Origin of the sequence: Phocaeicola paurosaccharolyticus JCM 15092 (genome assembly GCF_000613805.1) — a bacterium.
In the GTDB taxonomy this organism is placed as follows: domain Bacteria; phylum Bacteroidota; class Bacteroidia; order Bacteroidales; family Bacteroidaceae; genus Phocaeicola; species Phocaeicola paurosaccharolyticus.
In genome coordinates, this window is sequence record NZ_BAJR01000015.1 from 1 (window position 1) to 57,671 (window position 57,671).

Genomic DNA, 57,671 nt, shown 5'->3' on the forward strand with positions numbered 1-57,671 from the left:
CCTTTTTGAATTTATTTTCTCGATGGAATCAGCCTTTTCGAGCAACAGTAACGTTATAAGTGTATTGCTCAGCATGTTAGATGGGACAAAAAAAAATGCATTCCTGGATTTCTTTTATGGGGATTTTGCTGCAATAATATAAAGCAGCAGAACTTATGCTGAAATATAGTTCAGTATATTTCCCATAGTTTATCAGGAAATAATAAGATAAATCTATAGTAAGTTTATGTTTTAAATCTATATAAAAAGGAATGGCTATAAGTGATGGCTATAAAGGGAAGACAATAATAGTACTATATTTTAGTCTTTATAAAAAACATAGTACTATTATTCTTAATCATTCTACAAATATTATTTGCAGATAAATTTTCTATTCACATACTCATAGAATTTATCTTTATAATTATCGCCTATCGGAAGATAAGTATCCTTGTCCAATATAACTCTGAGCTTATTTATCTCTTTGATCCTATTTAAATTTACAATATACGATCTATGAATACGCATAAAAGTATCATCAGGAAGGTAACTCTCAATCTTTCGCATACTAAGGAGAGTAATTATAGGTTTCTTATCACCAGTGACAAAAATCTTCAGATATTCACTCATGCTCTCTATATATTCTATATCCATAATCTCAATTTTCAATATCTTATAATCCGATTTGACGAAAATTGAATCAGACGAAAGCTTTTCGGTCGTAGTTATATTTCTCATCTCTATCTGTTTCATCACCTTGCAGACAGCTCGGTTAAAATCCTCGAAACTGAAAGGTTTGAGAAGATAATCAACAGCATCTACCTTATATGCATCAACAGCATACTTAGAATAAGCTGTAGTAAAGACAACTAATGGAGCATCAATAAGGGAGCGAACAAAATCCATTCCACTTAAGTCGGGCATATTTATATCCACAAAAATCACATCAATTTTTTCATGGGCTATAATACTCATTGCCTCAAAAGCATCATTGCACGCTCCAGAAAGTTCGAGAAAAGGAACCATGGAAATATATTTCTTCAACTGTTCCAAAGCCAAAGGCTCATCATCTATTGCCAAACATCTAATCATATTGTTATAGGTATTACTAATAGCACTTTAAAAACATCATCTTTATCCTCTATATTTAGAAGGTAGTTACTTCCAAAGAGCAAATGCAAACGCTTCTTCACATTCTCAAGACCTATTCCACTGGTAGAGTCAGTATTTGTTGCATGTTTGCTATTTACACAGGAGAAAAACATCTCATTACCATCCAACTTAATTGATACTTTTATGAAAGAGTCATGTTGATAACTTATGCCATGTTTGAAGGCATTTTCTATAAAAGAGACCATCAAGAGAGGTGGAACAGAGATTTCTCCTACATTCTCAGGAAAATCAACCTCTATCTTAACCTTCTCATTATAGCGTAATCGCATAAGAGCAATATAATGTCTAAAGAAATCAATCTCTTTTTCAAGCAATATATTTCCATGAGAACTTTCATAAAGTACATATCTCATAAGTTTTGACAGTTCAATCACCGTCGATTTTGCCTTTTCTCCATCAATATCAATAAGAGCATGAATATTATTGAGAGTATTCATAAAGAAATGAGGATTTATCTGATACTTAAGATACTCAAGTTCCTGAACCAGGTTTTGTCGTTCCAAATCTTTCATCTTTTCTTCATCACGCATTGACTTAAAGAGAAATTTAATACCTAAGTTAAGCCCCAGCATAAGTATTGCTAGGATCATACTTAATAAATATGGTGGGAAAGGAAACGGTCTATCTTTGAACTCATGTTGCTTGTCTCCGAACTTCGGCCTCTTATTATAAGGCTTGTGCACCTTTTCAGAGTTCATATCCTTTACATCTGTATACTCTCCATCATTATAAGGTCCAAACATCTCATCCTCAGTAGGGATTCTATCATCAAACATATCATTCCTAGGATTAGGAGCAGGCATCATCCCATTTATTTTATCTATCTGAGGGAACTCTTTCAGGTAAGAAGTACGAATAAGTTGATTGGCCACAGAAAAGAATCCGAGGCATAATATTGTAAGTAGTATATAAATAATATATCTCTTTTTAACTAGGAATTGCGGAATAAGCAATAATTCATGGACTAGAAAAAGAATAAAAAATGGTAATATGCCAATCCATACCTTAAATATTCCACTCCATTGCCACTCAGTGAATTGTCCGCTCGATAATTTTGTGTAATAATCGAGAAGTGGGGCCAAAATAACTATAAGCCATAGGGCTGAATAGATAAGGACTTCATGTATCTTTAATCTTGAGAAATATCTCATAATAGTTCCTTTCATAATATGAACAAAAATAGATTTTCATGCCTTCATTTAAAAATAAAATCGACAGAAAACCTATTTTCACCTACTACATACGAATTTATCTACCCCAGCCTGGCATTCCTCCACCTCCCGGCATTCCTCCTCCTTGCTGGGTATTGCCTGCTGTTGTAACTATACTATTTAAAGAGATATTTACTAAAGAAGTTCCTCCAGAATATGTAGACCCAATATATAAGCCATGATATCCTGTTCCACCTGACAATGTACCCCCAGAAGAGAGCGTATAAGATGAGTTTTGCGAAAGTGAAGGAGATGAAATAAGTATTGTCATCTGACTATAATTTCTTGGGATCTTATAAGCAAGGACATTATTACCTTTAGAATCTGAAAGAGATAAATATGTACCCGAAGTACCAGTTCCACCATATATTATTACAGGTTGCTTACACTGACTTGATGTAGGAGTACTTGAAGCACCACCTACTCCAATTATTGTTCCACCAGTAATAGTAAATGCATTTTGGTCACAATCTATTCCTTCTTCCGGAGTAGCAGTACCAGATGATACAATTATACCACCACTAATATTAATTGTTCCGTTAGAATCAATCCCATCATTACCAGAACCGTAAGCGTAGACATTTCCTCCAGTAATCGTTATATTCTTTGAAGCATTAAAAGCATCGTCATATGCCGACACACCAATGGTGCCACCATTGATAGTCATTATATTCTTGCTCTCTATACCCTCACTACCTTCACCACCTGTTGTTTTTACAAATATATTACCACCATTAATAGTGATATTGCCATCACTCTTTATACCTTTTGCAGATGTATCATAATTACCATAGACATACTGTTTTCCTGTTGTTATTATTTCTATAGTTCCATTATTTACTGTTATATCCATGTCACTACTAATACCTTTTCCACCCGAACCGGTACTCTTTACACCAAGAGTTCCACCATTCATTACAAATATGCTATCACTCTTCACGCCGGCACATCCTGTTACATCATCATCCTCAAACTTAGTAGCCCCACTGGTCAGAATCATTGTACGTCCTCCATTTATCTGAACATATCCATCTGATGAAATACCTTTAGAAGTATCACCTTTGATATCTATATTTAATACGCCACCATCTATTGCCATATAGTCGTTGGCTTTGAAGCCATTGCCTAAATTGGAAGTGATATATATATTTGTTCCCTTTCTAACTCTTATATAGTCGTCACTGCAAATGCCATGTTTATAGTTTGCTGTGACATTAATTGATCCACTACCGGAGAAAATCATCTGTCCTTCTGCAAATATACATCCCTTCATATCCTCTCCATCAGTCGTAATATACGCTGTTCCATCAGTAAAGCTATTGGTTGTTCCAGTCTGACTGACCACAAATACTCTTTTCTTTGACTGAATGTTTATTGCTGCTCCTGTTGGATTAGTAAGGCTTATACCATCGAATAGTAGTTTGAACTTGTTATCACTATAAATTTTCAAAGAACCATCGGAAGAAGTTCCTTTAATCTGATACTCCATTTCTTTAGCAGTAGACTTCACAACTACATGTCCTCCACTCTTAGTAACAGTAACCAAACTTACATCACCACTTAACGTTGCATCGCCATCTGTATAAGTTATCATGATTTTGGATGTAAACGAAGAGTTCTCAACATAATCATCGTAAGTTTCAGCACTCTTATCAGTAGGAATAATATCTTGCCCTTCTTCCAAAGATGATTTATCAAGAATGACATCAAACGTTTCAAGGTTGTCCCCAGATGTGTCACTGGTAGCTTGCCCCCCGCCTTGAGTATTATCTGTCCCCCCATTTTGTATTTGGTCATCAATTTCTAGTTCATTTGTAGTGCAACACGAAATCAACATTGCAATAAAAAAGATATTGCAGAATTTAGTAATGTCTTTCATCTATTTTAGTATTAAAATTTATATTTATACCCAAGTCCCAGAACATGCCCACTAGCCTCATCATCAGCTGCCTTATCCTGATATCTGTAGAACAGATCGAATTCATTTCTCTTATCCGCCTTTATCGATGTTCCGATAGTATATCTTGTCTTCTCAAGTCCCTTTTTGTCGTGATACATCTCTATTGAAGCATAAGGATTTATAAGGTTTTTGAATACGTCATAATCCAATTGAATTCTTGAGCGAAACATATTCTCTCCCTTACCTTTTACCTATTCGTCACTTTTAGGCGTCTGTCCGTCATCATCAAATTTTGCTACAAACTTCTCAGGACGATAAGTATATTGCCACTTTTCACGGAGGGATATAGTCAACTTATCTATCTTATATTTACCTGTAGCATATAAGCTGAAACGATGGCGTGAATACCAATATTCTGGAATTATATTCCCCTTCGTCGTTAGCTCTTTCTCCTTTTGTGAATAGAGGTATGAATAACTTCCACCAACCTTTATGAATTTATACAGGTTATATGACATATCAACTGTTCCCGACCAACGGTCGACTGATTTGATATTATCTCTGGTACGCATCTCAAGATCAGCATCTAGAGATAGCTTCTTGTTTATTTTCTTTTCAGCTCCAATTGTTGTCCATACACCGAAATTGCTATTCTGGGAATACGAACAAACGGCAAGAGATAAATAGAAAAGCAAAAATATTTTTCTCATTCTTCCTTAGACATTTTATTGATTGAATCAACACTATTTATCTCTTCACATTTTGGCTCATAATAAGCCTTTATAACTGCTGTATCTCTTAGAAAATCTATACCTCCTACCTCAATTTTAATAATATCAAGCCCGGTCCTTCTGTGCAGGTCAGCTATCAAATCCTTTTCACATTCCGGCTTGATAAGTTCTATCTTGTCATATTGAATTAGTTTATAGGAGACATGAGTAAGCCATCTGTTGCTTTCGCAAACCCATATACTGACAATAAATAATAGATTGGTTGAAATAAGCTCAACATAACTTATTGTAACCGAGAGGGCATTAATAACAGAAACTGCTATGATTACAAAAAGGTAAGTCATTTCACGTACAGGCATTGACTCTGTCCTATATCTTATAATTCCGAATATAGCAAACAGACCTAAAGCAAATCCAATCTTGAGTTTTACGCTTCCCAAGAGGAATATCAGGAAAAAGATACTTATACTTATCAGGAAAAAGGTAAAATAGTAATCCCTGCGTTTGCTCTTCTTGTAATATAAAAAGTGAATAATAAACAAGACCATTACCAAATTGAAGAAGAAGCGTAGCATAAGCTGCATAAAATCTCCACCATTGTATATCTGTGTCTCCATCAGTTCCAGTTCTTCCATAGTCTTTGAAATATTAATTTGTCGTTATTTTTTCTATATAATGTTGTTTCATCTTGAATCTATTCTGCTTCAATAAAGGGTCAGTAAGTGAGGCACCTATACAATATTTGCTGAATCCAGAGGGATGCACCATTAATTCCTTAAGGATAGATTTTATTGGTGATTCGGTATTTCCGTTGCGTTTTAGTTCTATAACAACCAGATTTCCAGTGTCGAGCTTAGCCTGAGTAGATATATTATGAAAAGTTATAGATATATCAATAGTAAGTCTCTCGCTCTTATTCATATTCACCATTGTTATTCTTCTAAATCTATTCTCGAGACGAGGAATTAAAGAATAAGGATTATACGAAATGTTATCACTTAAAAAAGATATCTGTTCGCTATTCATTCTCAAAGGATCCGAAATCTGGATACGGCGTTTATCTGTCCTTCCTTTATTATTCCTCCTTTTTACTTCAAGAAACATGATATCAGAATCAATATATCTTCTTACCCTAACCTTAGTTCGATTATTCATACCTCGTTGATGTTGCAGATACATATCATAATCTTCCGTATCAAAATAACATGTTACATAGTCGGAAAGTATACATCCGTTGACCTCCTGCACCATATATTCTCCATATGAAGAAGATATTATACGCTTAAGAGTTTCAATATCAGTAAGGTATTTTGTGTCTATACGATTCATCAACCTTACCGAATTCATCTCCTTAAGAGAGATGGTTGGAAATTCTTCTAACAGTTTGACTAAATCTGTTTGCATAATATTGTCTCGTTTTTCTGAAGTAAAAGTATTTATTGCCATATTACAATTCAATTAAATTCAACCAACACCCTTTTTTATTATGCGAAACTTGAATTATTCATCATTTTAGATTTTTACTGTGCTTATTATAATCCTTTTATGAATAATAATAGGCATTATACAAAGACTGATGGGAACAAACTTTTTTATGAAAGATGTATAGCTTACAAGCTATATTCCATTTCAAAAAGATGAGATACTTTTCAGTCTATTGATATAGAATGAACAAAGTACCTGTTATGAACTTGGTAAGACGTAAAGAGAAAGATATGTACTGATTTGAGGAACAAAGAAGAGAATTTAGACTATTGTTGTTACCATAACAGACAACAAAATTAGATTATAGGCTATGTAAATGAACAGAAACTAAATATGCTTCTATGATTGTATGAAGAGCAAAGTTGTAAGGGATTAATATTGAAAGATTAAATATTGGATGCAAATATCAATTGCTGATACAGAGAAAGTATAATAAGAGTATAAAGAATAAAAGTATGAATCTAAAGAGTATGAAGAATATGAGGAAAAGAGGAATAATAATTTTGGGGATGATAAGTGATAAAAGTAATACCTGGAAGGAATTTCTTAGATAAAAAATCCGTTCCAGGTTATTATTTATGGCACTGTCCGTAATATTGTGTTTAAGCTATAAAACCTAATCCTATTACCTGTAAGTTTTAACGTTTACACAAAATATGGGATAGTCCCAATTTATAGGATTCTATTTAATAGTTACCATTGTAGCTCCATATCCATATTCACGGAATGAAGCATCCTGACTCTGGTAGTTCTTGTATTTATATTTCAACTCATTAAGCAAGGCTTTACGAAGTATACCATCACCTTTACCATGAATAAAGACTATCTTCTCTCCCTTCTTATTTTTATATTGCTCGAGTATTTTATGAAAATAGTCTATCTGATAGTCAAGAATATCTTTTGCCGACATTCCAGCTGTTGTCTCAAGAATTTCATCTGAATGTAGATCTATCTCCACAATATCCATTCTCTTTCTTGCAGGTTCTGTTCTAGGCTTTTCAATGTCCTCTTTCTTAATAATAATAGCCTCCTTTATTTCATCGGGTGATACATATACCTGTTTTAGAGGAATATCATTCTTTACAATATCATATATCAGTGATGGAGAATCAAAATATATAGAATCAGTAAATGAGTGAACCTTATAGAATTTCACAGTATCTATTCTATGAGTTACACTTACTGCAGGCTTCATAAGAAAAGTTTTATTATCCTTGAATGCTATGAGCTGTATTGAAAGCCTTTCCATATCGTTCAGATCACTATGATAGAACTCTTCGATATACTCTTTTGTATTAGGAGAAATGAGTCCGTGACTTCTCATCTTCTGACTATTTCCTTCAGCAGAAAGATATGTATAATATATTAAGTAGTTGCTATCATTGATAATATATGAATCAAAAGCAGTACTAGATATCATCTTTATATCTTGAGGCACAAAAGCCAGTTTTACATTTAATGAATCACCACCTTTCATCTCAGGTACACGATAAGTAACAGGCTTATCTATAGTGTCACTCTCTTTTTGCACACTCGGAGCTGGTGTAGACGAAGTTTTACGTTTAATATTATAGTCGTCTGCTTCAATAACTACACACTCACGTATGAGCACAGGGACTTCGAAGCCATCTTCATCCTCAACAAGCGCTGTGTTTTTATCTTTAAATCCGCTTACAACTCCTCCCCCCACTTCACTTAGGAAGCGAACTTTATCTCCTATTTTCATATTTTCTTTTTTTGGTATGACAAATATATCGTAATTTTGCAAGAATAACGAAAGAAATTGTGATGGAAGATACTAAACATATAAAAATAAGCGAATACGATTATCCACTCCCTGACGATAGAATTGCCAAGTTTCCACTTCAGATACGCGATCAATCAAAATTGCTTGTTTACAACAAGGGGAATATAAGTGATACTCATTTTACATCTCTCCCTGACTATCTTGAGAAAGGTGAACTTATGATTTTCAATAACACAAAAGTTATCCAAGCGCGCCTTCATTTTCATAAACAGACAGGTGCTCTCATTGAAATATTCTGCCTTGAGCCGGCTAGTCCTTCCGATTATGCTCTATCATTCCAACAGAGAGGAAAATGCTCATGGCTATGTATGATAGGTAACCTTAAGAAATGGAAAGATGGACAACTCACACGACAGGTTGATATTAGTGGTAAAAATATAGAGTTTACTGCTAAGAGAGGTGATATTCATGGTACAAGCCATTGGATTGACTTCGAATGGAATGATGATACAATAACATTTGCTGATGTCTTGGAAGCTGTAGGTGAACTTCCAATACCTCCATACCTCAACCGTGATACAGAAGAGAGTGATAAAGAGACATATCAAACTGTTTACTCAAAGATAAAAGGTTCTGTTGCAGCACCAACTGCAGGTCTACATTTTACAGAGCGTGTACTGAAAGCTATTGATGATAAAGGCGTTGACAGAGAAGAACTCACACTACATGTCGGAGCAGGCACATTCAAGCCTGTTAAGAGCGAAGAGATAAAGGGACACGAGATGCATACAGAATATATTTCAGTAAGTCGTCAAACAATAGATAAGCTCATAAAACATAATGCAAAGGCAGTTGCTGTTGGCACAACATCAGTAAGAACCCTTGAAAGCCTTTACTATATAGGTTTGATTATAGAAAAAAATCCTGAAGCAAATCAAGATGAACTTCATGTAAGTCAGTGGATACCATACGAGAAAGAGTATGATATCACACCTCTTCAGGCAATTCAAAACATAGCAGATTATATGGAGCGTAACAAGATGGAGGCTCTTCATACAAGTACACAGATTATAATAGCTCCTGGATATAGTTACAACATAGTGAAAAAGATAGTAACAAACTTCCATCAACCCAAAAGTACATTGCTCTTACTTGTATCTGCATTTCTAAAAGGTGATTGGAAACCTATTTATGAATATGCCCTGTCACATGACTTCCGCTTCTTAAGTTACGGTGACAGTTCAATACTTATTCCATAATAAAATCATGAACAAAGATAATAAAGATGAGATGCTCCCGCTCGTTGACGAAAATGGAGTAATAATAGGAGCTGCTACAAGAGGTGAATGTCATAACGGCAGCAAGATACTTCATCCAGTTGTTCACCTTCATGTATTCAACAGCAATGGAGAACTCTATCTTCAAAAGCGACCGGAATGGAAAGATATCCAACCGGGAAAGTGGGATACATCTGTCGGTGGTCATATCGATCTTGGAGAGAATGTAGAGATGGCTCTTAAAAGAGAAGTAAATGAGGAGTTGGGAATAACAGAGTTCACACCTCAGATTATTGAATCGTATGTCTTTGAATCAAAAGTTGAGAAAGAGTTGGTATATGTTCACAAAACCGTATATGATGGTGAAGTAAAACCAAGTGATGAACTTAATGGTGGAAAGTTTTGGACTCTCGATGAGATAAGAGAAAGTATTGGGAAAGATATTCTCACTCCTAACTTTGAACAAGAATTTATAAGACTAAAATTCTGATTCATAGTTTAGAATGCTAAATAAAATCTGTCGGATGAAAATCATCCGACAGATTTTATTTTATACCGGCTCTCTTACAAGAAGTCAGAGCACATATAAACCATACCAAGAATATTACAGAATAGATTGCATGACCATATGAAAAGACAAGAAATGTAAATGATATAACTGCATTTGTTATTCTAAAAGCATCTCCTCTGCTGATATTCTCTTCCATCATGAGAGATAGTAATCTTGCATAGTTATCACCAAGGTTTCTTACCTTCAAAATAAAAGTCTGTGACAACGATAATTTCATAATAAGTTCCTTTTTCATAATACTTTATCTTTTAATTATGATACAAAGAAACCTTCACAATTTGACAGGATACGTCAAATAATTATTTTTTTAGAAATATTTCTAACTTTTTTTCTGAAGAAACAGTTTAAACTCATCCGAACCTAATATTTCAATATCATCTAGCAGACCTATAACGAATCGGCCTACACCTTCAAACCTACAAACCTCAGTCTCTAAAATCCAATGATTATCATCAGACTGTGTTATATATTTTTCAGCAAGTGGAAACTCTTCAATAAGAAGATTAACAGAGTTGAGTCCCATTTTCAATTTAATAGGCAAGCGTTCATTACTACTTATATGAAAAATATCTGTATAACCCTCTTTATGTTCATGTTCAAACATCCAATCCACTTCAGTGAGCTCTACAGAAGATATTCTTGAGACCTTAAATATTTTATTCTTTCCAGATTTTGGTTCGAAGCACCACACCTCATTATTATTTGCAGTAAAAGCAAAAGGCTCCTCTATTCTATCATCGATAACATTACTATGAGATGACTTATATTTAATGAATTTTACCTGTCGTTTATTCTTTATAGCCTCATATATATTATGAACATTATCTGCTATACCATGGCGCACCACTATCTCCGAGAGAATATTATAGTCATAAACTTTATAAAGTTTTTCTTTCAGATTCTCTTTTAATGAAGATGTACCATCAATACTCTCGATAGCTCTTTTTAGAATATATGCCTCCTCTTCTGTGAAGTGTACCAGACTAGATATATCTTTGAAATAGGGAGATGATTTATCAAGGAAATAACATTTCCCCTCCTTTCTAACTATAAATCCAGCCATCTTGAAAGCCTCTATATATCTATAGACATTTCTGGAACTCATATCCAACCTTTCCGCTATTTCCTCTAATGTATATCGGCGATTCTGAGTAAGAAGCATCATAAGCCTCAACTGTCGTTCAAATTTATATAATTCCATAGAATATATTTTAACAGGATTAATGAGTACTCATTAATCCTGATTTAGTTTATGCACCATGTTTAAGAACTTCATTGCTTGAATCTGACTGCAGATTTTCTCCTATCATTTTATCGAATGCAATTTTAAATACAAAAGCATAATCGCATGGTTTCTCTTTCGGGAATGTAAGAACCAACCCCTCTTTACTCTGTTTCCAAATAATAGGTTAATTAGAGCCAAGCATGGTTACTGACTTGCAACTGAATTAATGTTATAGCTAATCTGTTTATTACTACAGGATACAAGCAAAAGCCCCATAAACAATAGTAGGACATACTTTTTTCGAATGGCATGTTTCATTTTAATAGATTTCAATGGTTATATATGCAAAGTTATCTTTTTTTTAAGCTTAACAAAATCTCATAACTATATATTCTATTCCCATTATTAATCTATAATAAAATGCTTATATAACAGCGAACATAAAAAAAGGAACCGACCTTATGGCCGGTTCCTTCAAAATATATTTCTTGTAAGAACTAACTAGCGACTTACATCATGCCACCCATGCCGCCCATTCCTGGAGCGCCCATAGGCATTTCTGGTTTATCTTCCTTCTTCTCAACGATTACACATTCAGTAGTAAGGAACATTCCAGCAATAGAAGCTGCATTTTCTAGAGCAACACGAGCAACCTTTGCAGGGTCAACTACACCTGCTGCATGAAGATTTTCATAAGAGTCTGTACGTGCATTGTATCCAAAGTCAGCTTTACCTTCGCGAACTTTCTGAACAACTACTGCTCCCTCTTTACCTGCATTTGCAACAATCTGGCGAAGAGGTTCTTCGATAGCACGTTTGATAATCTCAATACCAGTTGTCTCATCAGCGTTGTCACCCTTCATACCATCAAGTTCTTCACTAGCACGGATGTAAGCAACACCACCTCCAGGGATAATACCCTCTTCAATAGCTGCACGAGTAGCACAAAGTGCATCATCTACGCGGTCTTTCTTCTCTTTCATCTCAACTTCAGAAGCTGCACCTACATAAAGTACTGCTACACCACCTGAAAGTTTAGCAAGACGTTCCTGAAGTTTCTCTTTATCATAATCAGAAGTAGAGTTCTTTATCTCTGCTTTTATCTGGTTGATACGCTCTTTGATATTCTCTTTGTCACCAGCACCATTAACTATAGTTGTGTTATCTTTAGTGATAGTTGCTTTATCACAAGAACCAAGCATCTCTATTGTAGCCTGTTCAAGCTTAAGACCCTTCTCTTCGCTTATAACGATACCACCTGTAAGGATTGCTATATCTTCAAGCATAGCCTTTCTTCTGTCACCGAAACCTGGAGCTTTAACAGCACAGATCTTAAGTTGAGAACGTAGACGGTTTACTACCAAAGTAGTCAAAGCCTCGCTATCAACATCTTCAGCAATTACCAAAAGAGGACGACCTGTCTGAACAGCTGGTTCAAGGATAGGTAAGAAATCTTTCAAGTTAGATATTTTCTTGTCGTATACAAGAATATATGGATTCTCCATAACGCACTCCATCTTCTCTGTATCTGTAACAAAATAAGCAGAAAGATAACCACGGTCGAACTGCATACCTTCAACAACACCGATTGTAGTATCTGTACCCTTTGCCTCTTCAATAGTGATTACACCATCTTTAGAAACCTTACGCATTGCATCAGCAATAAGTTTACCAATTACAGGGTCATTATTTGCAGAAACTGTAGCAACTTGTTCAATCTTGTCATAGTTGTCACCAACCTTTTCAGACTGTTTCTTTATTGATTCAACAACTTTAGCAACAGCTTTGTCGATACCACGTTTCAAATCCATTGGATTTGCACCTGCAGTAACATTCTTTAATCCAACACCAACTATAGATTGTGCAAGAACTGTTGCTGTTGTTGTACCATCACCGGCATCATCACCGGTCTTTGATGCAACTGATTTAACAAGCTGTGCACCTGTATTCTGAAAAGGTTCAGAAAGTTCAATCTCTTTTGCAACTGTCACACCATCTTTAGTGATATGTGGAGCACCAAATTTCTTCTCAATAATTACGTTACGTCCTTTAGGACCAAGTGTTACTTTTACGGCATCAGCCAATTGGTCAACACCATTTTTTAACTGTTCGCGAGCTTCAATATTGAATTTTATATCTTTAGCCATAATATCTTTATTTTTAGTGTTTTATTATCTATTATCCCAATTTTGCAAGTACATCGCTTTGACGCATGATGAGGTATTTAACTCCATCAAATTCCAACTCAGTACCAGAGTATTTTCCATATAATACTGTATCACCTACTTTAAGTATCATATCTTCATCTTTAGTACCGTTGCCTACTGCTACAACTTCACCTTGTAATGGTTTTTCTTTTGCTGTATCAGGAATAATAATTCCACTAACTGTTTTCTCTTCTGCAGGAGCAGGGAGAATGAGCACTCTGTCTGCTAATGGTTTAATGTTCATAATAGTAATTTTTTATTTATATATTAACGTTTCTATTTATATAAGTCATATAAAATGACTTTCACTTATTTTATATGCCAAAACTGTGCCAAAAGAATTATATATATGCTATTATGACAAATTGGCACTTTTCTTTTTACCACTTAACAGTATAATACAAAAAAAAGACAATTATGTTTATAGGAAACATAATTGTCACTAAATATTATTATTCAAAAAAGCATATCTATTTAACAGCAGAATATAGCTCCTCAGCTGTCACCAAACTTTGCTCTCCTGTAATCATATTCTTAAGAGTAAACTTATTTTCATTCATCTCATTTTCACCAGCGAGAGCGACAAAAGGAATATGTTTGTCATTAGCATAGTTCATCTGTTTCTTCATCTTTGCTGAATCAGGATAAATCTCTGCATTAATACCTTTTGTACGAATATCAGCCAATACAGGTAGTACATATTCAGTCTCTCTATCTCCGAAGTTAACGAACATAACTTTTGTTGAATTTACAGCCTCTTTAGGGTATAGTTCCAACTGATTAAGAACATCGAAAATTCTGTCTGCGCCAAAAGATATACCTACACCAGATACTCCGTCCATGCCGAATACTCCTGTAAGATTGTCATAACGGCCACCTCCACTGATACTTCCAATCTGCACATCAAGAGCTTTAACCTCGAATATTGCACCTGTGTAATAGTTCAGTCCACGAGCAAGAGTAAGGTCAAGCTCAATTTCATTTTTAATACCAATTCTTGATACACTCTTCAAAATGAATTCGCACTCTTCAACGCCTTTAATTCCTATTTCACTCTCTGCAAGTACACTCTTTAGAGTAGTAAGTTTCTCCTCATTGCTTCCGCTTAGCATGATTATTGGCTGAAGTTTCTCTATAGCATCCTGAGGAATTCCTTTAGAGGCAAGTTCAGCATTAACATTGTCAAGACCTATCTTGTCAAGTTTATCTATTGCCACAGTTATATCTACTATCTTATCTGACTGACCTATGATTTCAGCAATTCCTGAAAGAATCTTACGGTTATTAATTTTTATAGATACTCTTACTCCAAATTTCAAGAATACATTATCGATCATCTGAACAAGTTCAACCTCATTCAATAGTGAGTTACTGCCAACAACGTCAGCGTCACATTGATAGAACTCACGGTAACGTCCTTTCTGAGGGCGGTCTGCACGCCATACTGGTTGTATCTGGTAACGTTTGAATGGGAAAGAAATCTCATCACGGTGCATAACAACAAATCTAGCAAAAGGGACAGTTAAGTCATATCTTAGTCCTTTCTCACAGAACTTTGATGCAAGTTTGGCTGCATTTCTCCCAAGTAACTCTTCATCAGTAATACCATTGAAATAGTCTCCTGAGTTCTGGATTTTGAAGAGTAGTTTATCTCCCTCATCACCATATTTACCCATGAGTGTAGAGAGATTCTCCATAGATGGGGTCTCAATCTGCTGGAAACCAAATAGATGGAATACATCACGAATTGTATTGAATATATAGTTACGTTTAGCCATCTCTACTGGCGAAAAGTCTCTAGTTCCTTTTGGTATTGTTGGTTTTGCTGCCATATCGTTATAAAATATTTATTCAGAGCTGCAAAATTACTATAATTCTTTTTAAAAACGAACGAAAAAAGATAATACTACAAAAAGAGAATCCCCATTACATATTCTGTAATAGGGATGCTCTTTTGTATTTTATAGTATAATCTTAATCTCGACGTCCTAAATAGATCATAATGTAATATATCAATGTTGCCAAAGAACCTAAAGCAGCAACTACATATGTATATGCAGCCGATTTCAAAGCATCTTGCGCAGCAGATTGATTATATGAGTTTGTAATACCTGCACTGCTCAACCATGCAAGTGCTCTCTGACTTGCATTGATCTCCACTGGTAATGTTATAAAGCTGAATAATGTTGTCACAGCAAAAAGACATATACCGAAAAGAAGTAACTGAGGAAAAGAATTAACCATAAGTATACCACCAAGAAGCACCCATGTCATGATACTTGAAGAGAACTGAACCACAGGAACAAGTGCAGAACGCATCTTAAGAGGAGCATAAGCACGTGCATGTTGTACAGCGTGACCACACTCATGAGCTGCTACAGCTGCGGCTGCCACACTATTGCTGCCATAAACGCCTTCACTTAAGTTTACAGTCTTATTTACCGGATTATAATGGTCTGTCAACATTCCAGGAGTACTTGTCACTGTTACATCATAGATGCCATTATCATTAAGCATCTTCATAGCAACATCTCTTCCGGTCATACCATTCGAGAGAGGTATCTTAGAATATTTTTCGAATTTGCTCTTTAAACTTGAACTAACTATATAACTTATTAAAGCTATGCCTATAAATAATATCCAATACATAATTTCTACAGATTTTATTTTGTTGTTAAATATACAAGATTTTATATACAAACAGCTTGCCAAACTTTTTGTTTTAAATAGAATTAAGAATTAATGCCACAAAAAAGGTTAGTATCCATTTAATTCATATTTTTGCACAAATAGAATTTGAGAAGTTTATAAAACAAATCTATGGAAAAAGAAATAGGGAATATATCTATATCAAGTATCAGAAAAAGGATACCTACACTTATTGGACTTGGTAATGATCTTATTATTGACAATTCGGAATACTACTCAAACAAGTATAACAGTTATATTATACAATTTCCGATAAGAGTTGACGGAATTATCATCTCACTACGCCTAATAGGAGACGCAAAAGTAGACATCAATCTGCGCAGTTATAATACGGGAAAGAACGACCTCTTAATATGTGTTCCTAATGATCTTTTTCAAGCCTCATTGCAGCCTGGCAACCATCAGTCGCTAACTTGCATCATTTCGTCTGATTTTATGAAGAGTCTTTTCATAAATATCAACACTCTAATGCCATTCTTCATATCTCTAAAGGACAATCCGGTATTCCATATTAATGATGAAGATACGTCTCAGCTAAGATCCCTATTTAATACAATAGAAAATGCCATTCTTTCTGAAGACTCATTTAAAGTAGACATAGTTCGTCATCTTCTTGGTGCTTATCTATATAAGTTAGGTTCAATACTTAACACAATGCAGCCAGATGCCTTCCTTGAGAAGAGGAAACCGGTCAAGAGAGAAGAAACACTTTTCAACCAATTCATAAGCTTGGTAACAGAGCACCACTGCAAAGAGAGACGAGTTGATTTCTATGCAGAACAGCTATTCTTAAGTCCAAAACATTTCTCTACTGTTGTAAAAAAAGTTAGTGGAAAGACTGCCGGTGAATGGATTGATGAATATGTGATACTTGAAGCAAAGGCTCTGCTAAAGTATTCAAGCATGACTATTCAGGAAGTAGCATACTACCTTAACTTCCCAAATCCATCATTCTTCGGTAAGTATTTCAAGCATCACACAGGAATGTCACCATCCGAATATAAAGTTAACTGATTTATCATCGTCTATATTCTGTCGGAGCCACTCCGAAATGTTTCTTGAAGCTCTTTGAAAAATGAGATAGAGTACTGAATCCTGTAATATCAGAAATCTCTGATATTGTATATTTACCCTCACTTATTAGCTCAGCAGCGCGGTTGAGTTTATATGTCTTGAAGAAAGAACTTGGGTTCTCTCCTACTAATCCTTTCACCTTATAGTAGAATTTCGTTCTTGATATTTTTAGTATCTCTGTCATACGAGAGACATCAAGATCAGTATTCGAAAGCTCATTCTCCATAAGCTGATAAAGTTCAGTCATAAATTCATTATCTTGTGGAGATAGTACATTCTCATCTATCTTATCTGTCTGTGTAGCTTTTGACAAAATATTACGTACATTTTCCCTGTTCTTCAGCTGAGAATGTATCAGTGCCAATAGATAATTTGGCTCAAAAGGTTTGGTAACATAAGCATCGGCGCCCGAATTAAGGCCTTCAACCTGATTCTCTACAGTTGACTTGGCTGTTATTAATATTACAGGAATATGGCAAAGAAGTGCACCCCAAAGTTTTTTGTCCAAACTTTGGGATGCACTTCAAATTTCCGGCCATCATTAAAGAAATAAAGATATGATTATTATTCCTGCTATTAGATAAAACATTGGTAAATAAATACATATAAAAGCAATGCTTATATTTGTATTAGAGTTATATACAAACAATAAAGATCACTATTCCTTAAGCTTTATTAAAATACAATTAAAGTGAACTAAGCATAGAAAGCATTAATCCCTATATTTATCGATAGCATCTTTATAAGTATTCTCGCTCATATCTTTAAACTGAGCTTTGTTTTGCTCCAGTTCTTTAAACTTACGATAAAGATTCGAATATATTATCTGATGAGCCTTATTCTGAATATTCTCTTCGAAATATTCATCCATCTCACATTCACTATTTACAAATACATCTATCATATTTAGTAAATCATCCTTATTTATGGTGTCAACTGAACTATAATTAATGCCGTCAAGCTAAATTCGCCTTTACTATTGCTAATTCTTAATATTTTCATAAGTTTTATTCCTTTCTATATATGCTGTTTGGCCAGCCTCTAAACTATCAAGCTGTATTGCATAATTTTTTACTTCCTCTCCAGTCTTTGACTTAAGCGTTTTGTCTGTAGGATAACCATAATAAATTCTGAACACTGGTTTCTTATCTACAATAGTCTTTTCAGTATATATGACATAATTTGGACGAATAGAACCACCAATTGTATTGTTGTGGGTTACAACTACCACAGGCATCTCTTCTGCTAAATCTTTTAAAAGAGTATTTACATCGTCTTTAAGGAAGATATTATCAAACGAGGACTCAGGCTCATCGATAAGTAGCATATCATAATTCCTTGCATCCTGAATAGAATTCAGCAAGTTATATTCAGACTGTTCTCCACCAGACACTTCCAACCCATATTCATTAAGTATCTTATAATCCACCGTTATGAAGAACTTATAGATTTCAGCATTGTTGATGCATTCTATCTCTTTTAATTCTTTGATAAAAGAAATAGGATTACTATATTGAGTATAAGCATCCACCAAACTTACCTTACGTCCCAAGACAGATTTCATATCAGTGGCATTCTCAAACTTCTCGTTTTAGCCTGAATTTTGAACTTTGCTACATCCCTCGAAGCAATCTCCCTTTCACGCATAATATAAGAGCAAAGCAACTTAAACTTTGTACGTTTATGTCTGTTAGTTGCAATTGTATAGAAACTTACGTCTGGTAAAGCCGGTGCAGATGAATGATATTGAAGACGTTTGTTAATTTCAGTCATCAAGGAGTTAGCCCACTTCTTCTTGTTATATTGCTCTAAGGCTTTTTCATATTGGCTTTCCAAGTCAAAAAGTAATGCTTTTAAAGCATTTATATCAATATATCGATTTATAGTTTCTCTATATTCTACATTACTCATAATTGCAAGTACATGACCAATTAATTGTTTAAGTGTGTCGGGTTCAGCAATATCAAACCTATAGTCGTTGAACAATGTACATTTAGAGAAAACATCCTTTAAACCTTCATCCTTAGCTATGTTTTTAAGAGTTTCTATATAGTCCTTTATAGCATTCTCGTCTATTTGCTCATCGTTGATACATACCGCATCATCCACCGCACTTCTAAACAAATCAAAATAATCCTCAAATAAGCTGTTTTTCTTTTCGGCAAGAAGATTATCATACATATTTTTGTCTTGGTTTTCACTGCCATTAACCAGTGAAAATTGCTTAATGTATTTAACATTTTTCTCGCCATACTTACTGTTAATTATACTGAGCGTATATGATTTTCCTGATGATCTACGACCAATAACTACGCTCAGTCCTGAAGAAATCTTTAATTCGCCAGTGTTGATGTCTATTAGGTTCTTATCCGAACCATCCAATGCGACTTTTTGTTTATCTTTCAATGCTTCTTTTAGTGCATGAATGGATAAGTCGCCGACCTCTATAAAGGTTTGTCTTGGCTGGAAATCATGTACTGCTGCCGTAAACCGACTATCACTAAAATACACTGGCACTAAACTATTCCTGTCCTTTCGACAATAGATGAACTTCTTAGGACTGTTAACCTCTCCAGCTGTGATATATTCTCTCAAATCTATAATAACAGCCTTTGGAATAAGAGGCTTTTTATCGTAGTGAGGTATTAATAAGTATTTTGAGAGGTCTGTAAATATAGACTTGAAGGCAGGCAAATCTAACGAATCTGTTGCCGTATGAATATTTGACGTTACCTGATTTGTTTTTTCATTAAAGTCATCTATGTCCAACTCATCAGTAATAACCAATATGTGTCCGTTACATAAGTCAACCTCGATACCTGGAAATACTGTTATATCTCCCAGCGTAGCTTTTATTGAAAGATATTGATTCTTATCAAATACATTATGGTTAGTAATAGCAATGCCGTCTATTCCCATAGTTGAAACGTACTCTTCTAACTTCGAAATGTCAAAATCAAAGTGGCTGTCGTTAAAAGGACTTGGAATTGTATGTATATGTAGATCTATTTTTCTCATATTTTAAAACTGTTATATCAGCTTAAGAATGATATCAAAACACCTGCAGCAACAGCAGAACCGATAACACCTGAAATATTACTTGCCATACAGTACTGGAGAACATGGTTCTTCTGGTCATACTTAAGAGCTATCTCATTTGCCACACGGCTGGCCATAGGCACGGCACTAAGTCCTGTTGCACCGATAAGTGGATTGATTTTCTTCTTTGAGAATAGGTTAACAACTTTCACAAAAAGAATACCACCTGATATAGAGAGTGCGAATGCAAGGAAACCACCTACAACAATACCTATTGTAGTCCAGTTAAGGAAAGCATCTGTAGTCATTGTTGCTCCCACAGATAGACCAAGGAATATTGTAGCAGTGTTCATTATTGAGTTAGATGCCGCATCAAACAGACGTGATGTATCACTACCAATCTCCTTGACAAGGTTACCGAACATAAGCATACCAATCAATGGAACTGCACTTGGTACAAATATTGCAACTACAGTAGTAACTACAATAGGGAACACAATCTTCAGAACACGGATATTCTTTATCTCAAGTTTAGAAGGGTAAAGTTTCTCCTGCTCCTTCATATTTATGCTCAACTCTTTCTTTGTACATAGTAGGTTTACAACAAGAGGGATGATAACAGGAACAAGAGCCATATAAGAATATGCAGCAATTGCTATCGGTCCTAAAAGATGTGGAGCAAGCTTGATTGTCGTAAAAATAGCTGTAGGTCCATCTGCACCGCCTATAATACTAAGTGATGCTGCTTCTTGAGGTGTGAATCCCATAAGAATAGCAACAATTAGCACAGTAAAAATACCTAGTTGTGCTGCTGCACCAAATATAGAGAGACGAAGGTTCCTAAGCATAGGACCAAAGTCTGTCAATGCACCTACACCCATGAAGATAATCGGAGGAAGGAATCCTGTCTTTATCAACAGGTAGTATAGAAAGTTCATAATCCCAAGTTGATGAGCAATCTCAGGCAATGACATATCCCATATATTCTGTAAAGTACCATTTATCATTATCATACCATTCTCATCAGCTTGAGTAACTCCCATTTCACCTCCTGGGAAGTTTGCAAGAAGTACACCAAAAGCAATAGGTACTAACAACAATGGTTCATAGCGTTTCTTAATACCTAGATAGAGAAGAATGAATGCAATGGCATACATTATTAGAAACTGCGGATCAGCAATAATATTACTGAATGCAGTCATTTCATATAGTTTACCGAATATATCTTCCATTATAATACCTTCATTAAAATGTCATCCTCAGAAACAGAGTCACCCTGATTGACACAAATTGCAGAAATAGTTCCTGTATAATCAGAACGGACAGCATTGTATGTCTTCATTGCTTCAATATAGCAAAGAATATCTCCCTTATTAACTTTGTCACCTACCTTCTTAGGAGTATCTTGGGCATTCTTTCCAAGAAAGAACTTACCCTCCAAAGGTGATAGTACATCTTTGCCCTCACCTACCAGTCCTCATCTTGAGAAGCTTCAGAAGGGCTGACATCATTAAGAGTAGCAGGATTTACATCACCAAAAGCTACAGTGACACGATATGGTTGTCCATTTACATCAACTGTAAGGATTCTAGTCTTATTATCTTCTGCTGGTGCATGAGCATTAGCCTTCTCTTCACGGCGTGTCTTGAGATCTTCCAAAAAGTCGTCTTTAGCCTTACCACTCTTGTATGCCTCATACTGAGCCGGGTGCATAGCATATTCAAACAACTCTTCATCATCATCACCAAGTTCCCACTTCTTTTCCCACATCATCTTCTGGTATTTCTCCAACTGATCAGGGTAATTATCTTGAGGGTTGCCTGTAAAGAACTGACGCCCTTCACGCTCTGCTTTCTCTTTAAGTTCTGGAGCAAGTTCACCTGGCAGTTTACCAGCCTTACCTAGAAGCATATCCCAGATATCATCTGCAATCATACCCCAGCGTTCCTTCCCCTTTTCAATTGCCATCACATTCATCATTGACAAGTTCTTTACATACTGACTGAATGGAGTTACCAAAGGAGGGTAACCTACACGAGGCCATACATAAGCTACTTCATTGAACAGCTTTATAAGCAGTTCATCCTGTGTCATAAATTGAAGGTTATGTTTTGCCTTATATTTATTGATTGAATCAAGATTATTTTCCAAGTCAGCCATAAGGCTACCCATCATTCCTCCAGGAAGTCCAGGTCCTATTAGAAGTGAACTCATAAGTCTGTTCTTAGGACTTATGTAGAGCCCGAGGAAGTCGTCCATGAATTCCTGAATCATTGAACGAACCTTCATGTATGCCTCCATATTTATTTCTGCAACCTTGAAGCCTGCATCTTTAAGCATAGCCTGAACACTTATAATATCAGCATGTCCTGTTCCCCAAGAAAGAGGTTCCATACCTACATCCACATAATCACAACCGGCTTTACATACCTCAAGAATAGAGGCCATATTGAAACCTGGTCCTGCATGAGAGTGGTATTGAACTGGTATGTTCTTTATCTTCTTGATACCCTCTACAACCTTGCCCAGGAACACTGGTCGCCCGATTCCTGCCATATCTTTTATACATATCTCATCAGCTCCAGCTTCAATAAGCTGTTTTGCCATATTTACATAGTACTCTACAGTGTGAACAGGAGAGAATGTGATACATAGTGAGCATTGAGAGATCATTCCCGCATCGTGTGCATAAGTGATAGAAGGAATGATATTTCGAACATCATTAAGTCCGCAGAATGTGCGGGTTATATCTGTACCTTGAGCCTTTTTTACTTTATAGAATAATTTACGTACATCTGCCGGTACAGGACTCATTCTTATTCCATTAAGTGCTCTGTCAAGCATATGAGTCTGAATTCCGGCATCATTAAATGGTTTTGTCCACTCTCTTACAGCCTTATTAGGATTTTCTCCAAATAGGAGGTTAACTTGTTCAAAGCCGCCACCATTTGTTTCAACTCTGTCAAAACAGCCCATTTCGATGATTACAGGTGCTACCTTAACCAATTGATCTACACGAGGGACATATTTTCCGGCACTTTGCCACATGTCACGGAAGACCAAACTAAATTTTACTTCTCTTTCCATTTTAATTACTCGTTTTCATTGGGTTATAACTTTTCTACCTTAATCACTTGGCCTTTACCGGCAGTCAAAATATCTACAGCTGATTTGATAGCATCAACAGCACCAGTATCCTTAGTAGGATTTACTGAAGGAACTTTTTGGACAAATTCCTCAGGCGCATACTTATTAACAAGGATTATCAAATATTTGCCAAGATAGATGACGATAAGAAGAATTAAAAATACAGTAGCCATACCGACTACCATAAGCAACAACCCCAATACTATGTTCTCCATTTTTATATATTTAATTAACTGTTATAGTTATAATTTTTTCAGCTAACAAACACCATATAAATCCAAATTTATAAAATTATGTTCTCTAATAATTATATTATCGTATAAATATATAAAAAAATAACATAAAACTATAGAGTAATCTCATCAATACTCTTCCTCTTCTTTTCTGAAGCTTCATCTTCAGCATAACCAATCGGAACAAGCACAACTGGTTCAACCTCTGAAGGAAGAGAAAGCACTTCACGACAAAGAGTTACATCAAAATTGCATACCCAACATGAAGCAAGCCCCTGCTCAGTAGCTGCTAGACAGAGATGCTCAACAGCAATAGCCACATCAATATCTGAATGGTCTTTGTCATCACTTTTTCTGTGCCATGACTCCTCATGGTTTGCACATGCCACAATTATACAAGGAGCACTCTTTATCCACTCTCTTTTATAGCAAGAATGAAGAGATTCAAGCTCTTTTTTATCCGTAATTATTTTAAAAAGCCATGGCTGAAAGTTGACAGCAGAAGGGGCGTATCTTACACACTCCATTATATAATGAAGCTTCTCCTTTTCAGGAATCTTATCTGAGTATTTGCGAGAGGAGTAGCGTGACTTAACTAATTCTAAAAAGTTCATATTCTTTTAAATTTGTTTGAGAACAAAAATAGTAACTTTGTGATGTAAATATATATTTGAATGAAGAAACTTGTAATATTCGACCTTGACGGAACACTACTAAATACAATAGGAGATTTAGCGCAATCAACTAACTATGCATTAAAACAGTGTGGTTTTCCTACTCATAATACAGATAGTTATAGAACTTTTGTAGGTAATGGTATCAACAAACTCTTTGAGAGAGCTTTACCTGAAGAGGAACGCAACGAAGAGAATATTATGAAGGTACGTTCTTTTTTCCTTCCATATTACAATCTTCACAAATCAGATCTCACCCAACCATACAAAGGTGTAACAGAATTATTGACTGCACTCCAAGAAAGAGGTTGTATGATAGCCGTTGCATCGAATAAATATCAAGCAGCTACAGAAAAGCTCGCAAGAAGCTATTTTCCAGGTATAAATTTCATAAAAGTACTAGGGCAAAGAGAAGGCATCCCAACAAAACCTGATCCACATATTATAAATGAAATTATTCAGGCAGCAGGTGTAAGCAAGGAGGAGACAATTTATGTTGGAGATTCGAATGTTGACATTATTACCGGCCACAATGCAGGAGTGGATGTTGTTGGTGTATCATGGGGATTCAGATCAAGAAGAGAACTTCAAGAGAATAACCCTCTTACTATAATAGAAGAAGCAGAAGAAATTCTCCTGCTTCTATAAATAATCTGTTCAAAAAATATCATTTAAATTGATAACTCATCGAGAACACGGATAAGATCCTTATCCATTGGCTTATCTTTTTTAATGGCATCTATGAATGGTACGTAAACCACTTCATCATTACGTATACCTACCATTACATTTCTCTGTCCCTCAAGGATAGCATCAATAGCTCCTACCCCAAGACGGCTTGCAAGAATTCTGTCTCCTGCACTCGGAGAGCCACCTCTCTGCAGATGTCCTAATATAGTAACTCTAACATCATACTCAGGATACTCTTTCTTTACTCGCTCTGCATAATACATCGCTCCTCCATTTTTAGGGCTCTCGGATACAATTACTATACTACTATTCTTAGATTTTCGGAATCCACGTCCTATAAATTGCTCAAGTTGGTCTACATCTGTTCTGTCCTCCGGAATAATCGCCGCCTCAGCACCCGATGCTACTGCACTGTTCTGAGCCAGGAAACCGGCATCACGTCCCATCACCTCAACAAAGAAAATCCTATCATGCGATGTTGCTGTATCACGTATCTTATCCACACACTCTACTATAGTATTTAGAGCTGTATTATATCCTATTGTGACATCAGTGCCATATAGATCATTATCTATAGTTCCAGGAAGTCCTATACAGGTGAAGTCGTACTCATCTGCAAGAGCCTTTGCTCCTGCCAACGAGCCATTGCCACCTATAACAATCAAAGCGTCAATGCCCTCTTTCTGAAGGTTATCATAAGCTTTCTTCCTTCCCTCTGGAGTCGTAAATTCTTCCGACCTAGCCGTTTTAAGTATAGTTCCACCTCTTTGGATTATACTACTCACATCTTGAGAAGTCAGCTCCTTTATCTCACCATTAATCAGCCCCTCATATCCACGGTATATACCTTTTACTTTAAATCCGTTGAATATAGCACTCCTAGTAACTGCTCGTATAGCAGCATTCATTCCCGAAGCATCGCCACCAGATGTCAAGAGGCCTATACACTCAATTTTCTTCATAGTTTAATATATTATGCAAGATATCATTGAAACATATTTATAACTTACTAAAGTTGTAAATAGTTCATTCATCTTACCAATTATCTGTTCTAAACGGTACAGTAGGCAACTGGTACAAGTTTGTAAGGTTGCCTATTTGGAAATTCTTGAAACAATAGCGTACAGCTACAGGTTCCTGAACCTCTTGTGCAGAAACTACAAGGTTTTTTCCATCATTAGAAGCCTGAGCCGGATAAAATTTCTTATCTGCTCCTGCAATCTCAAAACCCTCGAATCCGCTCCAACGGTTGAATCCATTTTCTGCATTATTAAAATAGATTATAGCCTTATTGCCCTTAATCTCCATACTTTTATATTCAGGACCTCTACAACCTATTTTTTTCAATCCATATGTTTCATTCAGCGCCATGAATGCCAAACGTTCTCCAACTTTCTGTTTCTCTTTTGGATGTATCTGATGAATTTCAAAAGGTTCGACAAGATCGTTTGTAGAAATCATACCACATTTATTAATAAGCGATTGAGCCTTAAATTGTTCTTCACGAAGTAATGCACCTACAATATTATTACCATAGTCAAAAGGAGCAATCTCAACTTGATAGAAAGGAAGATCTCCCTGTTTCCACATCTCTCTCCAAAGATTTACCATAGTTGAAAGACGTTTTGCATAATCCGGATGACCAACGTTAGACTCACCTTGATACCATAAAAAGCCTTTAATACTATACTTATATGAACCATTAAGCATACCATTGAACATGATCCAAGGTTTCATGTATTCAGGAGTCTTTTCATCATTTTTCACGTCCTTATATCCTGCAACAATCTCTTTTGGTAACCATCCCTCTACAGTAGAACCTCCCCAGCTACAGTTTATGATACCTACTGGCACATTCAGAGTCTGAGAAAGTAATGTTGCAAAATAGTATGCAGTAGCACCGAACTCAGGTGTATTTTCAGGATTGCTCTCTTTCCATCCATCACTGTTTGAATATTCTTGTGGAATTTCAGAGCCAATATTCTTTACAGTTGCATAGCGCACTAGTTTATTATTTCCTGATATAGCGATGTCTCTATTGGTACCCTCTAGAGGACAAAAATCAAAACCACGCATAGGCATCTGCATATTCGACTGGCCAGAACCAAACCATACTTCACCAATAAGTATGTTACTTAGCTTAATGCTCTTGCCATTACTCTTTATTGTAAGCACCTGAGGATTGGTTGTTGCAGCAGGAGTAGCAACTTTCATCTGCCATTTTCCATCAGTAGAACTCTTTGCTGTATATGTATTCTTGTTCCATGAAGTTGTCAAAGTTACATTTGCTCCAGGAGCAGCCTCACCCCAAATATTAACATCCGAAGATTGTTGTAACACCATATTGTCACTAAGTAATGATGGAACTTTCAGCTCCCCATTCACTTTTGAAAAGTGTTGTGCATTGATATTCATTGATAAGCACAACAGAAATAATAAAGTAAAAAAATGTGTTTTCATTATTCTATTTTTTTCGGTATATAAAAGTCAATTGAGATCTTTAAGGAAGTTCTCCACATCTCGCTCAATCCTCTTGTAAAGTTCACAGCTTTTGTATGTGGTATGTTTCTTAAGTATAATATCAACATCCGACTGACTGCGTTGATAACTTGTCAGTTCATTATTCATTTGCATCTGATGTTCAGCCAATCGCATAATCTCCTGCTCACGTTCATTCCTTAGAATGTTGCACACAGGCACAAGGAGTCTCATTATAACATTGTCCATTATATGATGCCCCTGAATGAATAGATAAGTATTCTCGGGATATACTCCAAGAGTTCTAAACTCCTTCTTCATATCATCAATCTCTTGCAATGCTTCCGGATGGTGATATTCCAACTCACGCAGCTTGTTAATAACTTTCTTGCTCATAACGTTTAATGCATGTTCAGGATGATGTATGCTTACAGTGTCAATCCGTACAAATGAGCAAAAGGTCATCATAGAAAACTCATTGAGAATATGATTTCTGTAAAACCATACCGACCAAATAAAGAGAGGATATGCAATCTTGGAATACTCTTCCATAAATGCAGAGAAATCTATTACATGTCTGTCATTGAGTGTAGCCATGACACATACCTCCTGAAGTCCTTCTGCATAGCACTGGTAGTTCTCTATGGCATAAACATAGGTGTGAAAGACATATCTGTTTTCGATTATATTCGTTGATGTCTGTGTAGCCCCTTGCAAAAGGTAATCGTAGTCGCTATCAACACAAGCAATCATATTCTCTCCTAACTTTGAGCCGAGGTCATTCATCAATACAGTCTTCTTCCCTTTTGCCAAAGTTGTTTGCGATGGCAGCATAACCTCAAAGTATCGTGTCTTATCTTCATATTTTGCGAAGAGTGTGCGCCAGAAGGATATATCATCATAGCTCTCTACGTAAGCAATAATTTTCTTGCGACTGTTTTTGGGCTTTAATGAGTTGGCAGCAGCAAAGTATAATGAAGATAGATTGTCGGATAATCTCTTCCCCATATCTATTTCTCTGTTATATCGCTGACTTCTGTTACTGCATCCATCCAGCCGTTCATAATGACAGCAGGTGAGTGTGTTGTAAGAATAATCTGGACATTAGGATTAAGTTCTCGTATCAATCTTATTAGTTTCTCCTGCCACTCCACATGAAGAGAAATCTCTGGTTCATCCATAAATAGCACTCCGGAATCATTGTCTTGTACAAGTACAGTAAGTAGAATTACGAGTATCTGTTTTTCACCAGATGATAGTTGATAAGGACAAAGCACATCGCCTTCTTGCTCAAACATAATCTCGTTTTTGCTACGTATTATCTTTTTGCATGTCTCCCCAAATAGTTCATCCATATGATCTTGAAATTTTATCTTAGGAGCCGACAGCTCTTTGGCTTTTATAGCATCTTCCGGATTTCCAGAAGTTAGACATTCAATTATACGATTACCTATGTTTACCTGATAATCAAGGTAACGACGTTGAAGCTGATATAGTTGCCAATCCAACTCAGTCTTGACATTCTTATCAGCCATCTTCTCCAAAAGATCAGAATGGAGAAGCGGTCTGTCAAAACTTCTTATTGCATCAAAATGTATATATGTAGCATCTTCTGGGTAGAAGGTGAACTTCACATTAGTCAACCCGTAATCATTCGACAGCGAACCTCCTTGAAGTACAGTCAGAGTGCTTACTGACTTATTGAGTATAGTACTCTTACCTATTCCATTTACTCCGCTGAGGATGTTTACATCCGGGCGCAAACTCCAAGATATATTTTTACGTCCCCAAAGACCCTCTATATCTATTTTTTTTATGTAACAAGCCTGTTTTTTCATATCACATAATATTTGCTTCATCACAAAGATATTAAATCCTAAAAGAAAGAAGTATCTTTGTTGAGTAAATTTATATGATATTTATGACATTCCAAAAATACAAGGCACATCTTGCTCTTTTTGGCGCAGCTGTTATGTGGGGCCTTATGTCTCCAATGGGGAAGACTGCACTAGAAAATGGGCTTGATGGTATATCTCTAGCCACATTCCGTATGACAGGAGGAGCTATATGCTTCTGGCTGGCATCTCTGTTTGCACCAAAAGAGGATGTTAAATCATCGGACATGCTACTTCTTTTCTTTGCAGCTCTTCTTGGTATTGTTATGAACCAAGGGTGTTTTACTTTAGGTTTGTCACTCACCTCTCCTATTGATGCAAGCATTGTTACAACAACAGCGCCTATAGCTACAATGGTGATAGCTGCCATTTTTATTAAAGAGCCGGTAACAAGTAAAAAAGTTTTTGGCGTTTTCCTTGGATCCATAGGAGCTCTTACACTGATAATGAGTCACAGCTCAACTTCAGCACAATCAGGAAGTATCATTGGAGATTTGCTTTGTCTGGCAGCGCAGATAAGTTACGCATTTTATCTTGTTCTATTTAAAGGCTTGATATCACGATACAACATATTTACTCTTATGAAATGGATGTTCACATATTCTGCAATGTGTTTCATCCCTTTATCATATAACTATGTATCAAAAATTGATTACGCTGCCATTTCATCTGTTACATGGTGGTGCACAGCATATGTTATTTTGTGTGGAACATTCCTTTCCAATATGCTTGTCATGGTAGGTCAAAAGAATCTTCGTCCTACAGTTATAAGTATGTATAACTATATACAGCCTATTGTGGGAACCACAGTATCAATAATTCTCGGCATGGGTACTTTCGGACCGGCAAAAGGAGTTGCAGTAACTTTGGTTTTCTTAGGAGTATATTTGGTAACGCAGAGTAAAAGCAGGGCTCAGATGCTTGCCGAAAAAGAGAATGAACTTCATAGTTAAGACTTTTGAATAGATATACAGTGAAAAATAATATATCAGATAATATATCACCTATCAGACACCTGCAAAAGCATGAGATTCTTCTTAGGATGGAGTATGAATACGAAAAAGAGAATTTTAAGCAACATACTCAGTCATGTGGAATTATTAGAAAAATAAATAATGGTATTTGTTGGTATCCTCTTTCGGTTGGAAAGAGCTATTACAACTCGCTCAATCAGTTTGTTATTGAGATAGAGAGAAAAGAAGATAGAGGATTGGAGCATCAATTTGAGTTTGGTAAACCTGTCTGCTTCTTCACTCAGTCGGCTGATGGAAAGATAAACTATTTTAAATTTACCGGAACAGTAAACTTCACTGACGAGGATATGATGGTGGTTATCATTCCTGATAATGATGCCGCAATTGCTCTACAGAATGCAAACAATCCTGGAGTACAGCTATACTTTGATGAGACAAGCTATAGACTGATGTTCGATGCATTAAGTTTAATGATTAATGCTAAAGAAGGACGCCTGGCACAGTTACGAGATATCTTTTACGGGAAAAACAAACTATCTGAGTTCACCTTCCAACCTGTAAGATTTCCATGGCTGAACAGTTCTCAAGAAGAGGCTGTCAACAAAGTTCTGCATGCTAAGGATGTTGCCATTGTTCATGGTCCTCCAGGAACTGGAAAGACTACAACTCTTGTGGAAGCGATATACGAGACACTTAATCGTGAAAATCAGGTGTTGGTATGTGCTCAGAGTAATATGGCTGTCGACTGGATAAGTGAGAAATTGGTTGACAGAGGAGTTCCGGTACTTAGAATAGGCAACCCATCAAGAGTAAACGATAAGATGCTCTCATTCACATATGAAAGACGTTTTGAAGCTCATACAGACTACCCTCAACTATGGGGAATTCGTAAAGCTATACGCGAGTTGTACGCTAAGATCAAACAACGTTCAAATGACAGAGAGAAGATAAGAGTTAAGATAAACTCACTTAAGGACAGAGCCGTTGAGCTTGAAATAAAGATAAACAATGATATCTTCTCACAAGCAAGGGTTATTGCCTCAACTCTTACAGGTAGTGCTAATAGAGTTCTGAGTGGTCAGAAGTTTGGTACACTCTTTATTGATGAAGCAGCACAATCATTAGAAGCTGCATGTTGGATAGCAATAGAGAAAGCCGACAGGGTAATATTGGCTGGTGACCATTGCCAGCTTCCACCTACCATTAAGTGCTATGAAGCAGCTAAGGAGGGACTCGATATTACCATGATGCAAAATATTGCGGCAAACAAACCTGAAGCTGTTTCTATTTTGAAGACACAATACAGAATGAATGAAGAGATTATGCACTTCTCTTCGCAATGGTTCTACAAAGGCATGTTACAGGCTGCTAAAGAAGTTAAATACAGAGGTATACTCGATTTTGACACTCCAATAGAGTGGATAGATACATCAGATGAGAACTATAAAGAGTCTATATCAGGAGAAAACAGCAAGATAAACAAGGAGGAGGCTGAATTTACAATTTCCAATTTGATAAACTATCTAGAGAAGATTGGCAAGGAAAGAATATTGGAAGAGAAAATAGATATAGGAGTAATTTCTCCATACAAGGCTCAAGTACATTATCTTAGACTTCTATTAATGAAGAACATTTTACTAAAGCCTTATAAGAAACTTATAACTATTAATACTGTAGATGGCTTTCAGGGACAAGAGAGAGATGTTATATTCATAAGCCTTGTACGATCAAATGAAGATGGTCAGATTGGTTTTCTAGGAGATCTGCGAAGGATGAATGTTGCAATGACAAGAGCAAGAATGAAACTCATAATACTCGGCAACAGAGAGACTATGTCACATCATACATTCTACAAAAAACTTATTGAATATATAGACTCTCTATCTGCATAGAGAGTCTTAAAAGTTATATTTTGGTGTTCATGAGAGTTATTAGAGCTTGCTCATGAATTTTTCTATATTGACAATATATCTTACGTGAGTGCACTCACCTATTATACCTTTGCTGTCACGTGCTACAATCTTGAAAGTAAGCTTTCTTCCTTCAACAGCCTCAAGAGTAGCTGTTGCCTTTACAATATCATCCAAAGGGGTTGGTCTCAGATGTGTAGCCTCAACACTCGCTCCTACAGTTGTTGATTCATCATCAAGTTCATCTATCACAGCATACATTGCAGCATTTTCCATCAACGCAATCATTATAGGTGTTGCCAATACCGGCAAATCTCCTGAACCTACATGCGCTGCAGTAAGTTCTTCTGTAACTTTTAGTTCATTGGTATAAGTAAGTCCTATCTCCATAATTATAATTTTAATTGCAAATATATTGAGTTAATTCAAACAAACGAAGAATCGGCATAACCGTTTTGCCTCTTGTCTGTGATTATTTTTATCTCAACAGCTGCAAACTTTTTCACTTCACAGCTGTAGATCTTTCACTTCACAATTGTGGAGTATATAGACTTCACTGATGTCTGAATACTCCACAGCTGTAAAAAAGAGAAGGACACGCTCATCACTGAGAATGTCCCCCAAAATAGATAATCTTTAAGAGAGAATTTATCTATGATTTATAATAAATTAAATTATTTTCCTTTATTAATCCATGTCTTATCAGTGTAGATATAAGTACCATCACCGTAAGCAACTTTGATTTCAGGATTTCCTAAAACACTACTATTACCATAAGGTAAGCGTTCAGGATAACGATTTATACCACTTTGAGTATTATTTGGATTTTTTAAAGCAACGTAGTTCTCACCCATAGCTTTCAAACGGCGAAGATCATTGTATGTCTCAACCTGCTCATCGTAAGATTGTGCTATATACTTCTGTTCAAACAATTTCTTTAGTGTAGGTGCACCTAAAGATGCAGCATAGGCAGCAGCATCAGTCTTATCACCAAACAGATCCATAATCTCACTTACAGATGATTCAACAGCAGTTTGAAAAGCAGCTGTAGCATCTTCGGAAGAGCGAAGTTGTGTTTCAGCAAGTATAAAATATAATTCAGCTTTGCTAAACAGATGCAATGGCTGGCTTCCTAGATCATACCAAGCTGGGAAAGCTAAAGAACCATCAGCAACCTGAGCAGTTGCAAGTACGCCTGGAGCATAAGCTTTATTTCCTTCACCAGCCTTAGGATTTCTGCCATCATATTTGTAATATGGAAGTCTTGGGTCACCATAAGCCTCCATTATGTCAGCAACTGTTGTAGACGAAGCAGTATAGCTACGACTCCAAATAAATGCACTCCAAGGATTATCACAGTTCACACCATTAAATTCAGTTATTGAAGCACCATCAAAGCCTAGTTCAACAGCCTTTAGTGCTGCTGCTTTAGCCTTACTCAATACACTTGAATCAACAGCTAGTTGATGCAACAGATAACGAGCCTTCAAAGCGTATGCCAATGACTTCCATTTTTTTGCATCACCACCATAAAGAATATCTTGTTTTGAAGCTGTTTTAAGAGCAACACCTTTATCCAAATTAGCAATAGCCTCATCAAGTGTTGTCAAGATACCAGTATATATATCTTTTTGAAGATCTAATTTTGGTTGTGGTATCTCCTGACCTTTTAAAGCCTCAGAATAAGGAATATCTCCATGTAAATCAGTAAGTACACCAAAGTTCAAAGCCTTAAGAACTTGTGCCATTCCTAGAATATCAAATTGTCCAACATTTCCTGGAACTTCAGTCTCCACTTTTCTAATCATTTCCTGAATATTAAGAAGATTAGAATATGTAGAATTCCAAGTGTTATTGAAAGTAGTTGAAGAAGCCAATTCACTAGCATTTCTCATTTCTGCTTTCATGAGCTGATTATTTCCAACGCCAATCTCTTGTTCATTCAAAGAGCCGAGATAGAAAGCATAGTCACCAGAAACAGTATTAAATCCGGTAGACATAACAGCATCAGTCAATTGCAATACGGCAGTAACCATATCTGGAGAAGGATGACGATTATCCTTGTTTATTTCGTCGAGTGTATCTTCGGAACAAGAAGTAAATCCCAAAACCACAGTCGACATAACCATTAATATATATTTTTTCATATTTGTATCTTTTTAATCTTATGAATTAGAATTTAATAGTAAGTCCACCACCAAAGCTAGAAGTATTAGGAACAGAGAAACGCTCGAAATAACCACTCATATTGTTATTACCCTGAGAAGATTCTGGATCGAAGTTAGGCAACTTAGACCAAACTAGTACATTACGAGCAAATCCATATAAATTGATATCAAATATTCCAATTTTTGGCAACTGATAGCTTAAAGTCAAATCACGTAACTTAATAAAGCTTGTATCGTAGATACCTGATTCTGTTACATCATAATAATACATGTAGTAGTCCTGCTTAGAAACTTCTACTGTATTTGCTAACCCTGTAGCTTCATCAATACCTTCAACAACCATATTACCTTCATGATATGGTAATGATTCTTTTGTTACTCCAAAGTAATTCATTGTCATATTTGTTCCATGATACATTTTGCCACCTTGTTGCCAGCTCCATGTAGTTGATAAAGATAAACGTTTGTAACGTCCACCGAAAGTGATACCAGTAGTGAAATCTGGAGAACAGCTACCTAAATCCTGGCTATCACCAGTTCCTTGAGGTAAACCTTCAAGAAGTAGTAAATTGCCTGCTTCATCACGTTTGAATGCTGTACCATAAATATTTGGATATGTACGTCCAGCCTGAGCACGAACCTGAGGTTCAACAAAACCACCTAACATAATTGATTCAACACCTGGTGCCAACTCTACAACCTTATTCTTAATCTTAGTGAAGTTTACTCCAAGATTTAAGTCTACATCTTTTGTACTTATTAAAGCAGCATTAATAGAGAACTCGTGAGAATCTGTACGCATTTTACCAGCATTAGTCAACACTTCCTGATAACCTGTAGTACCATCCATTGGCACTGAGAAAATCTGATCTTTAACATTCTGAAGAGAATAAGTATATTCAAATTTCAAACGGTTATTAAAGAAATATAAGTCAGTTCCAAACTCATAGTTTGTTGTATTCTGAGGCTTAAGACCCTCATCATATGTAACATAGTTAGGAATGAATGTTGAAACGCCACTAGGCAATGGATATGAGACAGGAGTATATGAATAGAATCCACTACCATAACTAGCACTAGCATAGTAATTATTATAATATACTCCAGCCTGTCCTACTTGAGCAAATGAAGCACGTAACTTACCATAAGTCAATATTTTATTTCCTTCAAGAGCATTTAGTTTTGTAAATTCCCATCCAAGAGATACTGATGGATAGAAGAAGCTACGGCTACCACGTGGCATTGTAGAAACATAGTCATTACGACCTGTTACAGTTAAGTATAGCTGATCTTTCCAAGAAAGAGAAGCACTACCAAAGAATCCCACAGTACGTTCTTTACGCTTATATTCACTTGAAGTATAAGTTGTTGCATTACCAATATTTATAAAACCTGGGAAGTTGAAATTTGATCCATAATAATCCCAAGAACGAACATTCTCGTCATTGAACTCATTACCTAAAACAACATTCAAACCATATTCCTGATCATTTCCAAATCTTCCATCGAAGTTTACAGTAAACAAGTTATTGAATACATTATGCTGTGAACCATAATTCTCAATATCACCATTCTTCAATGCAGTTGTAGTACCCATTTCTCTTGAGTCTGTATAATCAGAAGTCCAAACATCAAGACCAGCCTGCTCACGGAACTTCAAAGAGAAGTTTTCTCCCCAATTCAATTTTGGCTTAAATTCTAAATATGCATTTCCGAATGTACGGTTAGTATGCTGAAGATATTCATTATTTTCAGCCCACCAATAAGGGTTTACGAAACTCTTAGAACGGAACAGAACCTGTTTTGTTATATCACCAGGTACATGATTTGGAATACCCTTAAGGTCATACTCTGCAGGAGCTGAATATACAACATTCATTATACCATCATTTGCACCTGGAGCAGAAGTAATCTTACTAGAAGAATAGTTTACAGAAAAACCTGAATTCCATTGGTCATTAATCTTCCAGTCTACCAATCCTCTTGCACCCCATCTATCCATACCAGTTGAAGGTATGATACCTTTCTGATGAGAATTATTAACTCCGAAAGAGTAATTAAGGCCGTTTATGTTCTGAGAAATATTAACATTGGTATTTTCAGTAAAGCCAGTGCCAAAGAAATCAGAAACATTATCGTAAATCTGAGGTGTAGTCCATCCATCAAGTCCTGCTGAAACACGGTTTGGATTATAGTACTGACCTGGATGTGCTCCTGATGCAGTATATTTATTTGTTGTATCACCACCATATGCAGGGTCTTTTGAAAGATCAGTAATCTTTGGTCCCCATGACATTGATGAAGTAGGATTGTATGCAGAATAACCATTACCTTGAGCATAAACATTTTGGCGTTCAAATTTACGTGAAACTTGTTGTGCACTAATGTTTGAAGATATTGTAACAGAAGGTTTACTCATATTACCTGCAGAACCACGTTTTGTTGTGATTACGATTACACCATTAGATGCACGTATACCATAAAGTGCAGAAGCTGCCTGACCTTTTAATACATTTATAGATTCAATATCCTCAGGATTAATATCTATGCTACGGTCAGCATAATTTGCACCTGTGACTGAATTACCTGTAGAGAAATCGGCAGATGTATTGATAGGCATACCATCTATTACATATAATGGTTGGTTATTGCCATCAAATGAACGTGCACCACGTATAACAATCTGTGAAGATGCACCAGGGGCACCTGAAGACTGACGAATATCGACACCAGTAAGTTTACCCTGAATAGCACTAGCCAAAGAGGTAGTACCGCTTTTATTCAATTGATCCGATTTTAAATCTTGAGCAGCATAACCTAACGCTTTACGGTCACGCTTAATACCCATAGCTGTTACAACAACCTCATCTAAAGCCTTTGAATCAGACTTTAAGGCTACTTTCATAGTTCCAGGTTTAATATCAACCTCTTGAGATATCATTCCAACATAAGAAACGACCAAAGTCTTTGCAGACTCAGGAACATTTGGAATTACAAAATCTCCATCAATACCTGTAATTGCACCAATAGTTTGTCCTTTAACCAAGACTGAAGCACCGATTACAGGCTCACCATCTTCGGCAGAAGTTACTATACCAGTAACTCTCTTTGTTTGAGCTGTCATTATTCCAACACTCAAGACAAAGCACGCTAATAACGTAAACAATCTTTCTTTCATAAATCTCTCTTTTTAATTTAATTATTAGTAGGTCTAATTAAAATTTGCACAAATATACGAAATAACACTAAAACCCTGACAATTTGATGCGTTTTTTTTAATTTTATCTACTTTTTGTCAAACGCCTGTCAATAATAATTATCAATAAAGTTGTCATTTATTATCATTTTTTTCATAATAAATACTTATTATTGCATAAACAAGTACCGAATTAAAAAGATTGCTAATTTATTTTTTAAAATGTTGGGAATTAAGCTTTTGACATTTTGGTAACTATACCAAAACACATTTTTTAGTAAGTAATAATATATAACATGATATACTAAAAAATAAAAAAAGGTTGTAAAGCTATGCTCTACAACCTTTAATGTATAAAAAATATTAAAATTAATCTTCTTTATATCTTTCTATTGTCTGATCACGATCCGGACCTACAGAAATAATCTTAATTGGAGTTTCAAGTTGCTCCTCCAAGAAAGAGACATAAGCATTAAATTCCTCTGGAAATTCATCCTCACTTGTCATCTTTGTCATATCACAATTCCATCCAGGAAGTTCAGTATATATTGGTTCTACACCATCATTTATATCAAATGGGAAATAATCAATCTCTTCACCATCAACTTTATATGCTACACAAGCCTTTATTATAGGGAAAGTATCTAGAACGTCACTCTTCATCATAATGAGTTGAGTAACTCCATTAACCATGATTGAATATTTTAATGCTACAAGATCAATCCAGCCACAACGACGCTCACGACCAGTAACAGCTCCATATTCATGCCCTAAGTCACGCATCTTCTTTCCTGTTTCATCAAAAAGTTCTGTTGGGAAAGGACCACTTCCTACTCTTGTACAATATGCTTTCATTATACCATATACTTCACCAATTTTGTTTGGACCTATACCAAGTCCGGTACAAGCACCGGCACATACAGTATTTGAAGATGTTACGAAAGGATATGACCCGAAGTCTACGTCAAGCATTGTACCCTGAGCTCCTTCACATAACACACTCTTATTATCTCTGAGAAGATTGTTTATTTCATGCTCACTGTCAACAAGATTGAACTCCTTTAAATATTCAATAGCCTCCATCCACTGTCTTTCAAGTTCAGTGATATCATACTCAAAGTGCAAGTCCTTCAATGTTTTCTCATGACGGGCTTTTGCTGCTGCATACTTCTTATCGAAATTATGAAGAATATCTCCCACTCTAAGACCATTTCTACTAACCTTGTCAGTATAAGTAGGGCCTATACCTTTGCCGGTTGTTCCAACTTTAGCATCTCCCTTTGCAGCTTCATATGCTGCATCAAGTATACGATGAGTAGGCAAAATAAGATGAGCTTTCTTAGAAATGTGAAGTCTCTCTTTCAAAGGATGTCCACTTGCTTCCAAAGCCTCAGCCTCGGCTTTAAACAAAGAGGGATCTAGGACAACTCCGTTACCAATTATATTAACTTTATCACCTTGGAAAATGCCTGAAGGGATTGAGCGCAATACATATTTCTGGCCATCAAATTCAAGTGTATGTCCAGCATTCGGACCACCCTGAAATCTTGCTACAACATCATAACGTGGAGTGAGGACATCGACAACTTTTCCCTTGCCTTCATCGCCCCACTGCAAACCTAACAACACATCTACTTTCATTTTTCTCGATAATTTATTTGTTTGTTTTTTCTTCGTTTAGCCAAGCTACACTTATTACATATACCATATATATATAAGGAGTAGTGATATGGATGGAATTTATTGAGTTTGGAATCGTTTATAGCTTTTAGAAGTTCATCATTTTGAAGCTCAGTAACCTTTCCGCATTGCATGCAAATCATGTGATGATGGTTTTCATTGTTGTATGCTCTCTCAAACTGAGAAGAATTCCCAAACTGGTGCTTTATAACCAAATTCGCATCTATCAACAAGATAATAGTATTATAAAGGGTAGCACGGCTAACTCTGAACTGGCCTTTATCTTCCATGATGTGATATAGGGCTTCTATATCAAAATGACCATTAATAGAATAGATTGTATCGAGTATAGCATAGCGTTCAGGCGTCTTTCGATGCTTGTTAGCTTGCAGATAGTCTGTAAGAATCTGCTTTACTGTATCTTTCACATTCTCTTCCATTCCAGACTTGATTCCGTGTTCAAAGGTAAATCTTTTTATTATAAGTTAAAAGTATATGCTTAATATTCTACATCCATTTTTATATCAGATGCTAATAAAACAATTTCTTCCTTGGAAGATTTTAATAGTGGTGAAAGCAACTTTGACAATTTCTTTGCATTATCCTTATTCTGATGCCCATACTTTTTAAGTGCCGTAGCAGCGGCTTTGCAAATCAATACATGCTGATATTCCAATGCAGTAAAAGTCTGGTCCAAAAATTCAGCTTCAGCACGTTCATTTAATGTAGCTTTCTTCATAAATAGACGTGATAGTAACATGTAGCCACATAATTGATGATACTCCTCATCGGAAGCAATCCATTCAAATGCTTTCTCAGATGCATATGGAAGATGCTGAAAAAGATTCATACATGATATTTCTACAAGTTCCGGGTTTTTCATATCATCTACCCAAATGTCAGCTATTTCCGGAAGAAAGCTATCTAAAGGCTGCAGAAAAGTGGCAAGAATTTTACACTCACGTATATTCTCTTTCCAGAGTGCTTGAGCCAGTTGATGATCTTTCTCATATTTTTCTGCTATCTCCTTTAATCTAGGAAGTTCAATACCAAAATTAATCTTGTACACCAGACCTTTCTCACGCATACTTTGAGACACAACTCCGTTCATAAAGAGACGGAATTGTGCCTTGATATCTTTTACCTTTTCGTTTACATCCATATTTTACTCATTTATATAAGGAAGATTTGCGTGATCTTTACTATAACGTAACATCTGCTCACTATAACCTTCTGAATATGAAACTTTCACATCAGTTATCTTACCATCACTATCTTTCTCTAAAGTATATACTGGATTTACAAATCCTTTATATGGAGCAAGATGCAACTTCTCATATCTCTGAAGTATCTCTTTATGTAAAACAGGGTCAACTTTTACTGCATATGTCTCAACAATATTACGTGCTCCATTTAAATCGCCTTCGCTCTTTATTCTTTGTATTTCAGCTAGTAAATCACCAAATAGCACACGGAGTTTCTGATAATCATTAATCTTTACATAACTCTTGCCGTTTTTCTTGACAATCTCAACTACATTATCAGCTTTACCCTTCTCATAAACCCATTTTGCAATAAGCTGTCTGTTACGCATATGTGACTCTTCAACATTATTACCCAACTCTATACGAACAAGTTGAGTCATAAGTCCATTCATCATATATGAATAGTACTGAGCTTTGTAAGCTTCTTCATTTGGAGTAAGCTTAAGATCTACCAACTTCTTATCGGCAAGATAATATAGACCGAATAGGTCAGCTCTTGTCTCCTCTATTGTAGAACCATAAGCCTTAAGTGCATCAGGATCGACTCCTGGAAGCAATTGTCCAGATCCATGTCCTAGACATTCATGAAGGTCTGTATGAAGATCATCTGTTATATCAGAATAATTATTTATTAGATCCAGTTCTTCCTTGCCATATACAAACTCTTCTGCAAATCCATTTCCATGGGCAGCCTTATTGTAAGCATCAGTTATATTACCTATAGTAACTGACTTAGATCCATGTGAACTACGAATCCAGTTTGAATTTGGAAGGTTTATACCAATAGCTGTAGAAGGATAAAGATCACCTCCCAATATTGCGGCAGTAATCACCTTCGCTGTAACACCTTTTACAGTCTCCTTCTTGAATTTCTTATCAACAGGTGAATTATCCTCAAACCACTGAGCATTAGAACTGATTGTTTCAGTACGTTTAGTTGCTTCAATATCCTTGAAGTTTACTATTGATTCCCAGCTTGATTTAAGTCCTAGAGGATCTCCATAGCTCTCTGTAAATCCATTTACAAAATCTATTCTTGAATCTAGATCTTTAACCCACAAGATAGCATACTCATCGAATGTTTTCAAGTCTCCATCTCTATAGAATTGGATAAGCTTTTTAATCACATCTCTCTGTTTTGCGTTTTCAGCAACTTTTTCTGCTTTATCAAGCCAGAAAATAATTTTATCTATTGCTGCACCATATAGAGATCCTGATTTCCAGACTTTCTCATATATTTTGCCGTTCTCCTTAACTAAACGACTGTTCATACCGAACATAACAGGCATAGTATCATTTGGATTCTTCATAGCTCCATAGAAGTCTTCAGCCTCTTGCTGAGTTACTCCTTCATAGTAATTTGAAGCAGAAGTTTCAACAAGATCCTGACCATCAGCCTGATTTACTCTCTTTGGCATTATTCTCGGGTCGAACATGACAGGGAAAATCTCATTACATAATTGGTCAAGAGTCTCACCCTTTTTCAAAGGTAACTTAGCCGGATCAAGCTTTGCAAGTTTACTACGGAAAAATTCCTGAGAAAAAGCTGGCAAGAACTTATCTGAAGAGTAATGATGGTGAATACCATTTGAGAACCACACTCTCTTTAGATAAACTTCCATATTGATATAGTTGGTATCCTTCTTATCACCTTTATAATTGGTATATACCTCCTCAAGCATCTTACGGATAGTAAGATTATATTTTCCATTCTGATCAAAAAGTATATCTCTTCCCTCAAGAGCTGCTTGAGTTAAATAATATATTAGCTCCTTCTGTTTAAGGTTGAGTTCTTCGAACCCAGGAACCTTATAACGTAACACCTGAAGGTCAGCAAACTGTTCTACTGTATATTTGAAGTCTCCATCTCCTTCTGAAATTTTCTTTGCACTATTGCAACTCATTAGCATACTTCCTCCTATTAATGTAAGCAAAATCGTTTTTTTCATAATTATGCCTTGTTTGTATTTATTTGAATAAAAAAGGAAAACGTAAGTTTCCCTTTTTTATTTTAACTTATTAATAACTCTTATCGTTCGAAAAATTTCTTCCTGTAAGCATTTGGGGTTAATCCGATATTTTTGTAAAAAGCAGCATAGAAAGATTGACGGTTAGCGAAACCAACCATTGCGCTAATATCTTCTACATTTTTATCAAAGTATCGTCTGTCTACAAGAAGATGTAAAGCATCTTTTATACGATATTCATTCAATAAGCATGAATAATTCATGCCGAAACGTGAATTAACAACAGCAGAAAGATAGCGTGTATTAGTTTTCAACTCTTTAGCTAAATCTTTTGCTGAATAGTTAGGATCTCTGTACTTCTTCTGAACCACGACTATATTTAATATTTGGTCGTATAATTCATCAGCAAGTTCAGCTCTAATAAGAGATCTATAAGCTGCCTTTTTCTTTGTCTTCTCTCGAAGATTGTACGGCATCTTCTTCTCTTCTTGGTTTGTTTTTTGATTTTCAGCGTCGCTCATAAGTTCGTCAGTTTAGTTAAAATTCATATAGCAGTCAATGTCATATGCAAATATAAAATTCTTTTTCTTTAAAACAAACATTTCGACTTAAATTTTATCTTAAATTATCACAACAAATGGTGACAATAATAATCAATTATCTAACAAAAAGAGTCACTCAATAGTTTCTAAATCATCTGAAATCATAAAAAAAAAGAAAAAGAACTTTTTTTTAATTCATTACGATTAGTTACATAATTATACATTTATATTGATGAATAATTTATTATATTTGGTTGAAATTAAATATCGCCTCCATAAACGAATATGTTACAAAAATTAAAGAAATATTTCGGCTTCACAGAATTCAGGGAACAACAAAAAGAGATAATTGAAAAGATAATAGACAAAAAGGATACTCTGGTCTTGATGCCAACAGGTGGAGGTAAATCTTTATGCTATCAGCTCCCAGCAATTCTTATGGAAGGAACTACTATTGTAGTTTCACCGCTAATATCTCTTATGAAAGATCAAGTAGAAACATTGATCGAGAATGGTATTCCAGCAAGAGCGCTGAACAGTACCAACAGTGAAGAAGAGAATTATATACTTAAACGAGATTGCCTTCAAGGCAAGGTTAAACTTCTCTATATATCTCCGGAGAGATTATTACTTGAGATGAATTTTCTCCTAAAGGACATCAACATAGCTCTCTTCGCTATTGACGAAGCCCACTGTATATCGCAATGGGGACATGATTTCAGACCAGAATATACTCAACTGAAGTGCATACGTTCACAATTTCCAGAAATTCCTATCGTTGCATTAACTGCAACAGCAGACAAGATTACTAGAAGTGATATTATTGAACAGTTGGACATGAGGAATCCTGAAGTATTCATATCATCGTTCGACCGTCCCAACTTAAGTCTTGAGGTTAAAAGAGGATTTCAACAAAAAGAAAAAAACAAGTATATTATTGATTTTATTCGGAGGCATAAGAATGAGAGCGGAATAATATACTGCATGAGCAGGAACAAAACGGAATCAGTTGCCCAAATGCTTATGAAGAGTGGTATAAATGCAACAATTTACCACGCCGGACTTAGTGCCGCTAAGAGAGATGAAGCACAAGAAGATTTCATAAATGACAGGGCCCAAATAGTCTGTGCTACAGTAGCATTTGGTATGGGAATTGACAAATCTAACGTGCGATGGGTTATTCATTATAACATGCCAAAAAGTATAGAGAGTTTCTATCAGGAGATAGGGCGAGCCGGAAGAGATGGGCTTGCTAGCGAAACACTCCTATTCTACTCATTATCAGATATGATACTTATGAACAAATTTGCAGCAGAGAGTAAACAACAGGAAATTAATCTGGAGAAACTACACAGAATGCAGCAGTATGCAGATAGCAACATATGCAGAAGGAGAATCCTACTAAACTATTTCGGAGAGAGTATGGACCACGACTGCGGGCATTGTGATGTATGCAAAAATCCACCTCAGAGGTTCGATGGGACAATAACTGTGCAGAAGGCTCTCAGTGCTGTTGCTCGTGCCAATCAGAATATTTCTATTGGAGTTCTTATTGATATACTAAGAGGTAATTATTCTACAGAGGTAAAATCCAAAGAATACGATAGACTAAAGACATTCGGAGCAGGAAGAGATATATCTGCTAGAGACTGGCAAGACTATCTATTGCAGATGTTAAATCTAGGATATTTTGAAATTGCCTACAACGAGAACAATCACATTAAGATAACAGAAAGTGGGAAGAAAGTGTTATTCTCATCTGAAAAGGCAGAACTTGTTATAATCAACCGTGACGATACGAAAGTGAATATAAATAAAAAGAGCCCAACTAAAGAAAAGCAACTATTTATTTTTGCCGGAGAAGGAGGAATAGAAGAGAATAATCTTTTTGATGAGTTAAGAGCACTTAGAAGGAAATTAGCTGATCAACAGGCTATACCACCATATATCGTATTTTCAGACAAGGCACTTCATCTCATGGTCCATTATAAACCTATGACAATAGAAGAGTTAGGCAACATAAGTGGAATAAGTGAATATAAAAGAGATAAATACGGTAAAGAGTTTGTAACACTTATAAAAAGAGTCATAGGGAAATAACCCAGAAGAACAGATTCCTTAAATATTTTACTTTGAAGCCTTTAGTTTGTCACGAAGTTCTGATCGAGGAGTCCCAAGTGATACAGCTTTCTCATAAGCTACATAAGCCTCTCTGTTCTTCTTTTGCGCCATATATATGTCACCACAGGTAACATATATCTCAGGATCATTAGGAGAAAGTTTTGCAGCAGACTCCAGGTCAATTAGAGCTAGATCGAGAGTATTCATCTCTATCTCTATATTAGCCTTAATCTTAAGTAGTGAAACATCCTTAGGATTGTCAACTATCATCCTGTCAACTGATTCAATAGCTTCTCTATATTTTTGCTCCTTCTGATTCAATATAATAAGACCAATAAGTGCTGTTCTGTTCTTATTGTCCTCCGACAATAGAGCATTATAGTCTATTCTAGCCTCTTTATACTCTCTCCTGTTCATATTGATATAAGCCCTGAAGAGAAGAGCCTCTTTATTAAATCTATCTATATCAAGTACGTTACAATAATCAATATATGCTTTATCAAAATTATTTCTCTCCAGATATAAAGATGCTCTATTTAGAAGAGTAACAACAGAATATGGAGTAATATTCAGAGAAAGAGAATACGACTTAAGAGCTTCATCACTTTTACCCATTCTCCTCTGTACAGTACCAAGATTTGTAAAGAGCAAAGCATTTCGAATATTCGAAGGATCCGATTTAAGAGCTTGTTGGAAGAGTTTCTCAGCCTGCACAAGACTATCTTTCTTGGCTGAATTCAATGCCTTTTCTACTATATCACTATATTCCTGAGCATTAACACTCAGAGCTGCAAATAAAAAAAGTATGTATAGAAGAATACGTTTCATTTTAAATTTATATTGTTCAGTGCAAAAGTATTTGATTATTCACTCTATTCGACTACTATTTAACTAAAAAAACATAACAAAAGTATAATGTCAGCTATAATAAAAATGAATACACTCAATTTATGGCTATAAAAAAGAAGTGAACATGTAGATAATATAAATACCCCATGTTCACTACTATTTGTAATTTCTATAAGAACATTATATCACATATAGCGATATCATGTATCAATATTAAACTATTGTTTGTTTATATAGTCAGCAATCCATTCACCAACCTCTTTTGTTCCATATTTCTTTCCACCTTCAACCTGAATATCCGGAGTACGTACATTCTCATCAAGAGAGGCATTAACAGCTTTTCTAATAATAGTACCCTCTTCTTTTAAGTTGAAATATTCGAAAAGCATCGCAACAGATAATATCTGCGCTAAAGGATTAGCTATATTAAGCCCTTTTGCTTGTGGCCATGATCCATGAATAGGTTCAAAAACCGGAGTACCCTCACCTGTTGAAGCTGAAGGAAGCAATCCCATAGAACCACTTATTACCGAACCCTCATCAGTAAGTATATCACCAAAAGTATTCTCTGTAACCATAACATCAAAGAAAGCAGGTTCCTGAATCATTCGCATTGCAGCATTGTCAACATACATATAGTCAGTTGTCACTTCAGGATATGAAGGAGCCATCTCTTGAGCTATCTGTCTCCACAAACGTGATGAAGCCAAAACATTTGCTTTATCGACAACAGTAAGATGCTTACGACGTTTCATCGCATATTCGAACCCTACTTTAAGAATTCTTTCTATCTCAGGACGCGTGTACATATTTGTATCGTATGCCTTATCATTATCCTGATACTTTTCACCGAAATACATTCCACCAGTCAGCTCTCGTATACAGATAAAATCAGCATCTTTTACAATTTCCTCTTTTAATGGAGATTTATACAGTAGAGACTTAAATGTCTCAACAGGACGTATATTTGCAAAAAGCCCAAGTTTCTTTCTCATAGCTAATAATCCCTGCTCAGGTCTTACCTTTGCTGTTGGATTATTATCAAATTTCGGATCTCCTACTGCTGAGAATAGAACAGCATCAGCCTCATTACATATCTCGAAAGTCTCCTCAGGGAAAGGATCGCCAACCTTATCAATTGCATCTGCTCCACAGATTGCATATTTATAGTTTACAGAATGTGAGAATTTATTGCAAACCGCATTCATCACATTTACTCCTTGTACAGATATCTCTGGTCCTATACCATCTCCCGGTAAAACTGCTATATTAAAATTCATATTATTATCTTTTATTTATTGGTATTGTATTTGCTTTCAATGATATTCAACATCTTGATAGTTGCCTTTATCGCTGCTTCTGTCTGGTCGGCATCAAGTCCTCTGGTTCTGAATATTTTGTCTTCGAAACTCCATGTTATTACAGTTTGCACAAAAGCATCTGTTCTTCCACCTGGAGGAATAGTTACAGCATAATTTGTAAGCATAGGGAAACTACGGTGAAGTGTAGTCTTATATATTTTTCTCAATGCCCTTACAAAAGCATCATACTGACCATCACCACTTGAGTTCTCCTCATATTCTATCCCATTTATCTCTATCTTAACATTAGCCAGAGGCTTAAGTCCTTGTGCAAGAGTGACTATATAGTTCTTTAGCCTCACTGATTCATCCATAACACCATGTTTCAGTACATCCGAAACAATGTATGGAAGGTCTTCCTGTGTAACGAGCTCTTTCTTATCACCAAGTTCTATAATTCTTTCAGTAACCTTACGCATTGAATCTTCATCAAGTTTAAGTCCAATGTCCTGAAGGTTTTTAAGAATATTTGCTTTACCACTGGTCTTTCCAAGTGCATATTCACGCTTTCGTCCGAATCTCTCAGGAAGGAGCGAGTTGCAATAGAGATTGTTTTTATTGTCACCATCAGCATGCACTCCGGCAACCTGTGTAAACACATTCTCACCTACTATAGGCTGGTTGGGTGGTATTGTAATACCTGAATAAGACTCAACTACTTTACTTACATCATTCAGTTTGCTCTCATCAATGTTTGTAACAGCATCAAAATGATCACTCAGGATAGCCTGAACACTTGCAAGAGGTGCATTACCAGCTCTCTCACCAAGTCCGTTTATAGTAGTGTGCAACCCCTTCACTCCACTCAATACTGCGGCAAGCACATTACTTACAGCCAGATCATAGTCATTATGAGCATGGAAATCAAAATGAAGTTTCGGAAAACGTTTCTTCATCTTGCGCATGTATTCTATAACCTGAAGAGGATTTAGAATACCAAGAGTATCAGGAAGCATAAACCTCTTTACACTTGTTTTAGACAAAGCTTCAACAAGATTGAAGACATATTCAGGAGACTCTTTTATACCATTACTCCAATCTTCAAGATAAACGTTTACTGATATATCATTGTCATCAGCATATGCAATAACATTAAGAATATCCTTGATATGTTCCTCTGGCGACTTAGCTAGTTGCTGTGTGCAATGTTTGCATGAACCTTTACAAAGCAGGTTCAACACTTTACATCCGCATCTGTTAATCCAATCAACTGAAGAATGACCATCAACAAAACCAAGTACCTCTACCCTATGTAACATGTTTCTTCTAGCAGCCCAATCGCAAATCATTTCCACAGCTTCATATTCGCCATCGGAAACCCTTGCGGAGCCGACCTCAACTCTGTCTACCTTAAGTTCTTCAAGAAGTAGCCGGGCAATCATCAACTTTTCGTGAGGGACAAAAGAGACACCGCTGGTCTGCTCGCCATCCCGAAGAGTTGTATCCATTATCTCTATTTGGACACTTTTTCCCATTCTTCTATTTTATTCTTATTGCTTAAAAGAAAATCTATATCGTCAAGTCCATTCATCAGGCAATGTTTCTTGTATGCATTGATCTCAAATGACTCACTTCTTCCTGTATCCATGTTTGTAACCTTTTGAGCAGGAAGATCTACCTCAACTTTCATATCAGGATTCTTATTAATAGAATCGAATAGTTCTTGTAAAAAACTTTCGCTAACGACCACCGGTAATACAAAGTTATTAAGCTCGTTATTACGATGTATATCAGCAAAGAAGCTGGATATAACCACTCTAAATCCATAACCGGCAATAGCCCACGCTGCATGCTCACGACTAGATCCAGAGCCGAAGTTTTTACCTGCTACCAGGATTTCACCTTTATATTTAGGATTATTCAGGACAAAATCTTTATTCAATGTTCCATCTGCATTATATCTCCAATCACGGAAAAGGTTATCTCCGAAATATTTCTCTTCTTTAGTAGTTGCCTTAAGGAAACGAGCAGGTATAATCTGGTCTGTATCAACATTCTCAAGAGGAAGAGGGATGCAAGTGCTATTTATTATATTAAATTTCTGTTTCATTGTACTATTATTTATATTACAGTATCATAAATCTACTGTTGCTTTAATCTATATTTATAAAAGTTTCAGTTAGTTTATCAATTCTCTTGGGTCTGTAATAACACCTGTGATAGCTGCAGCTGCTGCAACAAGAGGACTTGCAAGTAGAGTACGGGCACCAGGACCTTGTCTACCTTCAAAGTTTCGGTTACTTGTTGACACAGAATATTTTCCTGCTGGGATCTTATCATCATTCATTGCCAGACAAGCAGAACATCCCGGTTGACGTATCTTGAAATCAGCATCTGTCAAGATCTTATCTATTCCTTCACTCTTTATCTGCTCAAGTACCATCCAAGAACCAGGAACAAGCCATGCTGTTACATTCTCCGCTCTCTTCTTTCCTTTTACTATAGATGCAAAAGCTCTGAAATCTTCAATTCTTCCATTTGTACAAGCACCAAGGAATACATAGTCTATTTTCTTACCCAATAGTTGTTCGCCAGAGTTGAAACCCATATAGTTCATAGATTTCTTGAATGAGTCGCTATCATCGTAAGGTATTGTATCATTAATAGCCATTCCCATGCCTGGGTTTGTACCATATGTTATCATTGGCTGAATATCAGCAGCATCAAACTTAACTTCTTTGTCAAATTGTGCATCATCATCACTCCTCAAAGTCTTCCAATATTCAACCGCCTTATCCCACTCTTCTCCCTTAGGAGCATATTCTCTTCCTTTCAGATATTCGATAGTCTTCTCATCAGGTGCAATCATACCTCCTCTTGCTCCCATCTCAATACTAAGATTACATAATGTAAGCCTTCCTTCCATAGAAAGTTCCTTTACTACCTCTCCTGCGTACTCAACAAAATATCCTGTTGCGCCACTGGTAGTCATCTTCGACATCATATAGAGAGCAACATCCTTAGAGGTGACTCCTTTACCTAACTTACCATCAACAGTAATCCTCATTGTCTTTGGACGTGACTGAAGTATGCATTGAGAAGCCATTACCATCTCAACTTCACTTGTACCGATACCAAAAGCGACTGCTCCCATAGCCCCATGAGTAGATGTATGCGAGTCGCCACATACAATTGTCATTCCTGGTAGAGTAAGTCCTCTTTCCGGACCTACTACATGGATGATACCATTCTTAGGATGCATCATTCCAAAATATGATAAGCCGAAATCCTTTGCATTCTTTTCCAGAGCATCTACCTGATTCCTTGATACAGAATCCTCAATAAGCTTATCCTGATCATGAGTTGGTGTATTGTGATCGGGTATACACACTATCTTATCAGGACGGAAACATTTCAGGTTCCTATTCTTCATGCCTTCAAAAGCTTGTGGGCTTGTCACCTCATGACAGTATAGTCTGTCAATATATAACTGGTTGGGACCATCATCAACAACTTGAACTACATGTGAATCCCATATTTTATCAAATAAAGTATTTGCCATAATATTATTTTCTGAACTTATTTATACAATCAATATATGCCTCTACAGATGCAGCTATGATATCTGTGTTTGCACCAAATCCATAATACATCTGACCATCAAATTCAACTTGCATATGAACTTTTCCCATATCATCACTTCCCTTGCTTATTGCCTGAATTGTGAACTCCTTGAGAACCATCTGTCGGTCAATAATCTTCTTCAATGCCTTTATTGCAGCATCAACAGGTCCATTACCAGATGCAGCTGCTTCAAAATGTTCACCAGAGATAGAAATTCCTATGCTTGCAACAGATCTGACACCTACTCCACTTGTAACCTGAAGATAGTCAAGTTTGATATGGTGATTCATGCTGCGATCAGCACCTGCAAGAACTAGTATATCATCATCTGTGATATCCTTCTTTTTATCAGCTAACTTTAGGAAATCTTCGTAAACCTTATCAAGCTTATCCTGATCCATATCAACACCAAGAACTGTAAGTCTATGCTTTAAAGCCGCTCTACCACTCCTAGCTGTCAATACAATAGCATTATCATCTATACCAACATCTTTAGGGTCTATAATCTCGTAGGTCTGAACATTTTTCAAGACTCCATCTTGATGGATCCCTGAAGAGTGAGCAAAAGCGTTTCTACCAACAATAGCTTTATTAGGTTGAACAGGCATATTCATTAAACTCGATACCATCCTACTTATAGGATATATCTTCTGTGTATTGATATTAGTCTGAACATCTATGTTATTATGACATTTTACAATCATTGCAACCTCTTCTAATGAGGTATTACCGGCACGCTCTCCAATACCATTGATTGTAACCTCAACCTGACGTGCTCCATTGATAACTCCACTCATAGTATTAGCTGTTGCCATTCCTAGATCATTATGACAATGGGTAGATATTATTGCTTTATCAATATTACCTACATTCTCCATAAGATATTTAATTTTAGCGCCATACTCATCAGGCAAGCAATAACCGGTAGTGTCAGGGATATTGACTACAGTAGCACCAGCTTTAATTACCGCCTCTACGACTCTAGCAAGATATTCGTTATCAGTTCTACCTGCATCCTCAGCATAGAACTCTACATCTTCTACATATCTCTTTGCGTATTTCACTGCTGCTACGGCACGCTCTATAATCTCATCTTTAGAAGAGTTGAACTTATATTTAATATGAGATTCTGAAGTTCCAATACCTGTATGAATTCTTTTTCGCTTTGCATATTTCAGCGCCTCAGCAGCGACATCTATATCTTTTTCAACAGCTCTTGTAAGAGCACAAATTGTTGGCCATGTAACTGCCTTTGAAATCTCAATAACTGAATTGAAATCACCTGGACTTGAAATAGGAAAACCTGCTTCAATAATGTCAACGCCCAATAGCTCAAGCTGTCTGGCTACCTGAATTTTCTCTACTGTGTTCAGCTGACAACCTGGGACTTGTTCACCATCTCTAAGAGTGGTATCAAAAATAAACAATCTTTCACTCATATACTTTCGAATCAATTTATTACTAATCACAAATAAAAAAGCCTCTCTCACTGGGAAGTGAGAAAGGCTCAATATATCTTCTTTGTATACATTTATGCACAACACTCACTTCCCGCTGACCTGGCCAGTAGAATAATAATACCGCATAGCAAAATATGTATAGAAATAATCATAATCTTCTTCTTTATGGCTGCAAAGTTATAGCTTTTTTCTAACACGCAAAATAAATTGTATCTTTTTTATCGAAAAAATTTACGATTTCTCACTATTACGTTGATTATTGTATCATTTTCTCGTTAAAACTAAAAATTAATGAATTGCCATATTTAAAATATATGGCTGAAAACTAATAGAAACAGCCATATAAACAATGTAAAGTTACTTAATACTATTCAATAAATCTAATTTACCTTCATCAATAAGTTTCAAAATAAGTTCTCCAAACAATGTATTCTGCCATGCAAACCAGGCTCTGGTAAACTTTGAAGCATCATCCTTGTTAAATGATTCATGAATAAATCCAGTTCCAGCATCTGTATCCATCAACATCTTGATACATTGTTTTATCTCTGTATCATCTTTACTGGTGAAAGCCCTCATCATTATACTCATTGGCCAAATCATATCATAGCCCACATGAGGTCCACCAATACCTTCACCTGCATTACCTTTAAAGAAATATGGATTATCATTACTCCAGACAAACTTTCTTGTATTTTTATATATCTGATCATTTAAATCTACATCACCAAGATATGGCATAGCCAAAAGACTTGGTACATTTGCATCATCCATAAGCATCTGATTCCCGAATCCATCAACTTCGAATGCATATATCTTGCCATATTTAGGATGGTTATATACTGCATATTTCTTCAATGCATTTTCTACCTCATTAGCAAGTTGGGTACACTCATTTGAGAGTTCATTATTCTTATTTACATCCTTAAGTATCTCTGCAGCCTTTTTCAATGAAGATACTGCAAAGAAATTTGATGGTACTAAGAACTGAAATGTAGTAGCATCATCCGAAGGGCGGAATGATGAAGCAATAAGTCCGACAGGATTTACAGGAGTCCCCAGGCCATCATTGCATAAAGTATCAAGCGCTCTTTCTGTAACACGTTGGAATTTATATTTCCCTCTGTCATTCTTTCTCTGCTGGTCTTTAAATGTAATTAAGATATTCTTTATTGCATTTATCCATGCATCATCGAAAATAGAAGTATCACCGGTGACTTTCCAATAGTGATAGGCAAGACGAAGAGGATAACATAATGAATCTATCTCCCATTTACGTTCATGAAGTTCTGGTTTCATATCAGTCTTATCACTCATCCAATGGCCATCAGGTATTGCCCCATTATTAAAAGCATTAGCATAGGGATCAATATTAATACACTTAAATTGCCTACGGATAACTCCTTCTAGCATACTTTTTAATTCAGGATCTGAATTTGCCAATTGTACATAAGGCCATACCTGTGCTCCCGAATCTCTGAGCCACATAGCATGAATATCACCTGTATAGACAAAAGTATCAGGTTTGCCATTATCCGATTTTGAGTAATGTACTGTTGTATCCAAAGTATTTGGAAAACAGTTTGCAAACATCCACGATAACTTTGCATTACTGATTAGTTTGCATACCCGTTCAATCTTCTCATCTACAGCTTTAGAGCGAAAAAGACGCTCGTTCACCTTAGGTCTGTTATTCTTTACTATAGCATCATTGACTACTGTAAATTCTATTTTCTGAACTACGTTAGAATAGGTAGATTCACCATATGCAAACAAAACAGTAAATACAAAAGGGCACAAATATCTTCTCTTCATAAAATCATTTTTTTAGTTCATTACTAAATGAGTATGGGAAATCAGATTCCTTAATACCACGCGATTTATTTGGTTTATCACTCATCTTGAAATTAATCTTAATGCCACCTAGAAGTTGTTCATGAGTAATATAGTTTCTAGAATAATCATTACCATTGACCTTCATTGCAAATATATATTTATTTTCCTGACTATTATCCTCTGCACTGATCTCAACACTTTTTCCGTTCTCAAGATGCAATTTCACATTATTAAAATAAGGTGTACCTAGGACATATTGATTTGAACCGGGACAAACTGGATAAAAGCCTAAAGAAGAGAATACATACCAGGCTGATGTCTGACCATTGTCCTCATCTCCACAATATCCATCAGGAGCTGATGAATATAACTGATCCATGACTCTTCTTATCCAGTATTGCGTTTTCCATGGCTCACCAGAATAATTATACAAATAGATTAGATGTTGTATTGGCTGATTACCGTGAGCATAGTTCCCAAAATTCATTATCTGCATCTCACGAATCTCATGAATTACTCCATGATAATAACTACTATCAAAAATAGGAGGAAGAATAAAAACAGAATCAAGCATCATATTAAAGTTCTTGTCTCCACCCATCAGATCGATCAGACCTTTTGGATCATGAAATACTGACCATGTATAATGCAGACTATTGCCCTCTGTAAAAGAGCCACCCCATTTGAAAGGATTGAAATTTTCTTCAAAAGAGCCATCAGCCTTACGACCTGCCATAAGTTTAAACTCCTTATAGTAAAGATTCTTATAGTTCATCGCACGTTTGGCATAGACTTCAATCTCCTTCTTTGGTTTCTTCAAAGCCTTTCCAAGCTGATAAATGCTCCAATCATCAAAAGCATATTCTAAAGTGCGTGCTGCACTCTCATTGATGCCAATATTACATGGAACATAACCTAGCTTGTTGTATTCCTTATATCCTAATCTACCGGTAGACTGTACTTGAGGATGAACATTATTCGCTCCGTGGTTAACAGCTTTCCAAAGAGACTGAATATCATATCCGCGTATTCCTTTTAAATAAGCATCTGCAACAACAGAAGCTGAGTTGTTTCCAACCATGCATCCTCTATGTCCAGGACTCGCCCACTCTTGTAAGAATCCACTCTCCTTATATGTATTAACAAGACCTTCCTGAATCTTTTCACTCATATTTGGATACATCAAATTTAAGAATGGGAAAAGGCAGCGGAAAGTATCCCAGAATCCTGTATCTGTAAACATATAGCCAGGAAGAACCTTCCCATTGTAAGGACTATAGTGTACCACTTTGCCATCCTTATTATATTCATACAACCCCCTTGGAAAAAGTAATGATCTATATAGACACGAATAAAACGTTCTCTTATTATCTATATCGTCGTCATTGACTTCAATGCGGCCCAATACTTCATTCCATCTTTCTCTTCCGTTTTTTGCTACTTCATCAAAGTTCTTACCATCCAACTCTTTCAGATTGAGTTCAGCCTGTTCGTGACTAATAAAAGATGAAGCAACTTTAGCATTTACTTTCTCTCCCTTACTTGTCTTAAATCCAATAATACCACCAGCATGCGAATCAACTGCCTCAAGGGAATTATCATCAATTATACCACTCTTCACTACAGAACTAAAGTCAAATGGTTTATCAAAAACCATCACAAAATAATTCTTAAAATTATCTGGTACACCACCGCTATTTTTTGTGGTGTAACCAATTATTTTTCTCTCTGATGGAATAATTTTAACATACGAACCGTTGTCGAAAGCATCAATAACGACATAAGAGTTATCACTTTGCGGGAAAGTGAATCTGAACGCTGCAGCTCTCTCTGTTGGTGCAATTTCAGTGGTTACATCAAAATCAGCAAGATAAACACTATAATAATATGGCTTTGCAACCTCTGCCTTGTGAGAAAACCAACTTGCTCTTTGATCCTGATCAAAACCGGTTTCCCTGTGATTGGCATTATTGAAAACTGTCCATAATCATTTATCCAAGGACTTGGTTGATGTGTCTGTTTGAAACCTCGTATCTTATCAGCACTATACACATAAGCCCATCCATCTCCCATCACTCCTGTCTGTGGAGTCCAGAAGTTCATTCCCCAAGGCATCGCTATAGCAGGATATGTATTTCCCGTTGACAATGCATGTTTTGATTCGCTTCCTACTAATGTACTTACGTAATCAACAGGATCAGTAACTATCTTTGCATCTATCTTACCTAGAACAAACAAAAATATTACCAGTATTGAAACACCTCTCTTTATCATCTTTTATTTATTTTGTTATCAAGCATTTTAATAAAATATCCTCCAACTACCGAACGAGCCTGAAATCCTCTCTGTCTTGGTTCTATTGTATATACCCAGTCGGACATAGGAATACGGTCCGGAGTAGCCCCTACATACTTATATATAGGAGATATGAATTTCTGGAATGTCTCTTTATCTTTTGCCAGAGTAGCTGTCCATATTATCCAGTCTGTCTTGGTATATGTCTCACGGCTATCAAGAGGAAGGCCATATTCGTTCTGTTTAGTAAGATAGAATGGTATCTCTTTCTCAGCAATGGCTGGAGAGAATATCCCCAAGTTCAATATTTTATCCCAAACAAGGTTATATTTCTGGCTCCATGTACCCGGTTTGTCAAATGTCAATCGATAATGATCTCCGTCATTAGCCATCTTCTCCCATTTGCTAGCCATATCCTTTGCTATAGATGTATATTTCTCACCCAGTTCTCTCTTGCCAAGCATATCGGCCAGATAACCATAAGAGGCTATACCTAGAATAGCTTTTACAGACAAGTTTGCATTATGAGCAAAATGTCCTGCGAAGTCATCAGTACATAACTGATTTTCAGGGTCAAGTCCATTCCCGACAAGATAGTCAGTCCATATGGTAAGTACATCCCAATGTTTCCTTGCATATTCGGCATTGCCGTCCATAGCTGCTATTGCAGCTGTCACTATCAGCATGTTTCCACTCTCTTCAACAGGCATATCACCACCGTAAGTCTGTCCGTTGGCTAAAGGGTAAGTTCCCACATCATGAGCTGCAAAAGGTTTATTCCATCTACCACTCTCGCTATAATAGAATATATGGTTAAGAAGTCCCTTTGCTAATTCGGTATTATATAATAGGAACATTGGAGAAGATGGATAGGTTATATCCACAGTACCTATTGACCCATTGCTTAAATTTTCCTTCGACAAGAAAAGCAGATCACCATTAGGGGCCTGAACTAACTTATGAGCTGCAATGGCTTGTCTATATGCTAAAGCACAAAGCTGTGCATATTCATCTCCTCCTATTCTTGATGCATCCTCC

The 57,671-nt window shown here is 36.1% G+C and carries 47 protein-coding genes and 3 pseudogenes (1 of these 50 running past the window's edge); 7 read left to right on the top strand and 43 right to left on the bottom strand.

Translation table 11 applies throughout. The features are described 5' to 3' along the window. Positions 1 to 351: 351 nt before the first annotated feature. From JCM15092_RS07670 to JCM15092_RS07700, 8 genes are all read right to left on the bottom strand, one after another. Positions 352 to 1,071 (bottom strand): LytR/AlgR family response regulator transcription factor, encoded by a 720-nt coding sequence (locus JCM15092_RS07670; RefSeq protein ID WP_024994152.1) that lies wholly within the window; start codon positions 1,069 to 1,071, stop codon positions 352 to 354. Beyond that, the gene (locus tag JCM15092_RS07675; RefSeq protein WP_051532509.1) at positions 1,068 to 2,318 is read right to left on the bottom strand and encodes a sensor histidine kinase; all 1,251 of its coding nucleotides are present in this window, start codon (positions 2,316 to 2,318) and stop codon (positions 1,068 to 1,070) included. The genes JCM15092_RS07670 and JCM15092_RS07675 overlap by 4 nt, the downstream gene beginning before the upstream one ends. Positions 2,319 to 2,400: 82 nt before the next feature. Next, entirely contained in the window at positions 2,401 to 4,242 is a 1,842-nt protein-coding gene (locus JCM15092_RS07680) for a carbohydrate-binding domain-containing protein (RefSeq protein WP_024994154.1), read from the bottom strand. 11 nt (positions 4,243 to 4,253) lie between these two features. Further along, positions 4,254 to 4,493 (bottom strand): porin family protein, encoded by a 240-nt coding sequence (locus JCM15092_RS18060; RefSeq protein ID WP_084488497.1) that lies wholly within the window; start codon positions 4,491 to 4,493, stop codon positions 4,254 to 4,256. Positions 4,494 to 4,514: 21 nt separating this feature from the next. Beyond that, positions 4,515 to 4,973, bottom strand: a complete 459-nt coding sequence (locus JCM15092_RS18065; protein ID WP_051532511.1) for a DUF2490 domain-containing protein — start codon at positions 4,971 to 4,973, stop codon at positions 4,515 to 4,517. Next, on the bottom strand, positions 4,970 to 5,629 hold the full coding sequence (locus JCM15092_RS07690; protein ID WP_024994155.1) for a DUF4956 domain-containing protein: 660 nt from the start codon (positions 5,627 to 5,629) through the stop codon (positions 4,970 to 4,972). Before JCM15092_RS07690 ends, JCM15092_RS18065 begins: the two co-directional genes overlap by 4 nt. A 13-nt stretch (positions 5,630 to 5,642) precedes the next feature. After that, a complete protein-coding gene (locus JCM15092_RS07695) occupies positions 5,643 to 6,398 on the bottom strand; it encodes a polyphosphate polymerase domain-containing protein (RefSeq protein WP_148296621.1) in 756 nt (251 codons plus the stop codon). A 763-nt stretch (positions 6,399 to 7,161) separates the two neighbouring features. After that, a complete protein-coding gene (locus tag JCM15092_RS07700) occupies positions 7,162 to 8,205 on the bottom strand; it encodes a DUF2027 domain-containing protein (protein ID WP_024994157.1) in 1,044 nt (347 codons plus the stop codon). Positions 8,206 to 8,267: 62 nt separating this feature from the next. On the opposite strand from JCM15092_RS07700, the gene JCM15092_RS07705 reads away from it, so the two are divergent. Both JCM15092_RS07705 and JCM15092_RS07710 read left to right on the top strand, forming a co-directional pair. Beyond that, positions 8,268 to 9,485, top strand: coding sequence for an S-adenosylmethionine:tRNA ribosyltransferase-isomerase (locus JCM15092_RS07705; protein ID WP_034541745.1), 1,218 nt, complete (start codon positions 8,268 to 8,270; stop codon positions 9,483 to 9,485). A 7-nt stretch (positions 9,486 to 9,492) separates the two neighbouring features. Further along, complete coding sequence (locus tag JCM15092_RS07710; RefSeq protein WP_024994159.1) at positions 9,493 to 9,993, top strand: NUDIX hydrolase; 501 nt, start codon at positions 9,493 to 9,495, stop codon at positions 9,991 to 9,993. 55 nt (positions 9,994 to 10,048) lie between these two features. Here the strand turns inward: JCM15092_RS07710 and JCM15092_RS07715 are convergent, their stop codons facing one another. The 6 genes from JCM15092_RS07715 to JCM15092_RS07745 all read right to left on the bottom strand — a co-directional run bounded on the left by JCM15092_RS07715 (position 10,049) and on the right by JCM15092_RS07745 (position 16,155). Further along, entirely contained in the window at positions 10,049 to 10,309 is a 261-nt protein-coding gene (locus JCM15092_RS07715) for a hypothetical protein (RefSeq protein ID WP_024994160.1), read from the bottom strand. An 84-nt stretch (positions 10,310 to 10,393) separates the two neighbouring features. Beyond that, complete coding sequence (locus JCM15092_RS07720; RefSeq protein WP_024994161.1) at positions 10,394 to 11,275, bottom strand: helix-turn-helix transcriptional regulator; 882 nt, start codon at positions 11,273 to 11,275, stop codon at positions 10,394 to 10,396. A 533-nt stretch (positions 11,276 to 11,808) separates the two neighbouring features. After that, positions 11,809 to 13,446 carry a chaperonin GroEL gene (gene groL / locus JCM15092_RS07730; RefSeq protein ID WP_024994162.1) on the bottom strand — a complete coding sequence of 546 codons (1,638 nt, stop codon included), beginning with the start codon at positions 13,444 to 13,446 and terminating at the stop codon, positions 11,809 to 11,811. A 31-nt stretch (positions 13,447 to 13,477) separates the two neighbouring features. Next, positions 13,478 to 13,750: a co-chaperone GroES gene (locus tag JCM15092_RS07735; RefSeq protein ID WP_024994163.1), complete on the bottom strand. Its 273-nt coding sequence runs from the start codon at positions 13,748 to 13,750 to the stop codon at positions 13,478 to 13,480. Between the two features lie 226 nt (positions 13,751 to 13,976). Next, complete coding sequence (gene hisS, locus JCM15092_RS07740; RefSeq protein ID WP_024994164.1) at positions 13,977 to 15,338, bottom strand: histidine--tRNA ligase; 1,362 nt, start codon at positions 15,336 to 15,338, stop codon at positions 13,977 to 13,979. 142 nt (positions 15,339 to 15,480) lie between these two features. After that, positions 15,481 to 16,155: a zinc metallopeptidase gene (locus tag JCM15092_RS07745; RefSeq protein WP_034541747.1), complete on the bottom strand. Its 675-nt coding sequence runs from the start codon at positions 16,153 to 16,155 to the stop codon at positions 15,481 to 15,483. Positions 16,156 to 16,326: 171 nt separating this feature from the next. Here JCM15092_RS07745 and JCM15092_RS07750 point away from each other — a divergent pair, with 171 nt between their 5' ends. Next, positions 16,327 to 17,229 carry a helix-turn-helix domain-containing protein gene (locus JCM15092_RS07750; RefSeq protein ID WP_024994166.1) on the top strand — a complete coding sequence of 301 codons (903 nt, stop codon included), beginning with the start codon at positions 16,327 to 16,329 and terminating at the stop codon, positions 17,227 to 17,229. 4 nt (positions 17,230 to 17,233) lie between these two features. Here the strand turns inward: JCM15092_RS07750 and JCM15092_RS07755 are convergent. The 8 genes and pseudogenes from JCM15092_RS07755 to JCM15092_RS07785 form a co-directional block, all read right to left on the bottom strand. Next, a pseudogene (locus tag JCM15092_RS07755) lies at positions 17,234 to 17,770 on the bottom strand (response regulator transcription factor); the annotation flags it as partial. 231 nt (positions 17,771 to 18,001) lie between these two features. Beyond that, on the bottom strand, positions 18,002 to 18,193 hold the full coding sequence (locus tag JCM15092_RS15400; RefSeq protein WP_034541749.1) for a hypothetical protein: 192 nt from the start codon (positions 18,191 to 18,193) through the stop codon (positions 18,002 to 18,004). A gap of 78 nt (positions 18,194 to 18,271) precedes the next feature. Next, positions 18,272 to 18,853, bottom strand: coding sequence for an ATP-binding cassette domain-containing protein (locus JCM15092_RS16580; RefSeq protein WP_051532513.1), 582 nt, complete (start codon positions 18,851 to 18,853; stop codon positions 18,272 to 18,274). After that, the gene (locus tag JCM15092_RS15405) at positions 18,850 to 20,208 is read right to left on the bottom strand and encodes a PHP domain-containing protein (RefSeq protein WP_148296622.1); all 1,359 of its coding nucleotides are present in this window, start codon (positions 20,206 to 20,208) and stop codon (positions 18,850 to 18,852) included. The genes JCM15092_RS16580 and JCM15092_RS15405 overlap by 4 nt, the downstream gene beginning before the upstream one ends. A 116-nt stretch (positions 20,209 to 20,324) precedes the next feature. Then, entirely contained in the window at positions 20,325 to 21,560 is a 1,236-nt protein-coding gene (locus JCM15092_RS07770; protein ID WP_024994168.1) for a sodium ion-translocating decarboxylase subunit beta, read from the bottom strand. Beyond that, positions 21,560 to 23,415 (bottom strand): annotated as a pseudogene (locus JCM15092_RS15410) (biotin/lipoyl-containing protein). The gene JCM15092_RS07770 and the pseudogene JCM15092_RS15410 overlap by 1 nt, the downstream one beginning before the upstream one ends. A 23-nt stretch (positions 23,416 to 23,438) precedes the next feature. After that, complete coding sequence (locus tag JCM15092_RS07780) at positions 23,439 to 23,690, bottom strand: OadG family protein (RefSeq protein WP_024994169.1); 252 nt, start codon at positions 23,688 to 23,690, stop codon at positions 23,439 to 23,441. A 131-nt stretch (positions 23,691 to 23,821) separates the two neighbouring features. Beyond that, positions 23,822 to 24,322, bottom strand: coding sequence for a nitroreductase family protein (locus JCM15092_RS07785; RefSeq protein WP_024994170.1), 501 nt, complete (start codon positions 24,320 to 24,322; stop codon positions 23,822 to 23,824). Positions 24,323 to 24,382: 60 nt separating this feature from the next. Here JCM15092_RS07785 and JCM15092_RS07790 point away from each other — a divergent pair, with 60 nt between their 5' ends. Continuing rightward, the gene (locus JCM15092_RS07790; protein ID WP_024994171.1) at positions 24,383 to 25,030 is read left to right on the top strand and encodes an HAD family hydrolase; all 648 of its coding nucleotides are present in this window, start codon (positions 24,383 to 24,385) and stop codon (positions 25,028 to 25,030) included. 23 nt (positions 25,031 to 25,053) lie between these two features. On the opposite strand, the gene pfkA is transcribed toward JCM15092_RS07790, so the two are convergent. The 4 genes from pfkA to JCM15092_RS07810 form a co-directional block, all read right to left on the bottom strand. Then, positions 25,054 to 26,034, bottom strand: a complete 981-nt coding sequence (gene pfkA / locus JCM15092_RS07795) for a 6-phosphofructokinase (RefSeq protein WP_024994172.1) — start codon at positions 26,032 to 26,034, stop codon at positions 25,054 to 25,056. Between the two features lie 73 nt (positions 26,035 to 26,107). Further along, complete coding sequence (locus tag JCM15092_RS07800) at positions 26,108 to 27,532, bottom strand: sialate O-acetylesterase (protein WP_024994173.1); 1,425 nt, start codon at positions 27,530 to 27,532, stop codon at positions 26,108 to 26,110. Positions 27,533 to 27,559: 27 nt separating this feature from the next. Further along, on the bottom strand, positions 27,560 to 28,558 hold the full coding sequence (locus JCM15092_RS07805; protein ID WP_024994174.1) for a DUF4435 domain-containing protein: 999 nt from the start codon (positions 28,556 to 28,558) through the stop codon (positions 27,560 to 27,562). Positions 28,559 to 28,560: 2 nt separating this feature from the next. Then, positions 28,561 to 29,388 carry an AAA family ATPase gene (locus tag JCM15092_RS07810; RefSeq protein ID WP_024994175.1) on the bottom strand — a complete coding sequence of 276 codons (828 nt, stop codon included), beginning with the start codon at positions 29,386 to 29,388 and terminating at the stop codon, positions 28,561 to 28,563. 83 nt (positions 29,389 to 29,471) lie between these two features. On the opposite strand from JCM15092_RS07810, the gene JCM15092_RS07815 reads away from it, so the two are divergent. Beyond that, complete coding sequence (locus JCM15092_RS07815) at positions 29,472 to 30,398, top strand: DMT family transporter (RefSeq protein ID WP_024994176.1); 927 nt, start codon at positions 29,472 to 29,474, stop codon at positions 30,396 to 30,398. A gap of 5 nt (positions 30,399 to 30,403) precedes the next feature. Further along, positions 30,404 to 32,311 (top strand): AAA domain-containing protein, encoded by a 1,908-nt coding sequence (locus tag JCM15092_RS07820; RefSeq protein WP_024994177.1) that lies wholly within the window; start codon positions 30,404 to 30,406, stop codon positions 32,309 to 32,311. Between the two features lie 39 nt (positions 32,312 to 32,350). Here JCM15092_RS07820 and JCM15092_RS07825 read toward each other — a convergent pair whose 3' ends face one another. The 8 genes from JCM15092_RS07825 to JCM15092_RS07860 form a co-directional block, all read right to left on the bottom strand. Further along, positions 32,351 to 32,719 carry a thioesterase family protein gene (locus JCM15092_RS07825; protein ID WP_034541751.1) on the bottom strand — a complete coding sequence of 123 codons (369 nt, stop codon included), beginning with the start codon at positions 32,717 to 32,719 and terminating at the stop codon, positions 32,351 to 32,353. 284 nt (positions 32,720 to 33,003) lie between these two features. Continuing rightward, positions 33,004 to 34,476: a SusD/RagB family nutrient-binding outer membrane lipoprotein gene (locus JCM15092_RS07830; protein WP_024994179.1), complete on the bottom strand. Its 1,473-nt coding sequence runs from the start codon at positions 34,474 to 34,476 to the stop codon at positions 33,004 to 33,006. 25 nt (positions 34,477 to 34,501) lie between these two features. Then, complete coding sequence (locus JCM15092_RS07835; protein ID WP_024994180.1) at positions 34,502 to 37,675, bottom strand: SusC/RagA family TonB-linked outer membrane protein; 3,174 nt, start codon at positions 37,673 to 37,675, stop codon at positions 34,502 to 34,504. Between the two features lie 387 nt (positions 37,676 to 38,062). Next, entirely contained in the window at positions 38,063 to 39,334 is a 1,272-nt protein-coding gene (locus JCM15092_RS07840) for an adenylosuccinate synthase (protein WP_024994181.1), read from the bottom strand. Further along, entirely contained in the window at positions 39,331 to 39,813 is a 483-nt protein-coding gene (locus tag JCM15092_RS07845; protein ID WP_024994182.1) for a Fur family transcriptional regulator, read from the bottom strand. The genes JCM15092_RS07840 and JCM15092_RS07845 overlap by 4 nt, the downstream gene beginning before the upstream one ends. Before the next feature lie 59 nt (positions 39,814 to 39,872). Next, complete coding sequence (locus tag JCM15092_RS07850) at positions 39,873 to 40,535, bottom strand: DNA alkylation repair protein (protein WP_024994183.1); 663 nt, start codon at positions 40,533 to 40,535, stop codon at positions 39,873 to 39,875. Between the two features lie 3 nt (positions 40,536 to 40,538). Beyond that, on the bottom strand, positions 40,539 to 42,548 hold the full coding sequence (locus JCM15092_RS07855) for a dipeptidyl-peptidase 3 family protein (RefSeq protein ID WP_439645903.1): 2,010 nt from the start codon (positions 42,546 to 42,548) through the stop codon (positions 40,539 to 40,541). Between the two features lie 119 nt (positions 42,549 to 42,667). Continuing rightward, positions 42,668 to 43,126 carry a helix-turn-helix domain-containing protein gene (locus JCM15092_RS07860; RefSeq protein WP_024994185.1) on the bottom strand — a complete coding sequence of 153 codons (459 nt, stop codon included), beginning with the start codon at positions 43,124 to 43,126 and terminating at the stop codon, positions 42,668 to 42,670. A gap of 306 nt (positions 43,127 to 43,432) precedes the next feature. Between JCM15092_RS07860 and recQ the strand changes: the two genes are divergently transcribed. After that, positions 43,433 to 45,247 (top strand): DNA helicase RecQ, encoded by a 1,815-nt coding sequence (gene recQ / locus JCM15092_RS07865; protein ID WP_024994186.1) that lies wholly within the window; start codon positions 43,433 to 43,435, stop codon positions 45,245 to 45,247. Positions 45,248 to 45,274: 27 nt separating this feature from the next. Here recQ and JCM15092_RS07870 read toward each other — a convergent pair whose 3' ends face one another. The 9 genes and pseudogenes from JCM15092_RS07870 to JCM15092_RS07910 form a co-directional block, all read right to left on the bottom strand. After that, the gene (locus JCM15092_RS07870) at positions 45,275 to 46,096 is read right to left on the bottom strand and encodes a tetratricopeptide repeat protein (protein ID WP_024994187.1); all 822 of its coding nucleotides are present in this window, start codon (positions 46,094 to 46,096) and stop codon (positions 45,275 to 45,277) included. A gap of 239 nt (positions 46,097 to 46,335) precedes the next feature. After that, positions 46,336 to 47,397, bottom strand: a complete 1,062-nt coding sequence (gene leuB / locus JCM15092_RS07875) for a 3-isopropylmalate dehydrogenase (protein ID WP_024994188.1) — start codon at positions 47,395 to 47,397, stop codon at positions 46,336 to 46,338. 11 nt (positions 47,398 to 47,408) lie between these two features. Next, positions 47,409 to 48,953 (bottom strand): hydroxymethylglutaryl-CoA lyase-like TIM-barrel protein, encoded by a 1,545-nt coding sequence (locus tag JCM15092_RS07880; RefSeq protein WP_024994189.1) that lies wholly within the window; start codon positions 48,951 to 48,953, stop codon positions 47,409 to 47,411. Next, complete coding sequence (gene leuD, locus JCM15092_RS07885; protein ID WP_024994190.1) at positions 48,932 to 49,528, bottom strand: 3-isopropylmalate dehydratase small subunit; 597 nt, start codon at positions 49,526 to 49,528, stop codon at positions 48,932 to 48,934. The genes JCM15092_RS07880 and leuD overlap by 22 nt, the downstream gene beginning before the upstream one ends. A 69-nt stretch (positions 49,529 to 49,597) precedes the next feature. Next, positions 49,598 to 50,980: a 3-isopropylmalate dehydratase large subunit gene (gene leuC, locus JCM15092_RS07890; RefSeq protein ID WP_024994191.1), complete on the bottom strand. Its 1,383-nt coding sequence runs from the start codon at positions 50,978 to 50,980 to the stop codon at positions 49,598 to 49,600. Positions 50,981 to 50,984: 4 nt separating this feature from the next. Then, positions 50,985 to 52,481: a 2-isopropylmalate synthase gene (locus JCM15092_RS07895; protein WP_024994192.1), complete on the bottom strand. Its 1,497-nt coding sequence runs from the start codon at positions 52,479 to 52,481 to the stop codon at positions 50,985 to 50,987. A 378-nt stretch (positions 52,482 to 52,859) separates the two neighbouring features. Further along, the gene (locus JCM15092_RS07900; RefSeq protein WP_024994193.1) at positions 52,860 to 54,317 is read right to left on the bottom strand and encodes a glycoside hydrolase family 125 protein; all 1,458 of its coding nucleotides are present in this window, start codon (positions 54,315 to 54,317) and stop codon (positions 52,860 to 52,862) included. A 4-nt stretch (positions 54,318 to 54,321) separates the two neighbouring features. Further along, positions 54,322 to 56,612, bottom strand: a pseudogene (locus JCM15092_RS15415) (GH92 family glycosyl hydrolase). Continuing rightward, positions 56,609 to 57,671, bottom strand: the final stretch of a protein-coding gene (locus JCM15092_RS07910) for a glutaminase family protein (RefSeq protein WP_024994194.1). Its footprint extends 1,412 nt past the window's final position; only the last 1,063 of its 2,475 coding nucleotides appear in the window; its start codon lies beyond the right edge, outside the window — the gene reads right to left on this strand; its stop codon occupies positions 56,609 to 56,611. Before JCM15092_RS07910 ends, JCM15092_RS15415 begins: the two are co-directional and overlap by 4 nt.

What these genes read in the sequence shown, in the direction of transcription:
- JCM15092_RS07670 (WP_024994152.1), bottom strand. Translation starts at nt 1,071, where the DNA reads ATGATTAGATGTTTGGCAATAGATGATGAGCCTTTGGCTTTGGAACAG.
- JCM15092_RS07675 (WP_051532509.1), bottom strand. Translation starts at nt 2,318, where the DNA reads ATGAAAGGAACTATTATGAGATATTTCTCAAGATTAAAGATACATGAA.
- JCM15092_RS07680 (WP_024994154.1), bottom strand. Translation starts at nt 4,242, where the DNA reads ATGAAAGACATTACTAAATTCTGCAATATCTTTTTTATTGCAATGTTG.
- JCM15092_RS18060 (WP_084488497.1), bottom strand. Translation starts at nt 4,493, where the DNA reads ATGTTTCGCTCAAGAATTCAATTGGATTATGACGTATTCAAAAACCTT.
- JCM15092_RS18065 (WP_051532511.1), bottom strand. Translation starts at nt 4,973, where the DNA reads ATGAGAAAAATATTTTTGCTTTTCTATTTATCTCTTGCCGTTTGTTCG.
- JCM15092_RS07690 (WP_024994155.1), bottom strand. Translation starts at nt 5,629, where the DNA reads ATGGAAGAACTGGAACTGATGGAGACACAGATATACAATGGTGGAGAT.
- JCM15092_RS07695 (WP_148296621.1), bottom strand. Translation starts at nt 6,398, where the DNA reads ATGCAAACAGATTTAGTCAAACTGTTAGAAGAATTTCCAACCATCTCT.
- JCM15092_RS07700 (WP_024994157.1), bottom strand. Translation starts at nt 8,205, where the DNA reads ATGAAAATAGGAGATAAAGTTCGCTTCCTAAGTGAAGTGGGGGGAGGA.
- JCM15092_RS07705 (WP_034541745.1), top strand. Translation starts at nt 8,268, where the DNA reads ATGGAAGATACTAAACATATAAAAATAAGCGAATACGATTATCCACTC.
- JCM15092_RS07710 (WP_024994159.1), top strand. Translation starts at nt 9,493, where the DNA reads ATGAACAAAGATAATAAAGATGAGATGCTCCCGCTCGTTGACGAAAAT.
- JCM15092_RS07715 (WP_024994160.1), bottom strand. Translation starts at nt 10,309, where the DNA reads ATGAAAAAGGAACTTATTATGAAATTATCGTTGTCACAGACTTTTATT.
- JCM15092_RS07720 (WP_024994161.1), bottom strand. Translation starts at nt 11,275, where the DNA reads ATGGAATTATATAAATTTGAACGACAGTTGAGGCTTATGATGCTTCTT.
- groL (WP_024994162.1), bottom strand. Translation starts at nt 13,446, where the DNA reads ATGGCTAAAGATATAAAATTCAATATTGAAGCTCGCGAACAGTTAAAA.
- JCM15092_RS07735 (WP_024994163.1), bottom strand. Translation starts at nt 13,750, where the DNA reads ATGAACATTAAACCATTAGCAGACAGAGTGCTCATTCTCCCTGCTCCT.
- hisS (WP_024994164.1), bottom strand. Translation starts at nt 15,338, where the DNA reads ATGGCAGCAAAACCAACAATACCAAAAGGAACTAGAGACTTTTCGCCA.
- JCM15092_RS07745 (WP_034541747.1), bottom strand. Translation starts at nt 16,155, where the DNA reads ATGTATTGGATATTATTTATAGGCATAGCTTTAATAAGTTATATAGTT.
- JCM15092_RS07750 (WP_024994166.1), top strand. Translation starts at nt 16,327, where the DNA reads ATGGAAAAAGAAATAGGGAATATATCTATATCAAGTATCAGAAAAAGG.
- JCM15092_RS15400 (WP_034541749.1), bottom strand. Translation starts at nt 18,193, where the DNA reads ATGATAGATGTATTTGTAAATAGTGAATGTGAGATGGATGAATATTTC.
- JCM15092_RS16580 (WP_051532513.1), bottom strand. Translation starts at nt 18,853, where the DNA reads ATGAAATCTGTCTTGGGACGTAAGGTAAGTTTGGTGGATGCTTATACT.
- JCM15092_RS15405 (WP_148296622.1), bottom strand. Translation starts at nt 20,208, where the DNA reads ATGGGAATAGACGGCATTGCTATTACTAACCATAATGTATTTGATAAG.
- JCM15092_RS07770 (WP_024994168.1), bottom strand. Translation starts at nt 21,560, where the DNA reads ATGGAAGATATATTCGGTAAACTATATGAAATGACTGCATTCAGTAAT.
- JCM15092_RS07780 (WP_024994169.1), bottom strand. Translation starts at nt 23,690, where the DNA reads ATGGAGAACATAGTATTGGGGTTGTTGCTTATGGTAGTCGGTATGGCT.
- JCM15092_RS07785 (WP_024994170.1), bottom strand. Translation starts at nt 24,322, where the DNA reads ATGAACTTTTTAGAATTAGTTAAGTCACGCTACTCCTCTCGCAAATAC.
- JCM15092_RS07790 (WP_024994171.1), top strand. Translation starts at nt 24,383, where the DNA reads ATGAAGAAACTTGTAATATTCGACCTTGACGGAACACTACTAAATACA.
- pfkA (WP_024994172.1), bottom strand. Translation starts at nt 26,034, where the DNA reads ATGAAGAAAATTGAGTGTATAGGCCTCTTGACATCTGGTGGCGATGCT.
- JCM15092_RS07800 (WP_024994173.1), bottom strand. Translation starts at nt 27,532, where the DNA reads ATGAAAACACATTTTTTTACTTTATTATTTCTGTTGTGCTTATCAATG.
- JCM15092_RS07805 (WP_024994174.1), bottom strand. Translation starts at nt 28,558, where the DNA reads ATGGGGAAGAGATTATCCGACAATCTATCTTCATTATACTTTGCTGCT.
- JCM15092_RS07810 (WP_024994175.1), bottom strand. Translation starts at nt 29,388, where the DNA reads ATGAAAAAACAGGCTTGTTACATAAAAAAAATAGATATAGAGGGTCTT.
- JCM15092_RS07815 (WP_024994176.1), top strand. Translation starts at nt 29,472, where the DNA reads ATGACATTCCAAAAATACAAGGCACATCTTGCTCTTTTTGGCGCAGCT.
- JCM15092_RS07825 (WP_034541751.1), bottom strand. Translation starts at nt 32,719, where the DNA reads ATGGAGATAGGACTTACTTATACCAATGAACTAAAAGTTACAGAAGAA.
- JCM15092_RS07830 (WP_024994179.1), bottom strand. Translation starts at nt 34,476, where the DNA reads ATGAAAAAATATATATTAATGGTTATGTCGACTGTGGTTTTGGGATTT.
- JCM15092_RS07835 (WP_024994180.1), bottom strand. Translation starts at nt 37,675, where the DNA reads ATGAAAGAAAGATTGTTTACGTTATTAGCGTGCTTTGTCTTGAGTGTT.
- JCM15092_RS07840 (WP_024994181.1), bottom strand. Translation starts at nt 39,334, where the DNA reads ATGAAAGTAGATGTGTTGTTAGGTTTGCAGTGGGGCGATGAAGGCAAG.
- JCM15092_RS07845 (WP_024994182.1), bottom strand. Translation starts at nt 39,813, where the DNA reads ATGGAAGAGAATGTGAAAGATACAGTAAAGCAGATTCTTACAGACTAT.
- JCM15092_RS07850 (WP_024994183.1), bottom strand. Translation starts at nt 40,535, where the DNA reads ATGGATGTAAACGAAAAGGTAAAAGATATCAAGGCACAATTCCGTCTC.
- JCM15092_RS07855 (WP_439645903.1), bottom strand. Translation starts at nt 42,548, where the DNA reads ATGCTAATGAGTTGCAATAGTGCAAAGAAAATTTCAGAAGGAGATGGA.
- JCM15092_RS07860 (WP_024994185.1), bottom strand. Translation starts at nt 43,126, where the DNA reads ATGAGCGACGCTGAAAATCAAAAAACAAACCAAGAAGAGAAGAAGATG.
- recQ (WP_024994186.1), top strand. Translation starts at nt 43,433, where the DNA reads ATGTTACAAAAATTAAAGAAATATTTCGGCTTCACAGAATTCAGGGAA.
- JCM15092_RS07870 (WP_024994187.1), bottom strand. Translation starts at nt 46,096, where the DNA reads ATGAAACGTATTCTTCTATACATACTTTTTTTATTTGCAGCTCTGAGT.
- leuB (WP_024994188.1), bottom strand. Translation starts at nt 47,397, where the DNA reads ATGAATTTTAATATAGCAGTTTTACCGGGAGATGGTATAGGACCAGAG.
- JCM15092_RS07880 (WP_024994189.1), bottom strand. Translation starts at nt 48,953, where the DNA reads ATGGGAAAAAGTGTCCAAATAGAGATAATGGATACAACTCTTCGGGAT.
- leuD (WP_024994190.1), bottom strand. Translation starts at nt 49,528, where the DNA reads ATGAAACAGAAATTTAATATAATAAATAGCACTTGCATCCCTCTTCCT.
- leuC (WP_024994191.1), bottom strand. Translation starts at nt 50,980, where the DNA reads ATGGCAAATACTTTATTTGATAAAATATGGGATTCACATGTAGTTCAA.
- JCM15092_RS07895 (WP_024994192.1), bottom strand. Translation starts at nt 52,481, where the DNA reads ATGAGTGAAAGATTGTTTATTTTTGATACCACTCTTAGAGATGGTGAA.
- JCM15092_RS07900 (WP_024994193.1), bottom strand. Translation starts at nt 54,317, where the DNA reads ATGAAGAGAAGATATTTGTGCCCTTTTGTATTTACTGTTTTGTTTGCA.